At 58.5% G+C, this 57671-nt stretch carries 53 protein-coding genes (2 of these 53 cut by a window edge); 29 read left to right on the top strand and 24 right to left on the bottom strand.

From position 1 onward, the window contains the following. Nucleotides 1-1550: the 5' portion of an aspartate--tRNA ligase gene (gene aspS / locus VL130_RS00495; protein ID WP_325359953.1), read on the bottom strand. 232 nt of this gene lie to the left of the window's left edge; the window shows 1550 of its 1782 coding nt (coding positions 1-1550); it begins with the start codon at nucleotides 1548-1550; the stop codon falls past the left edge of the window. Between the two features lie 188 nt (nucleotides 1551-1738). Between aspS and VL130_RS00490 the strand changes: the two genes are divergently transcribed. The 3 genes from VL130_RS00490 (at nucleotide 1739) to VL130_RS00480 (ending at nucleotide 6339) form a co-directional block, all read left to right on the top strand. After that, nucleotides 1739-2410: a DnaA ATPase domain-containing protein gene (locus VL130_RS00490; RefSeq protein WP_325359951.1), complete on the top strand. Its 672-nt coding sequence runs from the start codon at nucleotides 1739-1741 to the stop codon at nucleotides 2408-2410. Nucleotides 2411-2554: 144 nt separating this feature from the next. Beyond that, nucleotides 2555-4747 (top strand): RNA degradosome polyphosphate kinase, encoded by a 2193-nt coding sequence (locus VL130_RS00485; RefSeq protein WP_414636184.1) that lies wholly within the window; start codon nucleotides 2555-2557, stop codon nucleotides 4745-4747. 89 nt (nucleotides 4748-4836) lie between these two features. Beyond that, the gene (locus tag VL130_RS00480) at nucleotides 4837-6339 is read left to right on the top strand and encodes a Ppx/GppA phosphatase family protein (protein WP_325359947.1); all 1503 of its coding nucleotides are present in this window, start codon (nucleotides 4837-4839) and stop codon (nucleotides 6337-6339) included. Between the two features lie 34 nt (nucleotides 6340-6373). On the opposite strand, the gene rnd is transcribed toward VL130_RS00480, so the two are convergent. Next, a complete protein-coding gene (gene rnd, locus VL130_RS00475) occupies nucleotides 6374-7522 on the bottom strand; it encodes a ribonuclease D (protein WP_325359945.1) in 1149 nt (382 codons plus the stop codon). 63 nt (nucleotides 7523-7585) lie between these two features. On the opposite strand from rnd, the gene purM reads away from it, so the two are divergent. From purM to VL130_RS00460, 3 genes are all read left to right on the top strand, one after another. Then, nucleotides 7586-8617, top strand: coding sequence for a phosphoribosylformylglycinamidine cyclo-ligase (gene purM / locus VL130_RS00470; RefSeq protein WP_325359943.1), 1032 nt, complete (start codon nucleotides 7586-7588; stop codon nucleotides 8615-8617). A gap of 156 nt (nucleotides 8618-8773) precedes the next feature. Further along, complete coding sequence (purN, locus tag VL130_RS00465; RefSeq protein ID WP_325359941.1) at nucleotides 8774-9352, top strand: phosphoribosylglycinamide formyltransferase; 579 nt, start codon at nucleotides 8774-8776, stop codon at nucleotides 9350-9352. 72 nt (nucleotides 9353-9424) lie between these two features. Next, complete coding sequence (locus tag VL130_RS00460) at nucleotides 9425-11494, top strand: S46 family peptidase (RefSeq protein WP_325359938.1); 2070 nt, start codon at nucleotides 9425-9427, stop codon at nucleotides 11492-11494. Between the two features lie 115 nt (nucleotides 11495-11609). Here VL130_RS00460 and ndk read toward each other — a convergent pair whose 3' ends face one another. Continuing rightward, nucleotides 11610-12026, bottom strand: a complete 417-nt coding sequence (gene ndk, locus VL130_RS00455; protein WP_325359936.1) for a nucleoside-diphosphate kinase — start codon at nucleotides 12024-12026, stop codon at nucleotides 11610-11612. Nucleotides 12027-12124: 98 nt separating this feature from the next. Between ndk and VL130_RS00450 the strand changes: the two genes are divergently transcribed. Further along, nucleotides 12125-14026, top strand: a complete 1902-nt coding sequence (locus VL130_RS00450) for an ABC-F family ATP-binding cassette domain-containing protein (protein ID WP_325359932.1) — start codon at nucleotides 12125-12127, stop codon at nucleotides 14024-14026. A 53-nt stretch (nucleotides 14027-14079) separates the two neighbouring features. On the opposite strand, the gene VL130_RS00445 is transcribed toward VL130_RS00450, so the two are convergent. The 5 genes from VL130_RS00445 to VL130_RS00425 form a co-directional block, all read right to left on the bottom strand. Beyond that, nucleotides 14080-14793 carry a sensor histidine kinase gene (locus VL130_RS00445; protein WP_325359930.1) on the bottom strand — a complete coding sequence of 238 codons (714 nt, stop codon included), beginning with the start codon at nucleotides 14791-14793 and terminating at the stop codon, nucleotides 14080-14082. Between the two features lie 12 nt (nucleotides 14794-14805). Further along, nucleotides 14806-15270, bottom strand: a complete 465-nt coding sequence (locus VL130_RS00440; protein ID WP_325359925.1) for a response regulator — start codon at nucleotides 15268-15270, stop codon at nucleotides 14806-14808. A 142-nt stretch (nucleotides 15271-15412) separates the two neighbouring features. Further along, nucleotides 15413-15613 carry a hypothetical protein gene (locus VL130_RS00435; protein WP_325359923.1) on the bottom strand — a complete coding sequence of 67 codons (201 nt, stop codon included), beginning with the start codon at nucleotides 15611-15613 and terminating at the stop codon, nucleotides 15413-15415. 173 nt (nucleotides 15614-15786) lie between these two features. After that, complete coding sequence (locus VL130_RS00430; RefSeq protein ID WP_325359921.1) at nucleotides 15787-16236, bottom strand: DNA polymerase III subunit chi; 450 nt, start codon at nucleotides 16234-16236, stop codon at nucleotides 15787-15789. Nucleotides 16237-16247: 11 nt separating this feature from the next. Continuing rightward, nucleotides 16248-17726, bottom strand: a complete 1479-nt coding sequence (locus tag VL130_RS00425; RefSeq protein WP_325359919.1) for a leucyl aminopeptidase — start codon at nucleotides 17724-17726, stop codon at nucleotides 16248-16250. A 259-nt stretch (nucleotides 17727-17985) separates the two neighbouring features. Here VL130_RS00425 and VL130_RS00420 point away from each other — a divergent pair, with 259 nt between their 5' ends. The 6 genes from VL130_RS00420 (at nucleotide 17986) to rsmA (ending at nucleotide 26267) form a co-directional block, all read left to right on the top strand. Continuing rightward, nucleotides 17986-19122 carry an LptF/LptG family permease gene (locus tag VL130_RS00420; protein WP_325359917.1) on the top strand — a complete coding sequence of 379 codons (1137 nt, stop codon included), beginning with the start codon at nucleotides 17986-17988 and terminating at the stop codon, nucleotides 19120-19122. Nucleotides 19123-19131: 9 nt separating this feature from the next. After that, nucleotides 19132-20289, top strand: coding sequence for an LPS export ABC transporter permease LptG (lptG, locus tag VL130_RS00415; RefSeq protein ID WP_325359915.1), 1158 nt, complete (start codon nucleotides 19132-19134; stop codon nucleotides 20287-20289). A gap of 154 nt (nucleotides 20290-20443) precedes the next feature. Further along, nucleotides 20444-23065, top strand: coding sequence for an LPS-assembly protein LptD (locus VL130_RS00410; protein WP_325359913.1), 2622 nt, complete (start codon nucleotides 20444-20446; stop codon nucleotides 23063-23065). A 58-nt stretch (nucleotides 23066-23123) separates the two neighbouring features. After that, nucleotides 23124-24461, top strand: a complete 1338-nt coding sequence (locus VL130_RS00405) for a peptidylprolyl isomerase (protein ID WP_325359911.1) — start codon at nucleotides 23124-23126, stop codon at nucleotides 24459-24461. Nucleotides 24462-24474: 13 nt separating this feature from the next. Further along, nucleotides 24475-25449, top strand: a complete 975-nt coding sequence (gene pdxA, locus VL130_RS00400) for a 4-hydroxythreonine-4-phosphate dehydrogenase PdxA (protein WP_325360080.1) — start codon at nucleotides 24475-24477, stop codon at nucleotides 25447-25449. Continuing rightward, entirely contained in the window at nucleotides 25446-26267 is an 822-nt protein-coding gene (gene rsmA, locus VL130_RS00395) for a 16S rRNA (adenine(1518)-N(6)/adenine(1519)-N(6))-dimethyltransferase RsmA (protein WP_325359909.1), read from the top strand. Before pdxA ends, rsmA begins: the two co-directional genes overlap by 4 nt. Before the next feature lie 110 nt (nucleotides 26268-26377). On the opposite strand, the gene gmk is transcribed toward rsmA, so the two are convergent. The 7 genes from gmk to fabD all read right to left on the bottom strand — a co-directional run bounded on the left by gmk (nucleotide 26378) and on the right by fabD (nucleotide 32757). Continuing rightward, nucleotides 26378-27034 carry a guanylate kinase gene (gmk, locus tag VL130_RS00390; protein ID WP_325359907.1) on the bottom strand — a complete coding sequence of 219 codons (657 nt, stop codon included), beginning with the start codon at nucleotides 27032-27034 and terminating at the stop codon, nucleotides 26378-26380. 3 nt (nucleotides 27035-27037) lie between these two features. Next, complete coding sequence (locus tag VL130_RS00385; RefSeq protein WP_325359905.1) at nucleotides 27038-27919, bottom strand: YicC/YloC family endoribonuclease; 882 nt, start codon at nucleotides 27917-27919, stop codon at nucleotides 27038-27040. Between the two features lie 24 nt (nucleotides 27920-27943). Beyond that, entirely contained in the window at nucleotides 27944-29005 is a 1062-nt protein-coding gene (gene mltG, locus VL130_RS00380) for an endolytic transglycosylase MltG (protein ID WP_325359903.1), read from the bottom strand. Between the two features lie 47 nt (nucleotides 29006-29052). Further along, entirely contained in the window at nucleotides 29053-30339 is a 1287-nt protein-coding gene (gene fabF / locus VL130_RS00375; protein ID WP_325359898.1) for a beta-ketoacyl-ACP synthase II, read from the bottom strand. Between the two features lie 113 nt (nucleotides 30340-30452). Next, on the bottom strand, nucleotides 30453-30692 hold the full coding sequence (locus tag VL130_RS00370) for an acyl carrier protein (protein WP_018080029.1): 240 nt from the start codon (nucleotides 30690-30692) through the stop codon (nucleotides 30453-30455). 178 nt (nucleotides 30693-30870) lie between these two features. Continuing rightward, entirely contained in the window at nucleotides 30871-31611 is a 741-nt protein-coding gene (fabG, locus tag VL130_RS00365) for a 3-oxoacyl-[acyl-carrier-protein] reductase (protein WP_325359893.1), read from the bottom strand. Between the two features lie 198 nt (nucleotides 31612-31809). Beyond that, on the bottom strand, nucleotides 31810-32757 hold the full coding sequence (fabD, locus tag VL130_RS00360) for an ACP S-malonyltransferase (protein WP_325359891.1): 948 nt from the start codon (nucleotides 32755-32757) through the stop codon (nucleotides 31810-31812). A 176-nt stretch (nucleotides 32758-32933) separates the two neighbouring features. On the opposite strand from fabD, the gene VL130_RS00355 reads away from it, so the two are divergent. The 12 genes from VL130_RS00355 (at nucleotide 32934) to VL130_RS00300 (ending at nucleotide 45860) form a co-directional block, all read left to right on the top strand. Beyond that, nucleotides 32934-33467, top strand: a complete 534-nt coding sequence (locus VL130_RS00355; protein WP_325359887.1) for a peroxiredoxin — start codon at nucleotides 32934-32936, stop codon at nucleotides 33465-33467. Between the two features lie 156 nt (nucleotides 33468-33623). Then, complete coding sequence (gene rpsF, locus VL130_RS00350) at nucleotides 33624-34016, top strand: 30S ribosomal protein S6 (RefSeq protein WP_325359884.1); 393 nt, start codon at nucleotides 33624-33626, stop codon at nucleotides 34014-34016. A gap of 11 nt (nucleotides 34017-34027) precedes the next feature. Continuing rightward, nucleotides 34028-34309 (top strand): 30S ribosomal protein S18, encoded by a 282-nt coding sequence (rpsR, locus tag VL130_RS00345; RefSeq protein WP_325359881.1) that lies wholly within the window; start codon nucleotides 34028-34030, stop codon nucleotides 34307-34309. A 12-nt stretch (nucleotides 34310-34321) separates the two neighbouring features. Next, complete coding sequence (rplI, locus tag VL130_RS00340) at nucleotides 34322-34909, top strand: 50S ribosomal protein L9 (RefSeq protein ID WP_325359877.1); 588 nt, start codon at nucleotides 34322-34324, stop codon at nucleotides 34907-34909. 362 nt (nucleotides 34910-35271) lie between these two features. After that, nucleotides 35272-35475 (top strand): cold-shock protein, encoded by a 204-nt coding sequence (locus tag VL130_RS00335; RefSeq protein ID WP_325359874.1) that lies wholly within the window; start codon nucleotides 35272-35274, stop codon nucleotides 35473-35475. A gap of 422 nt (nucleotides 35476-35897) precedes the next feature. Beyond that, the gene (locus VL130_RS00330; RefSeq protein ID WP_325359872.1) at nucleotides 35898-38330 is read left to right on the top strand and encodes a TonB-dependent receptor; all 2433 of its coding nucleotides are present in this window, start codon (nucleotides 35898-35900) and stop codon (nucleotides 38328-38330) included. Between the two features lie 239 nt (nucleotides 38331-38569). Next, a complete protein-coding gene (locus tag VL130_RS00325; protein WP_325359870.1) occupies nucleotides 38570-40042 on the top strand; it encodes a replicative DNA helicase in 1473 nt (490 codons plus the stop codon). A gap of 64 nt (nucleotides 40043-40106) precedes the next feature. Beyond that, entirely contained in the window at nucleotides 40107-41477 is a 1371-nt protein-coding gene (radA, locus tag VL130_RS00320; protein ID WP_325359868.1) for a DNA repair protein RadA, read from the top strand. Between the two features lie 140 nt (nucleotides 41478-41617). Next, nucleotides 41618-42118, top strand: a complete 501-nt coding sequence (locus VL130_RS00315) for a CvpA family protein (protein ID WP_325359867.1) — start codon at nucleotides 41618-41620, stop codon at nucleotides 42116-42118. Between the two features lie 55 nt (nucleotides 42119-42173). Further along, nucleotides 42174-43685 carry an amidophosphoribosyltransferase gene (purF, locus tag VL130_RS00310; protein WP_325359865.1) on the top strand — a complete coding sequence of 504 codons (1512 nt, stop codon included), beginning with the start codon at nucleotides 42174-42176 and terminating at the stop codon, nucleotides 43683-43685. A gap of 15 nt (nucleotides 43686-43700) precedes the next feature. After that, complete coding sequence (locus tag VL130_RS00305; RefSeq protein WP_325359863.1) at nucleotides 43701-44441, top strand: SDR family NAD(P)-dependent oxidoreductase; 741 nt, start codon at nucleotides 43701-43703, stop codon at nucleotides 44439-44441. Nucleotides 44442-44525: 84 nt separating this feature from the next. Beyond that, on the top strand, nucleotides 44526-45860 hold the full coding sequence (locus tag VL130_RS00300) for an aminotransferase class III-fold pyridoxal phosphate-dependent enzyme (RefSeq protein ID WP_325359861.1): 1335 nt from the start codon (nucleotides 44526-44528) through the stop codon (nucleotides 45858-45860). A gap of 37 nt (nucleotides 45861-45897) precedes the next feature. On the opposite strand, the gene der is transcribed toward VL130_RS00300, so the two are convergent. The 8 genes from der to VL130_RS00260 all read right to left on the bottom strand — a co-directional run bounded on the left by der (nucleotide 45898) and on the right by VL130_RS00260 (nucleotide 53602). After that, nucleotides 45898-47547, bottom strand: a complete 1650-nt coding sequence (der, locus tag VL130_RS00295; RefSeq protein ID WP_325359859.1) for a ribosome biogenesis GTPase Der — start codon at nucleotides 47545-47547, stop codon at nucleotides 45898-45900. 44 nt (nucleotides 47548-47591) lie between these two features. After that, entirely contained in the window at nucleotides 47592-48833 is a 1242-nt protein-coding gene (locus VL130_RS00290; protein WP_325359857.1) for an ABC transporter permease, read from the bottom strand. A gap of 9 nt (nucleotides 48834-48842) precedes the next feature. Continuing rightward, complete coding sequence (locus tag VL130_RS00285; RefSeq protein WP_325359855.1) at nucleotides 48843-50249, bottom strand: PQQ-binding-like beta-propeller repeat protein; 1407 nt, start codon at nucleotides 50247-50249, stop codon at nucleotides 48843-48845. Nucleotides 50250-50319: 70 nt separating this feature from the next. Then, on the bottom strand, nucleotides 50320-51051 hold the full coding sequence (locus VL130_RS00280; protein ID WP_325359853.1) for a tetratricopeptide repeat protein: 732 nt from the start codon (nucleotides 51049-51051) through the stop codon (nucleotides 50320-50322). 145 nt (nucleotides 51052-51196) lie between these two features. Continuing rightward, entirely contained in the window at nucleotides 51197-52021 is an 825-nt protein-coding gene (gene panB, locus VL130_RS00275) for a 3-methyl-2-oxobutanoate hydroxymethyltransferase (RefSeq protein WP_325359850.1), read from the bottom strand. Nucleotides 52022-52175: 154 nt separating this feature from the next. Further along, entirely contained in the window at nucleotides 52176-52613 is a 438-nt protein-coding gene (locus tag VL130_RS00270; protein ID WP_325359848.1) for a hypothetical protein, read from the bottom strand. Then, complete coding sequence (locus VL130_RS00265; RefSeq protein ID WP_325359846.1) at nucleotides 52610-53188, bottom strand: sigma-70 family RNA polymerase sigma factor; 579 nt, start codon at nucleotides 53186-53188, stop codon at nucleotides 52610-52612. The genes VL130_RS00270 and VL130_RS00265 overlap by 4 nt, the downstream gene beginning before the upstream one ends. Nucleotides 53189-53221: 33 nt before the next feature. Then, nucleotides 53222-53602 (bottom strand): DUF6249 domain-containing protein, encoded by a 381-nt coding sequence (locus VL130_RS00260; protein ID WP_325359844.1) that lies wholly within the window; start codon nucleotides 53600-53602, stop codon nucleotides 53222-53224. 248 nt (nucleotides 53603-53850) lie between these two features. Here VL130_RS00260 and VL130_RS00255 point away from each other — a divergent pair, with 248 nt between their 5' ends. The 3 genes from VL130_RS00255 (at nucleotide 53851) to VL130_RS00245 (ending at nucleotide 55695) form a co-directional block, all read left to right on the top strand. After that, nucleotides 53851-54462 (top strand): PadR family transcriptional regulator, encoded by a 612-nt coding sequence (locus tag VL130_RS00255; RefSeq protein WP_325359842.1) that lies wholly within the window; start codon nucleotides 53851-53853, stop codon nucleotides 54460-54462. Nucleotides 54463-54464: 2 nt separating this feature from the next. Further along, nucleotides 54465-55256, top strand: coding sequence for a siderophore-interacting protein (locus VL130_RS00250; protein ID WP_325359840.1), 792 nt, complete (start codon nucleotides 54465-54467; stop codon nucleotides 55254-55256). 64 nt (nucleotides 55257-55320) lie between these two features. Next, the gene (locus VL130_RS00245; RefSeq protein WP_325359838.1) at nucleotides 55321-55695 is read left to right on the top strand and encodes a DUF2147 domain-containing protein; all 375 of its coding nucleotides are present in this window, start codon (nucleotides 55321-55323) and stop codon (nucleotides 55693-55695) included. On the opposite strand, the gene VL130_RS00240 is transcribed toward VL130_RS00245, so the two are convergent. Then, nucleotides 55688-56041 carry an arsenate reductase gene (locus tag VL130_RS00240; RefSeq protein WP_325359836.1) on the bottom strand — a complete coding sequence of 118 codons (354 nt, stop codon included), beginning with the start codon at nucleotides 56039-56041 and terminating at the stop codon, nucleotides 55688-55690. The two genes, VL130_RS00245 and VL130_RS00240, sit on opposite strands and share 8 nt — an antisense overlap. A gap of 197 nt (nucleotides 56042-56238) precedes the next feature. Between VL130_RS00240 and VL130_RS00235 the strand changes: the two genes are divergently transcribed. After that, a protein-coding gene (locus tag VL130_RS00235) for an autotransporter outer membrane beta-barrel domain-containing protein (protein ID WP_325359834.1) crosses the window boundary here: on the top strand, nucleotides 56239-57671 show its 5' portion. Its footprint extends 1813 nt past the window's final position; only the first 1433 of its 3246 coding nucleotides appear in the window; the start codon lies at nucleotides 56239-56241; its stop codon lies off the right edge, out of view.

Here is a 57671-nt window from a genome sequence, read left to right as displayed (position 1 = left end):
AACTGCGACTCGACAAACGCCTCGTCATAACCGGCGATCTCGAAGGCCTTCAGCATGATGTCCTGCTTGTGGTTCCGGATGGCGCCGGAACACAGTTCATAACCGTTACAGACGATATCGTACTGATAGGCCAAAATATCGAGCGGGTCTTTCGTTTGTAAAGCTTCCATCTCGCCCTGCGGCATCGAGAACGGATTGTGCGAGAAATCGACCTTCTTTTCGTCCTCGTTATACTCGAACATCGGGAAATCGACGATCCAGCAGAACTTGAACTGATCTTCATCGACCAGATTGAGATCCGTGCCGACCTTGGTGCGCGCCGAACCGGCGAACTTGTAGAACACCTTGGGATCGCCGGCCACAAAGAAGGCGGCATCGCCCTGGCCGAGGCCGAGTTGCCCCATCAGCGCAGCGGTGCCGTCCTGGCCCAAATTCTTGGCGATCGGGCCGCCCCAGCCGCCCTGATCCTCCGACCAGAAGATATAGCCGAGGCCCGGCTGACCTTCGCCCTGCGCCCAGGAATTCATACGGTCGCAGAAGGCGCGCGAACCGCCTTTCGGTGCCGGAATGCCCCACACGGCATTGGCGGAATTTTCGAGGATGCGGGCAAACAGGCCGAAGCCGCCGCCACGGAATTGCTCGGAAACATCCTGCATTTCGATCGGGTTGCGCAGGTCCGGCTTGTCCGAGCCATACTTGGCGATCGATTCCCGATAGGGAATGCGCACGAACGGATAGGCCGAGACGCGCTTGCCATCGCCGAATTCGGTGAAGAGGCCATGCATCAGCGGTTCGATGGAAGCGAACACGTCTTCCTGCGTCACGAAGCTCATTTCGACGTCGAGCTGGTAAAATTCCAGCGAACGGTCGGCGCGCAGGTCTTCGTCACGGAAGCACGGCGCGATCTGGAAATAGCGATCGAAACCGGAAACCATCAGCAGTTGCTTGAACTGCTGCGGCGCCTGCGGCAGGGCGTAGAACTTGCCGGCATGGAGGCGCGACGGCACCAGGAAATCGCGCGCGCCTTCTGGCGATGAGGCCGTCAGGATCGGGGTTTGATACTCAAGAAAGCCCTGATCGACCATACGCTGGCGAATGGAATGGATAACGCGCGAACGCAGCACGATATTCTTGTGCAGAGTTTCGCGGCGCAGGTCGAGGAAGCGGTTCTTCAGGCGGATTTCTTCGGGATATTCCGGCTCGCCGAAGACCGGCAGCGGCAGTTCGGCGGCTTCCGACAGCACTTCAACGTCACCAACATAAACTTCGATCTCGCCAGTCGGCAGGTTCGGATTGATCGTTGCGCCGTCACGCGCCACCACCTTGCCATCGATACGGATCACGCTCTCGGCGCGCAGGCGTTCGACCTTGGCGAAACCGGGCGATGATGGATCGAAAACCAGTTGGGTCAGGCCGTAATGGTCACGCAGATCGATGAACAGCAGGCCGCCGTGGTCACGCTTGCGGTGAATCCAGCCGGACAGGCGGGTTTGCGAACCGGCGTCGGAAGCGCGCAGGGCGCCACAGGTATGAGAACGATAAATGTGCATGTGAAAGCCGATGGAGTAAGGAAATTTGTTGCGCCGTAGGGCACATGATGTGCCGGTAAAGTCAAGCTTTTTGCCACATTTTATGTGGCGCGCCTGACTGATTTTACTCACAATTCGTCTGTGGCCGTCCCCCGAATATCTCAGGTCCGGTCATTGTCATTAAGCGGTCGGGCTTCTACATTAAGGATATGTCACTGCAACTGCCCCTCGACCTGGAATCCGGCGATCGCTACAGCCGCGACCGCTTCATCGCCACCACGGAACTGGCGGCGATAGTCGGTGTGCTGCTGCATCCAGATCAATGGCTGAGTCCGCACCTGATCCTGCTCGGTCCACCTGGCAGCGGCAAAACGCATCTCGGCCATATCTTCGCCGCCCAAACGCACGGCCGTTTCCTCACCGCAGAAGAGACGCACAGCCTCGATTTCGCCGCCCTGGCGCCTGTCTCCTACGTGATTGATGACGCCGACAGGGCCTCTGAGGATGCCTTGTTTCACCTCTTCAATCACATTCAGAAAACCGGACAACAGCTTGTTCTTCTGACAGAAAACCAGCCCATCACCTGGAACGTCAAACTGCCCGATCTGGCGTCACGTCTGAACGCCATGCGGATCATCCCCCTGCCCGAACCGGACGAAGACCTGCTGATCGCCATCCTCAACAAGCTGTTCGCCCAGCGGGCGATTTCGCCGTCACCCGATTTTATCGACTATATTGTGCGCCGGATGGACCGCTCGGTCAGCGCCGCACAAAAAATTGTCACAGAACTGGAGCATTACGCCAATGGACGTGCGTTCAATCGCGCCCTGGCTAAATCCTGGTTCGATCATGAAACGGATTTATTCGAGGGGGCGCCGTAACGGAAATTCGAGAGTTTTTAAGGGTTTCGCGTTAGAATTTCCGCCAACAAACCGATTCTATTGAATGAAGCGACTGAAATGATTGATTCGAACATGGCCATCGAGACGACACCCAGCCCATCGGTGGCGGATACAGGCCATACGATGCCCGACACCGGCCCGGCGCCCTTTGATTTCAGCAATGACGAACCGCTTGATCCGTCGCTGTATATCAACCGCGAACTGAGCTGGCTGGCCTTTAATCAACGCGTGATCGAAGAAGCCAAGAACCCGCGTCATCCGCTGCTGGAACGCCTGCGCTTTTTGTCGATCTCGGCCAATAACCTCGATGAATTCTACATGGTGCGCGTTGCAGGCCTGCAAGGTCAGGTCCGCGAATCCGTGCGTGTGCTTTCGGTTGATGGTCATACGCCGCATGAACAGCTCGAAATGGTGAACAGCGCCGCCGGTGAGTTAATGAGCAAGCAGCAGGCGATCTGGTCGCAAATTCGCAATCAGTTGCATGAGAACGGCCTCAACCTGCTGTCGCCCAAGGATGTCAACAAGACCGACATGGCCTGGCTGGAGAAGGTTTACGAGAACCAGCTCTTCCCGGTCCTGACCCCGCTAGCCATCGATCCGGCCCATCCCTTCCCGTTCATTCCCAATCTTGGTTTCTCGATTGTTCTCAAGCTGTTGCGCCGTAAGGACAACAAGACCATGTATGCCCTCGTGCCGATCCCCACCGGCGTGAAGCGCTTCTGGGAAGTCGAATCCGCGGTGCGCAAGCCTGGTGACCGCGATGCCGGACCCGTCCGCCGCAAATTCATTTCGCTGGAAAACTTCGTTTCGTTGTTTTTGCACCAGCTTTTTCCCGGCTTCGATATTGTTTCGCGCGGTCTGTTCCGCATCCTGCGTGACTCCGATATCGAAATGGAGGAAGAAGCCGAAGACCTGGTGCGTGAGTTCGAGGCGCTCCTCAAGCAGCGCCGCCTGGGGTCTGTCGTCCGTGTCGAAATCGATTCGACCATGCCGGATGACCTGCGCAGCTTTATCGTCGGCCATCTCCATGCCGCACCGGAAGATGTCGTCAATATCACCGGCATACTCGGCATGGCCGAGGTATCGCAACTGATCCCGCGTGACCGTAACGACCTGAAATTCAAGCCGTTCGAGCCGCGTTTCCCAGAGCGTATCCGTGACAATGGCGGCGATGTTTTTGGCGCCATCCGCGAAAAAGATATCCTTGTTCACCATCCGTTTGAAAGCTTTGACGCCGTGGTGCAGTTCTTGCGGCAGTCGGCGCGTGATCCCAATGTCATCGCCATCAAGCAGACGCTTTATCGCACCTCGAAGGACAGCCCCATCGTCGCCGCGCTGATCGAGGCCGCCGAACAGGGCAAGAACGTCACGGCCCTGGTGGAAATCAAAGCGCGCTTTGACGAAGAAGCCAATCTGCGCTGGGCGCGCGCCATGGAACGCGCCGGCGTCCATGTCGTTTACGGCTTCGTGGAGTACAAGACCCACGCCAAGCTTTCGGTGGTGGTCCGGCGCGAAGGCGAAGCCCTGCGCACCTACTGCCATTTCGGCACCGGCAATTATCATCCGATCACAGCCAAGATATACACCGATCTCAGCCTGTTCACCGCCAATCCGGAACTGTGCCGCGACGCCATGCGCGTCTTCAATTTCATCACCGGCTATGCCCGGCCTGAGATGATGGAGAAGCTGTATTTCTCGCCCGTCACCTTAAAACCTGGCCTTATCCATCTGATCGATCAGGAAATTCTGAATGCCAAGGCAGGTAAACCGGCGCAGATATGGGCGAAGCTCAACGCCCTGGTCGACGCGACGGTGATCAAGAAGCTTTATCAGGCCAGCCAGGCTGGTGTGCAGATTGATCTGGTTATTCGCGGCATCTGCTGCCTGCGGCCGGGTGTGGCCGGCGTTTCGGAAAATATCCGTGTCAAATCGATTGTCGGGCGCTTCCTCGAACACTCGCGCATTGTCTGCTTCGCCAATGGCCACGCCCTGCCCTCCGACCAGGCACGCGTCTTCATGTCGTCCGCCGACTGGATGAGCCGCAATCTCGACCGCCGTGTCGAAACCCTGATCCCGATTGAAAACCCGACGGTCCATCGTCAGGTGCTCGACCAGATCATGGTCGCCAACCTGAATGATGAGGCCCAGACCTGGTATCTGAAATCGGACGGCGCCTATAATCGCCTCGATGTCAGTCATCTCGACAGACCTTTCTCGGCCCATGATTATTTCATGACCAACCCGTCCCTTTCCGGCCGTGGACGTGGCGTGAAAGACCTGCCGCAAGCCTTTGATCACGTCGGTGCGCGCAAATAATCGCTCACGATGAAGTCAACCGCTAACCCGTTTAAGGGGCTGTTCAAAGTTCCTCAAACGGGTTAGCGAAGTTTTGTATCGGGCGCGCAATGCGGGAAACCAATACCTTGAATTACAATACCGCTGTCATCGATATCGGCTCGAATTCCGTTCGTCTGGTTATATACCGCATTGAAGGCCGTTCAATCTGGCCGGTTTTCAATGAAAAGGTGCTGGCGGGGCTTGGGCGCGAACTCAAAACCACGGGCAGCCTGCACAAGGGCGGGATGCGCGAAAGCCTGATCGCCCTGCGCCGGTTCAAGGCCATCCTCGAATCCTACGATCTGAAGGACATCCATGCCGTCGCCACGGCCGCTATCCGCGACGCCGTTGACGGCCCGGATTTTGTCGCCACTATTCTCGATACCACCGGTTTCCGTGTCCGGGTGCTCAGCGGCGCCGAAGAGGCCCATTATTCCGCCCTGGGCGTCAAATGCGGCCATCTGGAAGCCGAAGGCGTGGTCGGCGATCTCGGCGGCTCCAGCCTGGAACTGGTCAATCTCAATGGCAGCAATGAACAAGCTCTGCGCGGCATCACCCTGCCGCTCGGTCCGTTCGCTCTCGGCGCGCCAAAACCGTTCGATCTGCAAGCCACCTACAGGGTCATCTGTGATCGCCTGGAGCCGTTGCAGGGCCGCTTTTCCAACACGCAGTTCCATGCGGTCGGCGGCGCCTGGCGCAATCTGGCGCTGATCTGGATGCAAAAACAGAACTACCCCCTGCAAGTCATCCAGCAATTCGAACTGCCGGCGCGCGAAGCCCTGACGATCGCCCGGCTGATCGCCAGCCAATCGCCTTCCTCACTGGAAAAACTGCCGGGTGTCTCGAAGCGCCGGCTGGAAAATATCGGTTACGCCGCCCTCGTTATGCAGGGGCTGATCGAGGTTCTGCACTTTGAGACCCTGTGCTTCTCCGCCTTCGGCCTGCGTGAAGGCCTGCTGTTTGAAGCGCTCGACGCCCCGCTGAAGACCGATGATCCCCTGATCGCCGGCTGCGCCTCCCTGGGCCATCGCCTCGGCATCAATGATGATCTTGGTCCGGCGCTGGCGCAATGGGCGCGAACGTTTTACGAAAGCGTCGATGAAGCGCTGTTAGATCGCCCCGCCTTGCGGCTGATCCGCGCCGCCGCCAAACTGTCCGATATCGGCGCCCGGCTTCATCCCGATCACCGCGCGGACCTGGCCTGTGATCAGGTGCTGCGCGCCCCTATTCCCGGCCAGAACCACCAGGAACGCGTCTTCCTCGCCTGCGCGATCTATACGCGGTACAGCGGCGACGCCTATGCCAAGGAACCGGTGCTGATCAGCCGCATTTTGGGGGAAGACCTGTTGCGGCAAGCGACGCAACTGGGGCTTCTGCTACGTCTCGGTTGCGACCTGTCCGCCAAATCGGCCAAGCTTCTGAGCCATGCCCATATTCGCCAGCAAGACCTGCATCTGATCCTGAGCGCCAAATCCGGCTGGGAAGACCTGCTGCTCGGCGAACAAACCCGCCGCCGCGCCCGCGCCCTGGCTCAGGCGCTGAAGCTCAACCTGAATATCATTACCTTTTAGCGACCCGCCAGTAACGGCGACGGCCCGACAGCGGCTAATCGAGTTCGACTACCTCAACCTTGGCACCATTAAGCACCAGCGCCAGTTCGCCACGCTTGAGACGCAGGGCGTCATCACCGAAAACCTTCTTGCGCCAACCTTCCAGCGCCGGCACCTTGGCGTTGTCATCGAGCGCGATCTTTTCCAGATCGGCCACGGTGGCAATCAGCTTGGGCGCCACGCCTTCTTCTTCACAACGGATGCGCAGCAATACTTTCAGTAGTTCGACCACAGATGCCGGCACCTGGACCGGCGGCGCTGATTTTTCCATCTTTGGCGCGAAGGCGTCCGGGTTCTTGACGACATTGCGAATGACCTCCGCAAGGTCGAGGCCGAATTTCGATGCGCCGAACCCCTTGGAAGTCGAACGCAGGTGATCGAACATCGCCGGATCGGTTGGCATTTGCGTGGCGATCTCGTCGATACCCTCATCCTTGAGGATGCGACCACGCGGCATGTCGCGCTCCTGCGCCATGCGTTCCCGCCAGGCGGCGACCTGCGCGAAAATCGCCATATATTTCACTGAATGCTTGCGCGGCTTGAGCCGGCGCCAGGCCTCATCCGGTTGCGTCGAATAGAGCGCCGGCGAAGTCAGCGCCTTCATCTCTTCCGAAACCCAGTCGAGACGCCCCTGCTTGTCCAGGCGATCGCGCAGCTTGGGGAACAGCTTGGCCAGGTGGGTGACATCGCCCAGCGCATAATGCAGTTGCTGCTCACTCAGAGGCCGGCGCGCCCAGTCGGTGAAGCGCGATCCCTTGTCGATATCGATCTTCAGCTTCTGGCGGACCAGCGAATCATAAGCCACCTGATCGCCGTAACCGGCAGCCATCGCGGCGACCTGGGTATCGAAGACCGGCTTCGGCATACAACCGAGATTGACGAAGATTTCCATATCCTGACGGCAGGCGTGAAAGACCTTCAGCACCTTTTCATCAGCCAGAACATCAAGAAAAGGCTTTAAATCCAGATCCTTGGCTAGCGGGTCGATAATCGCCGCGTGCTCTTCGCTGGCCGCTTGGATCAGGCACAGCTTCGGCCAGTAGGTCGTCTCACGCATGAATTCGGTATCGACCGTGATGAACGGGGCGGATTTTATCGCTTCGCAGAACGCGATCAGGTCATTGGTATTTGTAATTGGTGTCATTTTGTAGTTATAGCAAACCCGAATGGCCCCGATACAGGGCAAAGTGATCACAGGAATTTATTTATGTCCGAACCCGGCTCAAAATCTGGCTTAACCTATGCGGCGTCCGGAGTCGATATCGACGCAGGCGAAGCTTTGGTGGACGCCATCAAGCCGCTTGCCAAGTCCACCCGCCGTCCCGGTGCGGAAGCCTCGCTTGGCGGTTTCGGCGCACTGTTTGACTTGCGCGCCGCCGGTTACGACGATCCGTTGATCGTCACCACGACCGATGGCGTCGGCACCAAGCTCAAGATCGCCATCGAGACCCACCGCCACGATACGGTCGGTATCGATCTCGTCGCCATGTGCGTCAACGATCTGCTGGCCCAGGGCGCCGAGCCGCTGATGTTCCTTGATTATTACGCCACGTCCAAACTCGATGTTGATACGGCGAAGCGCGTCGTCGCCGGCATCGCCGAAGGCTGCAAGCGCGCCGGCTGTGCGCTGGTCGGTGGCGAAACCGCCGAAATGCCCGGCATGTACGGCAATGACGACTACGACCTGGCCGGGTTCTCGGTCGGCGCCGTCGACCGCAACAAGGTCCTGCCGCGCATGGACGACATGCGTGAAGGCGACGTCATCATCGGCCTCGCCTCCTCAGGTCCGCACTCCAACGGCTATTCGCTGATCCGCAAGGTAATTGAGGTCTCCGGCCTGTCATGGGCGTCGGATGCGCCGTTCGCCAAGGGTATGTCGCTGGCCCAGGCCCTGCTGGAGCCGACCCGCATCTATATCAAGACGGTCCTGCCGCTGATGAAATCCGGCCTGATCAAGGGCGGCGCTCACATCACCGGCGGCGGCCTGATCGAGAACCCCGACCGCGCCGTGCCCGCTCACCTGACCGCTACTTTCGATTTTGATGGCTGGGAATTCCCGCCGGTCTTCAAATGGCTGATGGAAACCGGCAATATCGACAAGCATGAAATGCTGCGCACCTTCAACTGTGGCGTCGGCTTTGTGCTCTATGTCGCGCCGAAGGATGCCGATGCGGTCCTGGCCGCCCTGCTTAATGCCGGCGAAGATGCCTTTATCTGCGGTCAGTTGGCAGTAAAATAACTTTGAACTCCCCCTGATAACAGGGGGAGGTGGCGCTTCAGCGCCGGAGGGGGTTATGAACCGCGGTACTGTTCGGCATTTAACCCCACCCGCCCTTCGGGCACCCTCCCCTGAAATCAGGGGAGGTTCTGAAACTGGAAGACAGAGTTCAGAACCATGAAGAAAACAAAAGCGGCCATTTTCATTTCCGGTCGCGGCTCCAATATGATGGCGCTGGTCGAGGCGTCGAAAGCGCCGGATTTTCCGGCGGAATTTGTGCTGGTCGTCGCTAATGATCCGAATGCCAGCGGACTGGAATGGGCCGCGGCGCATGGTCTGAAAACCTTCGCGCTCGATCACAAACCGTTTGGCAAGGATCGTGAGGCCCATGAGCGTCTGATCGATGCCGAACTGCGTGGCAACGGCGTAGAGTTTATCTGCCTCGCCGGCTATTTGCGCGTGCTGACGCCCTGGCTGGTCCAGCAATGGGAGGGCAAGATGATCAATATCCATCCCGCCCTCCTCCCTGACTTCAAGGGACTACATACCCACGAGCGCGCCATCGAAGCCGGTGTGCTTGAACACGGCGCGACCGTGCACTGGGTATCGAGCGGGGTCGATGAAGGCGAGATTATCGCTCAGGCGCGTGTACCTGTGCTGGAAGGCGACACGGCCGATATGCTGGCCACGCGCGTCCTGGCTGAGGAACACCGGCTCTATGCTCAGGCTGTCAGGAAAATTCTTACAAAAATGTAATCCAGGCGGTTACACGGTTACGGCCGCAACCATGCTATAGCCATATCCGGTTTTTGCATCCCTGGGTTTTTGATGATCCGCACCGCCACCTTTGCTTTTCTTGCTGCGTTCGCCCTGATATTTGGCGCCATGACCTCTGGTCGCGCCACCGCTGAAGAAGGCCTGTGGACGTTCGATAACTTCCCTCTGGCCAGGGTCAATACCGCCTATGGCACCAAGCTCGATGCAAAATGGCTTGACCACCTTCAGGGCGCAAGCATCAGGCTAAGCTCCGGCTGTTCGGGTTCCCTTGTCTCCGGCGAAGGCCTTATCTTCACCAATCACCATTGCGTCATGGATTGCGCCCAGGATCTTTCCAACCCCGGACAGGATTACGTTGCTGACGGCTATATGGAAGCGCGCGAAGACGAGCGCACCTGTCCCGGCCTGATAGCGGAAACCCTGATATCAACGCAGGACTACACAGGGCAGGTCAATACCGCCACCGCCGGTCTGAACGGGGACGCCTTCGTGCGCGCTCAGAATGCCGTCTTCACCGAAATTGAAAAAGCAGCCTGCGGTGATGATCAGAAGCGGCACTGCGAAATGGTTTCGCTGTATCAGGGGGGGCAATACAGGCTCTACACGTATCATAAGTATTCCGATGTACGCCTTGTTTTCGCGCCGGAATTTCAGGCGGCCTTCTTCGGCGGCGATCCGGATAATTTCAACTTTCCGCGCTATGCGCTCGATATCGGCTTCCTGCGTATCTATGAAAATGACGCGCCGGTTAAAACACCCGACCATCTGATCTGGAATACCGAAACGCCGCGCGAAGGCGATCCGGTCTTCGTCGCGGGCAATCCCGGTACGACCAAACGCCTCATGACGGCATCGCAGTTGGAAACCCTGCGCGACGTGGTTTATCCACCTGTGCAGATGATGAAATCTGAATTGCGCGGCCGCCTGATCACCTTTTCAGAACAGGACGAAGAAAACCATCGCATCAGTCAGGATGCGATCTTCGGTGTCGAAAATGGCTTCAAGGCCATGAGTGGCGAATGGCTGACGCTGCAAAATCCGGCGATGATCGCCGCCAAACGTCGGGAAGAAGCCTATCTACAATCAACCCTGACCGGACCATTCGCTTTGGAAATCGGCGATCCCTGGACCGCTATCGCTGAGGCGCAAAAGGCCTATGCCGCGCTCTTCCTGCCCTATAACTTTCTGGAAAACACCCCCTATAGCTCGACCCTGCTCACCTATGCCCGCGAACTGGTGCGCGGCGCGGCAGAACGGCAAAAGCCCTCCGCCGAACGCCTGCCTGAATATGCCGACTCCCGCCTGCCGGCGATCGAACGCGGCCTGTTCGCCAACGCGCAGATTCAGAAACCGCTTGAACAACTCTATCTCGAATTTCGTCTGTCGAAAGCGCGGGAATATCTCGGCACGGACGCGCCACAGACCCAACTCCTGCTTGGCAAATCCTCGCCCGAAGAACTGGCGTCATTCCTGGTTGAAAATACCGGACTGGACGATGTCGATACCCGCAAAACGTTATGGGCGGGTGGTATGGCGGCCATCAAGGCGTCGACCGATCCAATGATCCAGTATGCCCTGCGCATCGATCCGGCTTCACGTGATATTCGCCAACAGTATGAGAACCGCGTCACCGGCCCGACACGCATCGCCGCCGAGAAGATCGCCCGCGTGCGTTTCAAAGCCTACGGTACGGATACCTATCCCGACGCCACCTTCTCACCCCGCCTGTCCTATGGCCGTATTCAGGGCTGGACCTGGCGCGGCACGACAGTTGCACCTTTCACCCATATGAAGGGCATCTATGATCGCGCCACCGGTAAAACGCCTTATCAACTGCCGCAGTCCTTTGTCGATGCGCGCGGCAAATTCGACGGTGATACGGTGTTCGATTTCGTCACCACCAACGATATCGTCGGCGGCAATTCCGGCTCACCGGCGGTCAACGCCAGGGGCGAAATCATCGGCGCGGTGTTCGACGGCAATATTCACAGCCTCGGCGGCACGTATTTTTATGATGGCGCGCTCAATCGTGCGGTCGTGGTTTCTACAGAAGCTGTCAGCATGGCGCTGGAGAAGATTTACGATAATCAGGCGCTGTTGACGGAATTGCGGCAAAACTAATAGGGTTTAGGGTCCGTGACCCCAAGTCTTTATCTATTAAAAAAGCCCCGCCTTAGAGGCAGGGCTTTTTTAATAGAACAAGGTTTGTGGGGGCTCAGCCCCACGCCCCACAAGTTTAACCGACGATCTGGTCATCCGAGAAGAACTGGGCGATTTCAATCGCGGCATTCTCGTCCGAGTCCGAACCGTGGACGGAGTTTTCACCGATCGACAGGGCAAACAGCTTGCGCAGGGTGCCTTCAGCGGCCTGTTCCGGGTTGGTGGCGCCCATGACTTCGCGGTATTTCGGCACGGCGTTGTCGGCTTCCAGAACCTGGACAACGACCGGTTCGGCGGTCATCTGGCCAACCAGTTCACCAAAGAAAGGACGTTCCTTGTGGACGCCGTAGAACTGCTCGGCTTGCGCCTGGGTCAGCTTCACGCGACGCTGGGCGACGATGCGCAGACCGGCGGCTTCGATGACGGCGTTGATCGCGCCGGTCAGGTTGCGGCGGGTGGCGTCGGGCTTGATGATCGAGAAAGTACGGGACATGAAGGAAGTTCCAATTTTGTTTGGCTTTAAGGTTGGGCTGGCTTATAGCGACACGCGAAGCATTCGCCAACCCGTAAATTCTAAAGTTTTTAAGTCACATGTTGCAGATTACCAACCTGGTGTACGACGCCTATGGCCGCCGCTTTTTTGACGGCGCCACCCTAAGCCTGACGCCGGGCACCAAGGCCGGTCTTGTCGGGCTGAATGGCGTCGGCAAATCGACCCTGTTCAAGTTGATCCTGGGGCACGCCCAACCGGGCGGCGGTGAAATCACCACGCCGAAAGCCTGGCGCATCGCCTCGGTCGATCAGGAAATCGCCGCCTCGCCCAAACATCTGATAGATGAAGTGCTCGATCTCGACGTCCGCCGCCGCGACCTGCTGCGCGCGCTGGAAACCGCCGACCCCATGCACCAGGCAGAAATCCACCACGACCTTTACGCCATCGGCGCCGATCGCGCCCCGGCCAAGGCGGCCGAAATCCTCAGCGGCCTCGGTTTTTCCAATGCCGACCTGACGCGCCCGATCTCGGATTTTTCCGGCGGCTGGCGGATGCGCGCGGCGCTGGCCGGCGCCTTGCTCGCCGAACCCGATCTGCTACTGCTCGATGAACCGACCAACTATCTCGATCTTGAAGGCGCCTTGTGGCTGGAAGCGCGCCTGAAGCGTTACCCCAACGCCGCCCTGATGATCTCACACGACCGCGACCTGCTCAATGAATCGGTTGACGCCATTATCCATGTGGCCGGGCAAAAGCTTGACTACTACACTGGTGGCTACGACAATTTTGAACGGATGCGCGCCGAAAAAGCCCGCCTGAACGCCGCCAACGCCAACAAACAGGAAGCCGAACGCGCGCACCTGCAAGCCTTCGTCGACCGTTTCCGCGCTAAGGCTTCCAAGGCGGCGCAGGCGCAATCACGTATGAAGAAGCTGGAAAAGCTGCCGCCGATCTCCGCCACGATTGAAGACCGGGTGGCGCCTTTCGTACTGCCGTCGCCGGATAAACAACTGGCGCCGCCGATCGTCCGCCTCGATGATGCCAGTGTCGGTTATGGCGATACGGTCATCCTGCGTCACATGAACATTCGCCTCGATCCCGATGATCGGATTGGGGTTTTGGGCGTTAACGGCGCCGGTAAATCGACCTTCGCAAAAATGCTGGCCGGCGCGCTGACCGAGAGCCACGGCACACAATGGCGCGACCGCCGCATGACGGTCGGCTGGTTCCACCAGCACCAGATCGAGGCGATGGACCCGGAAGATACGCCGCTGGAAATGATCCGCCGCGCCCGCCCGGATGAAACCGAGGCCAAGCGTCGCTCGCGCCTGGGGTCTTTCGGCATGGGTGCGCAAAAGGTCGAAACCAAGGTCAAGGATCTCTCCGGCGGCGAACGCGCCCGTCTGCTGCTCAACATGGTGGCTATGGAGAAGCCGCACCTGCTGATCCTCGACGAACCGACCAACCACCTGGATATCGACAGCCGCCGCGCCCTGCTCGACGCGCTGAATGATTATGAAGGCGCTGTGTTGATGATCACCCACGATCGTTCGCTGATCGAACTGGTGGCCGACAAGCTGTGGCTGGTCAATGACGGCACGGTGAAGACCTATACCGGCAGCATGGACGATTATGCCAAACTAGTGATCGAGCGCTCCAAGACGGCGACGCGCGAGGAAGCCGCCGCCGAGGCCAAGGATAAAGGGCCTAACGTCAATACCAAGGAGGCGCGCAAAGCCGCCGCCGCCGCGCGCAACGCCATCGCGCCGTTGAAGAAAAAGGCTGACGACCTGGAGCGTCAGATCGAGTCGACCAGCAATCAGATCAAGCTTCTGGACCTCAAGCTGGGCGATCCGGATATTTACGCAAAGGATCAGGCGCAGGCAATAAGTCTCGGCAAGGACAAAGCAAAGCTGGAAGAGAAGGTCGTCGCTTTGGAAGCCGAATGGATGACGGCGGCGGAGGTTTATGAAACCGCCAAGGCTCAGGCCGGCGTTTAATACTATCGAGTTTGGGGTTTGGGGTCTGCGCCCCTACGTCTTGCCTATCGCTGTTACCGCGGTATCGTAAAACTCACCTTCAAACCGCTCATGTCAGACGGTTCGAGCCAGATTTCACCGCCGTGCGCCAGAATGATCTTGCGCGCCAGGGTCAGCCCCATGCCGACACCAGGATAGACTTCATCCGTATGCAGCTTGCGTAATGGCCGGAAAACATCGTCGTAAAACAGCGGATCGATGCCGATGCCATTATCCGAAATACTGAACTCCCAGAAATCGGCGGTTTTGTCGCAACGGATGCGAATATCCGGCGCCACGTCAGGCTTGCGGAACTTGATCGCATTATCCAGCAGGGCGAAGAACACCGTGTGCATCTGCTGGGCATCCGCCATCACCTCCGGCATCCGCGGGTAGTTGAAGTGCCCCTTGGTCGCATCCAGTTGCGCCTGCAACTGCATGTAGCAACGCGCCACGACGATTTCGAGTTCGACCAGGGCGCGGCTGCGCGGCACCGTATTCAGGCGTGAAAACGCCAGCAATCCCTGAATCATTTCGCCCAGCTTCTGGCCGCTTTCGATGATCAGGTCGAGGTGTAGCTGATCCTCGGCCTTCTCGACAACGGGCAGGCTTTCTTTCAGGAGTTGGGAAAACGCCACCATCGACCGGACCGGGCCGGCGAGATCGTGCGAGACGATATAGGCGAAATCCTTGAATTCTTCGGCGGGATCGGCTGGGGCAGTCATGATGATGTGTCGGGGTTCCTGCATGGCACGTCCTCCTTATGCGTCTATGTTCTGGGAAGGCACGCAGGCCAGAAGGAAAAAAAACTGTTCGATCAATGCAATTGCTTCACGGAATTTAGCCAGATCGACGGGCTTGATGACATAGGCATTGGCGTGAAGCTGATAACTTTTCAGGATATTACTGCCAGCGCCGGAATTTGACATCACAATCACGGGAATGTGCCTGGAACGCAAATCGCTTTTGATGCGGCTCAAGACCTCCACGCCGCTCATCTTGGGCAGACCCAGGTCCAGCATGATCAGGTCGGGCAACCGCTTGCCACGATAATCCCCTTCCTGCGCCAGCATGGCCAGCGCCATCTCACCTGTGGAGGCGACCGTCAGATTGGCTTCGACATGCGCTTCTTTAAAAGCATGGGCGGCGAGCAGGGCGTCACCGCGATTATCGTCCACCAGCAGAATTTCCGCCGGCCTTCCGTCGCCTATGAGCTTTTTATCCATGCGTTCAAGACCCGATCGTTTGGGTGGGTATGGGCGATGGGCCGCCCCGGAATACCGTCGATTCGTCTCTTCACTTAACTCAAGGTAGCATCAAGACTGGCCGCTGACCAACTGAAATAGCATATAAAACAGCAAATCAGCGTTACCCGCATTTAACCGATTCAATAATGCCGGTCTCGCTGTTGAAGACAATCGTCTGGCGATCGGAACGGTATTCCTGCGTCACGATGCAGCTCGAACACACCACGCGGCGCTTGCCCGGATCGAGCGGAACGGGAATTTCGGTACGGGGCTTGCCAACAAGCCCCTGCAAGGCGCTGGCGCCGCATTGATCGTCGGCCATGGGCCGGTAAGCGGCCGGCGGTGGCGGCGCGGGCCGGCTGACAGGCGGATGATATACGGGTGCCTGTGGTGCCGGGCGCGGCGCGGGCGCCACAGGCGCTTCCGGTGCCGATGTGCAGGAAGCCAAAGTCAAGAAAAATAAGGCAAAAAGAGCACCACGTTCATGTAATTTCTTCATTGCATCTTCTCCCAACGGCCTTGTGTATTCTGTTTCCAGTAGGCGAGATCGGCGCCCTCGCCTTTTAATCGTTTCCATTGCTGGCGCGCCCAGCCGAGATGTTCATCATCCGCGCCCTCGAAAACAACGAGGCCCCTCTGTAAACCAGAGATATCCGGAAAATCCACCGGTGCGACCGAAACGTAAACCTCCGGACTGTTGACCATATCACCCGACGTGCCGAGCAGGACCGGCTGGCGTGACGCCAGTTCATCCCCTTCGCGGTCATGTGCCAGAAAAGACGCTGAATTATAGCTCCATAACTGGCTATTCAGAACGTCAATCTTGTCATCGTCATGGCCGTGAACATAGGCGCGCCAGCCTTTTTGCACGACCTTTTCCAGCAGATCGGGCAGGACCTGCGGCAAGGGCGTCTTTTCAAGGTGATAAAACCAGATATCCGGCATATGGAACGGGCCTATTGTTCGTAGAAACGCTCGACCAGTTGCGTCAGCGTGCGTACCCCAAAACCGGTGGCGCCTTCGGGCACGGTCGGGATACGTTGCTCATTGGTCCAGGCGACCGGCGCGATATCCATATGCGCCCACGGCACATTATTGACGAAGCGTTGCAGGAACAGCGCCGCAGTGATCGACCCCGCCGGACGGCCACCGATATTGCGGATGTCGGCGATTTTCGAATCGATCTGTTTTTCATATTGCGGCGGCAGTGGCATCCGCCAGGTGTTTTCGCCGGCGGCTTTCGACGCCTCACCTATTCTCTCAGCCAGTTCGTCGTTGTTACTGAAAACACCGGCATAATCCATGCCGAGCGCGATGATCATGGCGCCGGTAAGCGTCGCCAAATCGATCATGAACTGCGGTTTGAAGCGATCCTGACAATACCACAGGGCGTCGGCCAGAACGAGCCGGCCTTCGGCGTCAGTGTTGATCACCTCGATCGTGGTGCCGGACATCGCTTTCACCACATCTCCGGGGCGTTGCGCGTTGCCGTCCGGCATATTTTCGACCAGGCCGATGATGCCGACCGCATTGACCTTTGCCTGACGGCTGGCCAGGGCGATCATGGCGCCGACCACGGCGGCCGAACCGCCCATGTCCCATTTCATGTCTTCCATGCCCTCGGCCGGCTTGATCGAAATGCCGCCGGTATCGAAGGTTACGCCCTTGCCGACAAAAGCGACGGGCTGCGCTTTCCCCGCCCCCTGCCATTGCATGATCACCAGCTTCGGTTCCTTGCGGCTGCCGAGGCCCACGCCAAGCAGGGAGTGCATGCCGAGCTTTTCCATTTCCGCCACGCCGAGCACCTCGACCTTCAGCCCTGTCGATTCGAGCGCCTTGACGCGATCGGCATAGGACTGCGGATAGAGGACATTGGCCGGTTCCGACACCAGGTCGCGAGCGAACAGGATGCCGTCACGCAAAGCCGCCAACGGTGCGAATGCCGCTTCCGCTGCCTTGATATCGTCACAGACAATGGTGATGCTTTTCAGTGTCGGCGCTTTGTCCAGCTTGGCCTGGCCGAAATATTTATCGAAGCGGTAGGCGGCCAGATGAAAAGCGAGCAGCGCCCGCGCCACAAGGTCCGGCGTAAAGCCTGTCAGGTCGAAGCTAAGGCCTTCAAAGCCGGCGGCTTTCACCGCATGATAGAGGCTGGCGGCGATTGTTTCCATGCCGGCATTGTCGAGCTTGGCGAGATCGCCGCCGCCGGTCACCGCCAGCGCCACGGCGTCAGCACCGTTGGGGCGGCTGAGCAGTTGTGCCTTGCCACGCGCGCCCTTGAATCCTAAGGCCGAAAGCGTGGCCTTTACCTCTTCGATGGCCGCCGGCGCCAGTTTGGCGAAACCGGCGCTGACGCCCTCACCTTCGCCCAGTATGAGCGCCAGGCAGGTCTTGGCGGCAGGTGTGGTGGCGAGCGTAATGGCAGGTTGCGGCATGAAGTCCTCCGAAGCAGTGGCCGTCCTGAGACGGCGGCAGACTAAGCCCTATGCCCCTTTTTACCGGCCGACAGAAGTGTTTTTTGCAACTTTTTTGTTACCGTATTTACGGGTTACCCAAGGCTTGTTCGAGGTTTCTTTGCCGAACTGTACATAAGTGTTCAATTTTTTTGCATGGCACCATGCAACAGCTTGTAATTAACGCCGGAAGCGGTCAAAAGAGGACGCAAACACGGCATTTGACGAGTTAACCTGAAATATGCGCACACTTGACCGTTACATATTCCGCCAACTGATCTTGCCGGTTGGCGGCGCCGTGGCGGCATTGACGGCCATTGCCCTCCTCAGCCAATCACTGACTCAATTCGACCTGGTGGTTGAGCGCGGTCAGAACGCCTGGACCTTTATCAAGATCACCCTGCTGTCCCTGCCGCAACTGGCCGGTCTGATTTTCCCTATCGCCCTGTTCGTCGGCACGCTTGTGGCCTTGACCCGGATGCAGGGCGAACATGAATTCACCGCGGCCTACGCCAGCGGCATGTCACTGATGCGCGTCGCCTACCCGATCCTGCGCATCGCTATCTATTTCACCCTGATCAGTCTGATGGTGAACCTGTTCATCCAGCCCCTGACCAACCGCGCCATGCGGCAGGAGCTTTTCAACGTCAAGAACGACCTGATCTCCAGCCTGGTCAAGGAAGGCGACTTCTCGACCTCCGAATCAGGGCTGACCATCTATGTTCAGAAAATCGACCAGAACGGCCTGCTGCGGCAGATATTCATCCGCACAGACGAGCCGGACGGCAAGGACCAGACCTACGCCGCCCGTGAGGGGCGAATCAAGAAAATAGACGGCAGTTCCGTGCTGATCATGCGCAACGGTTCGAACCAGCAACTGTCCGGCAAGGGCGTGCTCGACCACCTGACCTGGGATGAATACAGCTTCGACATCACCTCGTACTTCACCAGCGACGACTACCTGCAATACAAGGAAGGCGACCGCTATATGCGCGAACTCATCTTCCCGGTTCGCTATGATTATGAAAAGTCCGTCTGGCAGAAATATTACGCCGAGGCCAATGCCCGCGTAGCCAATCCGCTCTACAACCTGGCCTTTGTCATGCTGGCCATCGTCAGTGTGCTCGGTGGCCGTTTCAGCCGCAATGGCTACGCCAAACGAATCGCCATCGCCGCCGCGGCCGCCGGCGCCACGCGCATATTCGGCGTGGTGGTTGAAACCGCCAGCGCCTCGGCCTGGATACTCAATATCCTGCAATATGTCGTGCCTATGATCCCGGTCATCATCAGCCTGCGCCTGATCCGCAAACATGACGGTCGGACCATAAGCCTGCGCCCCCAAGCGATGCAGGCCAAAACCGCCCTTCGGCCATTGTAGGAGGACGCCATGAACCTGAGCAGACCACAGTTCCTCGACAATCTCGTTTATCTCAACCCCTGGCGCAAAAGCCGGCTGGAAACCTATATTCTCCAGACCTGCATTTCCGCCTTCGTGTCGGCGCTGATGATCGTCGCTGCATTGATCTTCCTGATCGAATATGTCGGCATTTCCAAAACCCTTGGCGCCAAGGCCGACGTATCCGGCCTGTCCGTCATCGGGCTGATGCTGGAAAAATCGCCAGGTTCCATCCTGGTCCTGCTCCCCTTCGCCTTCCTGTTCGGCGCCCTGTTCGCCTTCGTGAACCTCAATCGCCGCAGTGAACTGATCGCCATGCGCGCCGCCGGTGTTTCGGCCTGGCGCTTTGTTATGCCCGCCGCCATCATGGCCTTCGCCTTCGGTCTGCTGACCATCGGCCTGCTCAATCCGATCGCCTCCCTTCTCAACGACCATTACGAACGCGTGACGGCCAGGCTTGATCAGGCGGATGCGCCGCCTCAAGGGCCGGCAAACGGCGCCATCTATCTGCGCCAGGGCGACGGCAAGCAGCAGATCGTTATTCGCGCCGCCAGCCAGGATAATATCATCGGCCACCTGAAAGGCGTCACCTTCTGGATTTACGATATCGACGCCAAGGAAACGCCCGTATTTCGCAAGCGGATCGACGCGCAGGAAGCCACCTTGCGACCGGGTTACTGGCAACTGCGCAACGCTCAGGAAGCAACTGTAACTGGTCCGCCGACTGCGCCCTATGATGTGTTGACCATGCCATCCAATCTCGACCCGCAGAAGGCTTTCAAGAAATATGCCTCGACTCAGAGCGTCCCCTTTTGGCGCCTCCCTGGTCTGATTCACCAGAACCGCATATCCGGTTTCTCAACCGCCCTTTATGAGTTGAAACTGCACCAGCTTCTGTCAACGCCCCTGATGTTCGCCGCCATGACCGCGCTGGGCGCCGTTTTCAGCCTGCGCCTGATGCGCCTCGGTGGCGTAACCGGCCTGGTTATTTCCGGCATCAGCCTTGGTTTCGTCATTTTCTTCGTCAACCAGTTGTTTTCCAGCATGGGCAAGGCCGGCGTCATCCCGATCTTTATGGCGGGCTGGTCACCGGCGATCCTCGCCATGCTGGTTGCCACAACCCTGATCGTTTACACAGAAGACGGTTAAACGGGTTAAGCTTGCATGACGTGATTCGATTTGGCTCGATAAGGCATGTCTTTTTGGTCGGTTTCTGCACCGGCTATGTTATATGAACGAGCACGGCAGATCTTGCCTGCGTTCGGCAATTTTGATTTTGGCTACAGGACTGATACGGCAGGCGATGATTAAGCGCTATTCTTACAAGCTGGAAGCGGGCAGGCTCGGTGTGGGGCTGATCACCCTGATCGCCATGAGCGCCGGGTGCAACCACGCTATGGCGCAAAATGAGGCGGACCAGCCCCCCCCCGTGCCGGCAGCGCCTACCGCCGCCGAAACCCGACCGCCCTACGCCGACGCCAAGCCCATGCCAAAAATCGTGCGCACGGAAACCACACCGGGCACCGACGGCCTGACAAAGGGCACATCCTATCTCGAAGCCGATAAGGTCACCAACAGTGAGGATGATGTCATCACCGCCACCGGCAGCGTCGAATTGCGCCAGAATGGCCGGACCATTCGCGCCGACAAGGTGACTTCTAATTCCGCCACCGGCGTCACCACGGCCGAAGGCCATACCCAGACGCTAAACGAAGACGGCAGCGTGCAGTTTTCCGACCGGATTACCTATGACGACAATATGCAGTCGGGCTACAGCGAGAATTTCGCCTCGATCGGCCGGGACAACAGCAAGGTGTTCGCCCGCCGCCTGGAGCAGGTAAGCCCGGATATCAACCGCCTCACCAATGTCATCTACACCCCTTGCGCGCTCTGCGTGAAAAACGGCGAAACGCAAAATCCCACCTGGTCGATCGAGGCCAGCAAGATCACTCAGCGTAAAGACAAGAAGATGGTCTTTTACAATAACGCTGTGGTGAAAATCAAAGGCGTGCCGGTTCTTTATACACCCTATCTCTGGACGCCAGATCCGGAGCTTGACCGGGCTTCGGGCTTCCTGCCGCCAAAGATTTCGGCTGACGAAAAGCGCGGTTTTTCGTATGAACAACCCTATCTGTGGTCGATCTCACCTTACCAGTATCTGATTATCAGCCCGCAGTTGAACGCCAGCGTCAACCCGCTGCTTAACCTCGATTATCAGCGCCGGTTCTACTCAGGCACGCTGCATCTGCGCGGCGGCTTCACCAACGAAGCTTTTTTCGACAATGACGGCGACCGCCACGGCGCTTCCGCCACCCGCGAATATCTGCTGGCCGACGGCGCTTTCAAGATCAACGATAACTGGCGCTGGAACTTCACCGCCCAGCATGTGAAGGATGAAAGCGGAAGCACCAAAGGCGACTACGCCAATTTCTTCGAACGCTACAATATTGACGGCGCCTTCGATCAGGTCGGCGACCTGTCCGTCGATTCCCGCCAACTGATCAATCAGTTCAATATGACGCGGCAAGCCTCGAACGCCTATTTCGCCGTGACCATGGCGAATTTCCAAAGCCTGCAAGTCGGCGGCTATCTCGATAACGGCACAAACTTACAGCCTTATGCCACAAGTTCCGATTTCTTTCCGGTCATCGCCCCTCAGATCGAGGCTTACTGGTCACCGAAATCCCGCATTCTGGGTGGTCAATTAACCTTATCCGCCAACGCTATCGGTATCTATCACAAGCGCCTTGGCAATGTTGCGGGCCTGAGGGCCATTGATATAGGTGCGCCGGAAGCGTCCGACGAGATGACAGGCTATGACACCAATCGCGTGAGCGCCGGCCTGAACTGGACCGGCGACATGACGAGCCGGAACGGGATCAAATGGGGACCTTTCGTGGACATGCGCCACGATTATTACAAGGTCAGCGATCTCGACACGACGGGCACTTCCTACGAAGTGTCGCGCGATCTGGCGACGGCCGGTTTGAACATCAGCTATCCCATGTACCGCAAGTTCAAAAGCTTTACCGCGATCATTGAACCGGTCGCTCAGCTTGCGGTGTCACCCGATGCACAGGTCAGCCCCTATCTGCCCACAGAGGACAGCCAGTCCTTTGAGTTTGACGAAACGACCCTGTTCAGTTTCAACAAATCTCCGGGCTTCGATATATATGAAGCCGGCGCACGTATGAGCCTGGGCCTGCGCGGCGAATTGCGCTTCAATTCCGGCCTGAAGGTCGACGGCCTTATCGGCCGCGTCCTGCGCGATGAGGTTGAAAGCCAATTCCTCAAGACAGTAAAGGTCACCGGACAAACCTATACCTACGATCCGTCGGGTTTGGGCAGCCAGAATTCCGATTGGATTGCGACCGGCGGATTTAGAATACCAAAAGGTTTCAACGGTTATACGCGCCTGCGTTTTGACGGCGAAACCGGCAAAATGAGCCAGGGCGAATATGGCTTGACGGCGATCCGCAAAAACACCACGGCCACCTTGCGTTACATCGTCAATAACCGCCTGACCCAAACACAAATACGGTCCAACTACGGTGTCAACGCGCTCGGAGACCCGCTGACCAGCAGCACCGCTGACCAGATAGCACTGCGCACAGCACTCGCCTCTACCGGCAAACTGAAAACATTCGGCGACAACTATCGCAATATCCAGCTTTACGGCCGCCACTTCTTCACCAGCCACTGGGGCGTCTCGGCGCGCCTCGACCGTGACATGGTGCTGGATACCTGGCGTAAATCGACGGTCAGCCTGATCTATCGTGACGATTGCAGTTGGTTCGAGCTGGTTTATCAGCAGAATAACTCAGCCCTGACGACGCGTAACAATAAACCTTCGTCCTCGATATTCTTCCGCCTTAACTTAACCACATTGGGAACATCACCTTCCAACTTTAATGATGTTCGCTAATTTCAGGTCAAACCTTCATACGATGCACATGTCCAATCCTCTGTCCTCCGGCTCCCTCATGTCCAAGGTTTCACCCGTCCTGACTCTCGTGCTGGCGCTCGGCGCGCCCGCCGCTTTCGCGCAAAGCTTCCCGCAAACGCCGGATACCGGCGACGCCGCGCTCGCCTCGCAACCGGCCCTGACGCCCGATACCCAGGCGCCGCAATTGCCACCACTGGGCGAAGGCATCCTGACGTCTGTCAATAACGACATGATCACCTCCTACGACCTGAAACAGCGCATGTTGCTGTTGATCGTCACCTCCGGCGTGCAGGTAACGCAGGAAAATTATGCGTCCTTCCAGCAGCAGGCGCTGAACAGCCTGATTGACGAGCGCCTGCAACAACAGGAAATGGATCACTGGAAGGTCAAGGTGACCGATGCCGATATCGATGAAGAAATCGGCCGCATGGCCGCCCAAAGCAACCTGAAACCCGACCAGCTTCTAAGCGAATTGAAGCGAGTCGGTGTCGAGCCCGCTACTTTGCGCGCGCAGATTGCCGCCGAATCGGGCTGGAACCAGCTCGTCGGCGGGCGTTATCACTCCAACGCCAATGTCGGCACGGCCCAGGTCGATTCCCTGATGGATAAGGTCATCGCCGATGGCCAGAAGCCGCAATATCTCGTGGCGGAAATCTTTATCGACAACACCACGGCCGGCTCCCCAGCCAACGCCTTGCAGGGCGCCAAGCAATTGCGCGAGCAGATTGCCAATAAGGTAGCGCCCTTCCAGGCCGTTGCCCGCCAGTTCTCCAACGCCCCTTCGGCGGCCAATGGCGGTGATGCTGGCTGGCTGGTGTCCGGCAATATCGATCCGGCGGTTGAAAGCGTGCTGACATCGCTCAAACCGGGTGAAATGAGCGAGCCTATTCCCACCAAGGATGGCGTTTACGTCTATCTGTTGCGCCAGAAGACCGATGGCAATGCCGATATGGTCTTCCGCATCAAACAGGCCGCCGTCCCCCTGCCCGCCAATGCCAGCCCGGCCGATGTCGCCGCTGCGAACGCCGCCCTGGCCAGTTTCCGTTCACGCGTCGATAGCTGCGAGGCTTTCGACGAACTGAACGGCAAGGGACCGGCCGGCGTCCAGGTCACTGATCTGGGCGACGCCCAACTCTCAACTCTTTTGACCAACTATGCCGATGCGTTGCGCCCGCTGAAAAACAATCAGGTCACCGAACCCTTGCGCAATGCGCAGAACATGGACGTGCTCTATGTCTGCGACCGCCAACTGGCCGGTGACAACGCCTTGAGCCGCGATCAGGTCGAGAATAATCTGGTCAATCAGCGCCTGTCCATGCTGGGCCGCCGTTACCTGCGCGAACTGAGAAGTACGGCGACGATTGAAAACCACTAACGCCCCTTTGGTTATGAGCCTGGGTGATCCTTGCGGGATCGGCCCGGAGCTTGCGGCGAAAGCCTGGACCAGTCTGAGAGATCAGACTGGTCTTGCCTTTTGCGTGCTTGGCGACGCTGCTTTGCTGGCCACGCAAGGGGTTCCGGTCGTGCGTGTGGCCGATATTTCAGAGACTGCCGCGCATTTCGCCAAAGCCTTGCCGGTGCTTGATATGCCGCTCAGTGCGCCTGTCATCGCCGGCAAGCCCGACAGTCTACATGCGCCGCATATCATTGACTGGATCAAGGCGGGCGTCGATCTGTGCCTCAATGGCCGGGCGCGGGCGCTGGTCACCTGCCCCATCGCCAAGTCGGTGCTTTACGCCACGGGATTCAAATTTCCCGGCCATACCGAATATCTCGCTGAGCTATGCCGCGATGGCGATATCGTGCCGACGCCAGTGATGATGCTGACGGCAAAGGATCTGCGCGTGGTGCTGGCAACCATCCATACGCCGTTGAGCGCTGTGCCCGCCGCCTTGTCGATTGAGGGGCTGGTTGAACTGGCCCGCATCACACATGCCGCGCTGATACATGACTTCGCTATCCCGCAGCCGCGCCTGGTCATGGCCGGGCTGAATCCGCACGCCGGCGAAGATGGCGCCATCGGCCGCGAGGAGATCGACATTTTGAAGCCCGCGGTTAATCAGTTGCAAAACGAAAGCATTGATATTCACGGGCCATTTCCGGCGGATACGCTGTTTCATGACGAGGCCCGCACCGGTTATGACGCGGCGCTTTGCCTGTATCACGATCAGGGCCTGATTCCCTTGAAGACGCTCGATTTCTGGGGCGGTGTCAATATCACGCTCGGCCTGCCGATTGTCCGCACCTCGCCGGACCACGGCACCGGCTTCAATATCGCCGGCAAGCGGATTGCGCGGGTTGATAGCCTGCTGGCAGCCATTCGTGCCGCCAACGACATCAGTCGTAATCGAGCCTTCTTATGACCCTCCCCAGCCTGCGCGAAAGCCTTGAAGCCCACGGACTGCTGGCCAAGAAGTCTTTCGGCCAGCACTTCCTGCTTGATCTCAACATTACCCGCAAGATCGTCCGCCTGGGCGGTCCGTTCGATGGCGACGCGGTCATCGAGGTCGGCCCCGGCCCCGGCGGCCTGACGCGCGCCCTGTTGGAAACTGAAGCGAGCAAGATCATTGCCGTCGAGATGGACAGCCGCTTTATTGATCTGCTCGGTGAGTTGAATGTGGTTTATGGTAACCGTTTCGAGGTCATCGAAGGCGATGCCATGAAGGTGAATGAGCTAGCGGCTCTGACGGATCGCGGCCTGCCGCCGCTTGCCCACATCGTCTCCAACCTGCCCTATAATGTAGGCACCCCTCTGCTGATCAAATGGCTGACCGGCCCCTGGCAGCCGCTATCAATGACTCTGATGTTCCAGCTTGAAGTCGCGCTGCGTGTCGTGGCGCCAGTCGGGGATGACGATTACGGCCGCCTGTCGGTCATCGCGCAGGTGCTATGTGATTGTGAGAAGTTGATGGACCTGCCGGCGCGTGCCTTTACGCCGCCGCCAAAGGTCGACAGTGCTGTGGTTCATTTGAAGCCTAAGGCTGATCGCCCAGACAAGGCGATTATCAAGAACCTGGAAAAGGTTACGGCTGCCGCTTTTGGCCAGCGCCGAAAGATGCTGCGTGCATCTTTGAAACCACTGGGCGGCGAAGCTCTGCTGGAAAAAGCCGGAATCACGCCAACCGAACGCGCGGAACAGATTTCACCGCAGGATTTTCTAAGGATGGCATATCTTCTATAATGGGCGCGGGGTCTGCGCCCCCGCATCTTCAATTCAAAAAAAGCCCTGCCAAATTGGCAAGGCTTTTTCTTTGATCGGGAAAGACTTGGGGCCACAGGCCCCAAACTCCATTAGATAGGCTCAGACATCAGTTCATCGACGAACGGCGCAATCCACAAGCCACGCGAACGGCGAGCGACCTCGGCGTGATAGATGTGGATCAGTTCGGCATAGGAACGGTCGAAATCGTCATTGAGGATGACATAATCGTACTCCGCCCAATGCGAAATCTCGCCCTTGGCGCGGGCCAGACGGCGCTCGATGACCGTCATATCGTCCTGCGCGCGGGCGATCAGCCGGCGCTTCAGTTCTTCCATCGATGGCGGCAGAATAAAGATGCGCACCACGTCCGACGGGGCCTTGGCGGAGATTCTTTGCGCTCCCTGCCAATCAATATCGAACAGCACATTCTGGCCCTGTGACAGCGCGCGTTCGACCGGTTCCCGCAACGAACCATAGCGATGATCATGCACCGAGGCGTGTTCGAGGAAAGCGTCCTCGGCCACAAGTTCATCCATGTGCGTATCGTCGATAAAATGGTATTCGCGTCCCTCCACCTCGCCGGGGCGCGGCTTGCGGGTGGTGACGGAGGTAGACAGGTCGAGATCGGCATGATCAGCCATCAGCCGGCGGCAAAGCGAGGTCTTGCCGGCGCCGGAAGGCGACGAGACGATAAGCATAAGACCGCGTTTTATACGCTGCGTGCCGGGGTTTTGGGTATTCGGCATCGCCTACTCCACATTTTGCGTTTGTTCACGGAACTGATCGATCACGGCTTTAAGCTCCAGCCCCGTTTGGGTCAATTCGATAAAGGCCGATTTCGAGCATAAGGTATTGGCTTCACGCATGAATTCCTGCGCCAGGAAGTCGAGTTTGCGGCCGGGCGCGGTCTCACTGTCAATCAGTTGGTGCGCCTGATCGAGATGCGAGGTCAGGCGGTCCAGTTCTTCGCGGACATCGGCCTTGGTGGCTAATAACGCCGCCTCTTGCAGTACGCGCTCCTCGAAGTCCTGCGCCTCCGGCAACAATTCATTCAGGCGGCGGGTGAAGCGCTCGCGGATCGCCTCGACCTGCTGATCGGCCAGGGCTTTGGCGCGTTCGACGCAGGCCGCCATGCTGATCAGATGGCCTTTCAATATCCCTTCGAGCGCCCGGCCTTCGCTTTCACGCGCCTCTTTCAAACAATCGAACAACGCCGCCAGATCGGCCGCCAGTGCGGCTTCGGCATCTCCGCCCAGGTCAGCCCGTTCATCACCGGCGGCCTCGATCACGCCACGCAGGCCCAGCAGGCCGTCCACCGAAGGCATCACCGCTTCGCCGGCGTCGATCAGGGCACGACTGGCTTCAAGATAGAACTCCAGCACATCCTTGTTAAGCGTCACGCCGGTTTTCGCCGCAGCGCTGCCAACCGAGACGGTCAGGTTCATTTGCCCACGCTGAAAGCGGCTTTTCGCCAGATCCCTGCCAGCCTTTTCCACGGCTTCAAAACCGGCCGGGAAACGGTATTTGATATCCAGGCCGCGGCCATTGACGCTGCGCATTTCCAGCGTCCACGTCAGGCTATCGTAACTGCCTTCGATACGGGCAAAACCGGTCATGCTAGCCAGGCTCATCAGAGTCTCCAGAAGACGGGGAAATTAGCGTTTGGCGTTCAGACGAACAAGTTTGGCCGTCGCATCAGGCGCCTTGGCGACGGAGGGGGCAACCATTGCATCCGGGGCCGTGGCTGAAGACGTGTAAACATTCACCTGCGCCTCCATCGCGCGCCATTTGGCGACATTGGTCAGGTGCTCTTCATAGCTGGCGGCGAACACATGTCCGCCGGTGCCATTGGCGACGAAATACAGGTCCTTCGTCTTGGCCGGATTGAGCACAGCAGCGATCGACGCCTTGCCAGGATTGGCGATCGGCGTCACCGGCAGCTTGTCGATCAGATAGGTATTCCACGGTGTCAGCGTATCCAGTTCCTCGCGCGTCAGGCCCCGGCCAAGCGGTTCACCATGCGAAATACCGTAGATGACCGTCGGATCAGACCCCAGGCGGATACCGCTGCGCAGGCGATTAATGAAGACCGCAGCGACACGCGGCCGTTCGTCAGCCAGTTTGGTTTCACGCTCGACGATCGACGCCATGATCAGGGCGTCTTCCTTGGTGGCAAAAGGCAGGTCCGGCGCACGCTTCGCCCACAGGGCATCCAGCGTATCACGACCGGCATCGAGCATACGCTCAAGCACTGCCTGGCGCGTTTCGCCGGGCTGGTACAGATAGGTTTCCGGCAGAACAGCCCCTTCCGGCGGCACCTCGACATCGCCGGTCAGGTCCTTGGTCGCCATCAGGATGCGAACGGCCTGGGCCGAAGTCTTGCCCTCGGGAATGGTGATATAGGTCTGGACGACCCGGCCGGCTTCGATCTGCTTCAGCGCGTTGACAAGTGAAATACCGGCCGGAAATTCATAGGTGCCCGCCTTCATCGCATTCTGCTGGCCGCTGAATTTTGCTGCCATCCGGAACAGCGAAGCCGAATGAATAACGTGTTGTTTTTCCAGTTCACGGCCCATAGCGGTCACGCTCATGCCGTGGGCGAACGTAATGCGTGTTACGGTCTTCGGACCCGGCCCATATAGCTGGGCATAGAAAAACATTCCGCAGGACATCAGCAAAAGCATCAGACCAGCCGCAAGCCCCGCCAGAGGGGCCATAAGTGACGTGCCCCCTTTTTCTGACGATGCTTTGCCGGTGATACGGATCATTCGTCGACAGCACCGAGGATCAGCGCGGCATTGGTGCCGCCGAAGCCGAAGCTGTTGGAAAGCACCCTTTTGATCTTCATCGGCTTGGCCTTGTGCGGCACAAGATCAACGACCGTATCGACATCGGGATTGTCGAGATTGATGGTCGGCGGCGCGATCTGGTCACGGATGGCCAGGGCGCAGAAGATGGCTTCTACCGCACCGGCACCGCCGAGCAAGTGCCCGATAGCGGATTTGGTGGAAGACACCGTGCCGGTGGCGGCGCGGGCGCCAAGGAACTTTTCAATGGCCTTCAGTTCGATGCCGTCGGCCATGGTCGAGGTGCCGTGCGAATTGACATAATCGATCGTCGTCGGATCGATGTTGCCATTTTTCGCGGCCGCCACCATGGCGCGGTAGCCGCCGTCACCGGTCTCGGAAGGGGCGGTGATATGATAGGCGTCGCCAGTCAGGCCATAGCCCAGGACTTCGGCGTAGATTTTCGCGCCGCGCGCCTTGGCGTGTTCATATTCTTCAAGAACGACGATGCCCGCGCCCTCGCCCATGACGAAGCCATCGCGGTCCTTGTCATAGGGGCGCGAGGCCTTTTCAGGCGCATCGTTAAAGGCGGTACACAAGGCGCGGCAAGCGATAAAGCCAGCGATGCCAACCGGCACGATGGCTGATTCCGCGCCACCGGCCACCATGACATCAGCGTCACCGAACATGATCAAACGCGCCGCGTCACCGATGGCATGGGCGCCGGTAGCGCAGGCCGTGACGACGGAATGGTTCGGCCCCTTGAGCTTATGGCGAATCGATACCTGCCCCGAAGCCAGGTTGATCAGGGATGATGGGATAAAGAAGGGCGAAATCCGCTTCGGCCCCTTGTCACGCAGTTCCAGCGCGGTTTCAGCAATGATGCCGAGACCGCCGATTCCGGAACCGATCATGGTGCCGGTGCGCTCCTGGTCTTCTTCGCTTTCGGGATGCCAGTTGGCGTCTTTCAGGGCTTCATCAGCCGCTGCAATGGCGTACAGAATAAAGTCGTCGACCTTGCGGCGCTCCTTGTTGGAAAGCACCAGCGAGGGATCGAACGAGCCTTCGATGTCGGGGCCGCCGCCGCCGCGTCCATCGACGCTGGGCACTTCACAAGCCACCGTACAGGCATAGTCGGTTGTATCGAAAGCCGTGATGGGACCGGCGCCGGACTTGCCTTCAAGCAGGCGTTTCCAGGATATCTCGACCCCGTTACCCAGGGGTGAAACCAGACCGAGACCGGTAATTACAACGCGACGAACCATAGGCAATCAACCTTCAATTTGGCCTTTCAACTTCCGGCCAGACCTGGATACAACTAAGCGCGGCCAAACCCCTTAACAGGAGTCTGAAACCGCGCTCAAGCAAGTCTTTAGACTTAGGACTTCAGCTTACCATCGATGTAGGAAACAGCGTCGCCCACGGTCAAGATGTGCTCAGCCGAGTCATCAGGGATTTCGATATCGAATTCTTCTTCGAAAGCCATGACCAGCTCAACGATGTCGAGGCTGTCGGCTTCCAGATCGTCGATAAAGCTCGCCTTTTCCGTGACCTTATCCGGATCTGCATCCAGATGGTCGATCACGATCTTACGAACACGTTCAAGAACTTCAGACATTTATTGTCCCTTCAGAAAGTATAAACTCAGGACCCGAGACCGCAGGGTCCCAAGGGGAGGATAGAATCCAGTTTTGTCTTGTAGGCATATAAAACCGGCGTTTCAAGACATTTAAAGCACCGGCCGAAGCAAGAGTGGGAAAACGCTCACCAAATACGCGCTTTCCCGACTGTTATATTCAGATCATCGCCATGCCGCCGTTGACGTGCAGGGTTTGTCCCGTGACGTAACCGGCTTCCGCGCTGGCCAGATAAACGGCCGCCGCGGCGATGTCGCTGCCTTCACCCAAAGCGCCCGCCGGAATTTTGGTCAGGATGGCGGCCCTTTGCGCCTCATTGAGTTCGTCCGTCATGGGCGAGGCAATGAAACCCGGAGCGATGCAGTTGACGGTTATATTGCGGCTGCCAACCTCTTGTGCAAGGGCCTTGGAGAAACCAATCATCCCCGCCTTCGAGGCCGCATAGTTGGTCTGCCCCGCATTGCCGGTGACGCCGACCACCGAGGTGATACCGATGATACGACCGTAACGGCGCTTCATCATGCCTTTGGTGGCAGCGCGCGCCAGGCGGAAATAGGCTTCCAGATTGACCTTGATGACCGTTTCCCAGTCTTCATCCTTCATGCGCAGGAGCAGGCCGTCGCGGGTAATGCCGGCATTGGCGATCAGGATATCGAGGCCGGAACCGGCGGCTTCTTCCGCCTTGGCGACCAGACCGTCTACTTGCGCGGAATCGGAGAGATTGGCGGCGGCGATAAACGCCCCCTCCCCAAGCTCTGCGGCCAGTTCGGCCAGAACACTTTCCCGCGTGCCGGAAAGCACCACCTTGGCGCCCTGGGCGTGCAGCGAACGGGCGATAGCGGCGCCAAGCCCCCCGGTCGCGCCGGTGACAAGGGCGGTTTTTCCGGTCAGTTCGAACATAAGCGTTTCCTTAAAAAGGGTGTTTGCTGGCGGCGCGTTTAAGCGAAACCGCATACGGGATCAAGCAGATTTGAAATTGAACCACGAATGGACACGAATAAACACGAATGAAAATGGCCAGGTTAAGCGCCACTATCCGCTCAAATTTAAATGAGCGAAGCTCACAAATCTATTCGTGTTTATTCGTGGTTCCAACAACTACAATTTAAGCGAGGCCGCAAAAGCCTCGAAATCGGCAGCACTATTAAGCGCCACGGAATTGGCTTCCGGCGCGATACGCTTTGACATGCCGGTCAATACCTTGCCGGCGCCCAGCTCAACGAAAGTGGTAACGCCACCCTCGGTCGCCAGCCACTGCACCGATTCGCGCCAGCGCACACGGCCCGTGACCTGACGCACCAGCAGATCGGCGATTTCCTCCTTGCCGCCAATCGGACGGGCCGTGACATTGGCCACGAGGATTGAAACAGGCTCATTGATGGTCACTTTGGATAAGGCTTCGCGCATTTCTGCGGCGGCAGGCTCCATCAATGGCGAATGGAAAGGTGCGGAAACGTTCAACAACATCCCCTTGGCGCCGAGTTCCTTGGCCTTTTCAACGGCCAGTTCAACCGCTGCCTTGACACCGGAGATAACGATCTGTCCGGCATTGTTGTCGTTGGCGATGACCACCACGCCCGCCGCCGAACCGGCTTCGCAGGCGGCTTCGGCCAGAGCCAGATCCGCCTTGCCGATCAGGGCCGCCATGGCACCGACGCCGAGCGGCGTGGCGCGCTGCATGGCCTGGCCGCGCAGTTTCAGCAAACGCGCCGTATCGGCCAGCGAGAATGTCCCCGCCGCCGCATGGGCCGAATATTCGCCAAGACTGTGACCGGCAATATATTTGGCCTGAGCCGTGGTGATGCCGAATTCCTTTTCGAGGGTGCGCGACACGGCGACCGACACCGCCATAATCGCCGGCTGGGCGTTTTCGGTCAGGGTCAGTTGATCTTCAGGCCCGTCGCGCATGATGGCGAACAGCTTTTGTCCGAGCGCCTCATCGACCTCATCGAACACCTCCCGCGCGGCCGCGAAAGTTCCATATAACTCCGCGCCCATGCCGACGCTTTGCGATCCCTGTCCCGGAAAAACAAACGCTAATGTCATGATGATCTGGCCTCGTATCGTTGAAATGGCCAATTGCGTTAGGACAAACCGCGGCCAAGGGCAAGCCGGACAGCGCAATTTTGCATTATTGCCAGCCAGGCGTAACCGATCTTGCCGATCGGGCGTATAAGGCATAGCATCCGCTCAACAGGAGATACGCCCCAATGAAAACATCCATGAAAAAAACAGCTCTCGCCCTCACCGCCGCGCTCGTCGCCACCCTTGGCCTCACAGCCCCTGCCTTAGCCGCCCTGAAGGTCGGTGACGCGGCACCCGCCTTCAGCATTCCTGTCGCCAAGGATGGCGTGGTTAGCACGTTTTCCCTTAAGGATGCGCTGAAATCCGGTCCGGTCGTGGTCTATTTCTACCCGAAAGCCTTTACCGGTGGCTGCTCGCTTGAAGCGCACCAGTTTTCCGAGGCCATTCCCGAATTTCAGGCGAAGCATGTCTCCGTCGTCGGCGTATCAACCGACGATATCGATACATTGAAAAGATTCTCCAAGGAATCCTGCCAGGGCAAGTTCCCGGTCGGCGCCGATACCAAGGCGGTCGTCACAAAGGCTTATGACGCGCAAATGGGCACGATGAACATGTCCAACCGCATTTCCTATGTGGTCGGTACAGATGGAAAGATCAGCTTCGTGCATGACAGCGGCGATGCCTCAACCCACGTCAGCACGCTGTTGAAAGCGGTAAACGCCGGAAAGTAAGACTTCCACCTTACTACTTGCCTTTTGAGCGTTCCTCATCTATGAGGGCGCTCCTTTCCGGGTGGTCGGCTGACATCGTGTCACGTCCGATCCATCGTCTTGACCCGAACTTCCGTAGGTCTAAGACGCCACCCGGAGCAACGGAAGAGGATACACATGCCCTTTTACGAACACACCGTGCTTGCACGGCAAGATATTTCGCCTCAACAAGCGGAAGCTCTTAACGACATCATCAAAAACCTGATCGAAGAAGGCGGCGGTCACATCGCCAAGATCGAATATTGGGGTTTGCGCAACCTGACCTATCGCGTCAAGAAGAACCGCAAGGCTCACTATTCCTTGCTGGCCATCGACGCCCCGGCCCCGGCCGTCAAGGAAATGGAACGCCAGCTTTCGATCAACGAAGATGTCATCCGCTTCCTGACCGTCCGCGTCGAGGAACTCGACCTCGAACTGTCGCCCGTCCTGTCGCGCCGTGACCGTCCGGAACGCTCGGATCGCCCCGACCGTCCCGAACGTGCCGAACGCACACCTGACTTCGCAGAATAAGGGAGCACCAGATGTCTGAAGACGCAATCGCCTCCACCGCCCCCGGCGCACCCGTCGGTTCCGGTCCCGCCCGCCGTCCTTTCTTCCGCCGCCGCAAGGTGTGCCCGTTCTCCGGCGCTGGTTCGCCGAAGATCGACTATAAGGACGTCAAGCTCCTGCAACGTTACATCTCGGAACGCGGCAAGATCGTCCCCTCGCGCATCACGGCCGTCAGCCAGAAGAAGCAACGCGAACTGGCCAAGGCCATCAAGCGCGCCCGTTTCCTGGCCCTGTTGCCCTACGTTGTGAAGTAAGGAACAGAGATCATGAAAGTTGTTTTGCTTGAACGTGTCGAAAATCTCGGCACCATCGGCGATGTGGTTGGCGTTAAGGACGGCTTTGCCCGTAATTACCTCCTGCCCCGCCACAAGGCCCTGCGCGCCACCTCTGCTAACCTGAAGGTCTTCGAGGCCCAGAAGGAACAGATCGTCGCCCGTAACAATGCCACCAAGGAAGCTGCCGAAAAATCGGCTTCGGAACTGGACGGCACGACCTATGTCATCATCCGCCAGGCGGGTGATAGCGGTCAGCTCTACGGTTCGGTCAACGCCCGCGACATCGCGGACGCGGTTGCTGAAGCCGGCGGCAAGGTTGAGCGTAATCAGATCGTTCTGAATACGCCGATTAAGACGCTCGGCCTGCACGTCATCACCGTGCGCCTGCACGCGGAAGTCTCGCTGACCCTCACGGCCAACGTGGCCCGCTCGGCTGATGAAGCCGAACGTCAGGCCTCCGGCGAAAACGTCATCGCCGCGCAATTCGAAGAAGATCGCGTCGCTGCTGAAGAAGCCGCGGCCGATATGCTCGAAGGCGGCGCCGGCGAAGCCATGCAGAACGCGCCTTACGAAGCTTGATGCTTCGATAAGGGCCTCGCCCATGTTGCGAAGCCCTGCCGCTATGCTGCTTGAGGGTCTGCCTCGGGCGCGCTTTGCGCCCGCCAAAACCTCAATAGGTTTTGGCGCTGAAATGCTTAAGTTACCCCCGGAAGCTTGCTTTCGGGGGTTTTCTTATGGCGATCACAGCGTGTTTATTGCAACGGACTGATCCGTCTTGCTTTTACCGGAAAAACAGGTATGGTCAGCACATTCGAGATTCAGGTTTGACTTGCACGACCGCCCTACAAGGCTTCCAAGACGCACTTTTTTCGGATTTTAAAGTTCGCGTAATTCCATGCGTTCTTCATGCACGAAGGTGCGATACATCAACGGAGGCCATCATGGCTACTGGTACGGTTAAGTGGTTCAACCCCACAAAAGGTTTTGGTTTCATTCAGCCCGATACGGGCGGTGCGGACGTGTTCGTTCACATCTCGGCCGTTGAGCGCGCCGGTCTGCGTACCCTGAACGAAAATCAGAAGATCACTTACGAGCTGGTCACTGAAAAGGGCAAGACTTCGGCTGCCAACCTGCAAACCGCGTAATTTATCGGCTGCGGCCTGTAAATTTCAAAGTTTAAAACCCCTGAAAGCGTCTGCTTTCGGGGGTTTTTTCATTTCCACTCGCGTGAGGACGATGGCCGGCCTATTTGTTTGCCAAATATGGCGTAGATTTTGAGTCACGAATGGTTACAACACAAAGCGTTTATTCACGAATATTGCGTAAGCGTTGCGTACTCGCCAAACAAAAGAATTGTACATATCCATTTGAATTATAAATATTTTTATTGAATTTTTATAAGTCAGCAAACCAAGCTGAATAATTTTCCTAATGTCAGATTGCAAGATTTATTGCGCCGCACCCTCTTTAAATATGACGTGAATGCGACCAATTGTGGCTCAGCACAACCGCACGAGTCGGAAAATCGCCTTAAAGTCGAACCCGAACCGAATAATGGAGCCTACGCATGTCCAATCCTCGTCTTTACCTGACAACCGCCCTTGTCCTCAGCCTGGCGGCGGGCTTCGCGCCCGCCGCCTTCGCCCAGGACGCCAATCAGGCCGCTCCGGCGGCAGATGAGCAACCCACCGAAATCGTCGTCACCGGCCAGCGCGCCAGTCGCCGTTCGCGTCTCGACACCCTGGCGCCGGTCGATGTCGTCACCGCCCAAAGCCTGCAAGCCCAGGGCTCGACCGAATTGGCCCAAGCCCTGTCGCGCGTCGCCCCCAGCCTGAACTTCCCGCGCCCCGCCGGCGTTGACGGCACCGACAATGTCCGTCCGGCCTCCCTGCGCGGTCTGTCACCTGATCAGACCCTCGTGCTCGTCGATGGCAAACGCCGCCACGCCTCAGCCTTGGTCAATGTCAACGGTTCGACCGGCCGCGGCTCCTCGGCCGTCGATCTCAACGCCATCCCCGAAGTCGCCCTTGACCGCCTCGAAGTCCTGCGTGACGGCGCATCGGCGCAATATGGTTCCGACGCCATCGCCGGCGTCATCAACCTGCATCTGCGCGAAGCCGATCATGGCGCCGGCGTCAGCGTTTCCTACGGTGAATACGATACCGACGTCAGCCCGGCCAATTCTTCGCGTCACGCCTCGGATGGCGGCACAACCAATGCCTCCGGCTGGATCGGTCTGCCACTTGGTTCCGACGGTTTCCTGACCATTTCGGCTGAAACCCGCCACCGTGCTCCGACCTCGCGCGGCGATATCGATGGTCTCGTCTCACCGGCCGTTGTCACCAGTCGTTACGGTGATCCGGCTCAACTCAGCGCCAGTGTTTTCGTCAATGCCGGCAAGCCGCTGAACGACAACTGGACGCTCTACGGCAATGCCAGTGTCTCCAATCTTGATTCTAAGAGCGCGGCCTTCTTCCGTCACGCCAATTCCAGCGGCAACATCGCCGCCATCTATCCGTTTGGCTTCCTGCCGATCATCAACGCCCAGTCCAAAGACTATTCGGCTACCGTCGGTGCGCGCGGCAATATCGGCGAATGGACCAGCGATTTCTCTTTAAGCGCCGGCGGCAACAAGCTCGACTACTACACGCTCAACAGCGTCAACCCTTCCTACGGCACGGCGTCGCAACGCGATTTCTATGACGGTCAACTGAAATACGACCAGACCGTCTTCAACGCCGACATCAGCCGTCCGTTCGCCGTCTCCGGCTGGGCCAGCCCCCTGACCCTGGCGCTCGGCCTCGAAGCCCGCCAGGAAAAATATGCCATCAAGGCCGGTGAAGTCGCCTCTTACGCGCTCGGTTCCGACACAACCAAGTCGGCCGGCGCCCAGGGCTTCAGCGGCTTCCAGCCAAGCAACGTTGTCGATGTTGACCGCAATAATGTCGGTATCTATGCCGATGTCGCCGCCGATATCACCGATCGCTTCAGCTTCGACGCCGCCATTCGCGCTGAAAACTACTCCGATTTCGGCGATAATGTTTCCGGCAAGCTGGCCGCGCGCTACAAGCTGACAGACAGCTTCGCCCTGCGCGGCTCGGTCTCGACCGGCTTCCGCGCGCCTTCGCTGGCCCAGCAATACTTTACGTCAACGGCAAGCGTCCTCGATACCAGCGGCAGCGTCGGTAAGATCGTCGAAACCGGTACTTTCCCGGCCACCAGCGCGGTCGCCACAGCCCTCGGCGCCGAACCCCTGAACCCGGAAAAGTCGACCAACTATACGCTGGGCGGCGTCTGGCACAGCGGACCGTTTGAAGTGACACTCGATGCCTACAGCATCAAGATCGAGGACCGCATCCTGCTATCGGAAAATATCTCCAGCAGCTTCTCGCCCCAGGTGGCCACTTTGCTTGCGCCCTATGGCGTGTCTGCCGCCCGCTTCTTCATCAATGGCGCCGACACCACCACCAATGGCGTCGATCTGGTCGCCAATTATCGCCTCCCGACCGACCGCCTGGGCCGTTTCAACTTCTCGCTGGCCTATAACCACAACGAGACCGAGATCGATAGCCTGAACGCCCTGAACAACTCGCCGCTCTCTCCCCAGCCGGTTCTTTTCGCTCGCGTTCGTCAGGTCATCCTGACCAATTCGTCGCCGGAAGATAAGGCCACCTTCGGGGTCGATTGGAACGCTGGTCACTGGGTCGTCAACGGTCGCGCCACCTATTATGGCGATGTTATCGATCCCAACGCTGTTCAGGCAAAGGACATCCACTCCGGCGATCACACGCTCGTCGACCTGTCAGCCAGCTATCGCTTTGGCACCGGCACCACGATCAGCCTCGGCGCGGACAATCTGTTCGACGAATATCCGAACGCCACCCGCGCCGATCTGAACGTCACCAGCGGAAACGGCGTCGGCGCCCTCGCCTTCACCCGCTTCTCGCCGTTCGGCTTCAACGGACGTTACCTCTACGCCAAGCTCAGCCAAACCTGGTAGAAGGGCCACAGGCCCTTCACCCGGAATTGTAACAGTGTTTGTTGTGATTTCTGCGGTTTAGCACGACCATCTTGCCCCTCGCCGGTTCGCCTGCGAGGGGTTTTTCATGCTATGATCAGGCGAATCTATCCCCACAGTTCACAGGCTGTGAATTGGCCTTAAGTGGACAGCTGTGAGCCGTCGAAAAATCTGCCGGGACAGCCCTTGCCTTTCCTGTCTTAACTCTGCTTATGACCGCCATGCCCGATACCCTCTCCCCACCCCACCCCGCTTCCGAAACGCCAGCCACCATTCCGCACAATCTCGAAGCGGAACAGGCCCTCCTGGGCTGCCTGCTGTTCGATAACGGCGCCTACGAACGCCTGTATGACGGTCTGCAACCGCGTCATTTCTACGAACCGTTCCATCAGCGCCTGTTTGCCATGATCGAGGAGCAGATCCGCATCGGCCACCTGGCGGAACCTATTGTCCTGCTGGATAAGTTCAAGGCGGATCAGGCGTTTCAGGATCTCGGCGGTATCCGCTATTTCGCCGATCTCGTCGATCGCGCCCCGCCGGCCGCCAATGCCTCCGACTATGCCCGCGTCATCTATGACCTCGCCCTGCGCCGCGACCTCATCCGCCTCGGCGGCGAAATTGCTAAATCCGCCGTCGGGGAAAAGGATGCCCGTGAACAGATCGAAGCCGCGGAATCCCAGCTCTTTGCCATGGCCGAAACCGGCGGCTCCTCCTCCGGCTTCGTCTCCTTCTCCGATGCCGTCAGCGGCGCCTTGCAACATGCCGAGGAAGCTTTCCACCGTGACGGCGGTCTGGCCGGTGTATCCACAGGCCTGGTCGATCTCGACAAGCAGATCGGCGGGCTGCACAAGTCCGACCTGATCATCCTGGCCGGACGCCCCTCGATGGGGAAAACCGCCCTGGCGACCAATATCGCCATGAATATCGCCAAGAATTTCGCTTACGAACCCCAGCCAGACGGTACGCGCAAGACGGTGCGCGGCGGCATAGTCGCCTTCTATTCGCTGGAAATGTCCGCCGACCAGTTGGCCGGCCGTCTGCTGTCCGATGCGTCGGGCGTTCCCTCCGACAAGATCCGCAAGGGCGAAATCAATCCGGGCGAGTTCATGCAGATCAAGGAGGCGGCCATGGAGATCAGTGCCTGCCCGCTGTATATCGATGATACCGGCGGCATCACCCTGGCCAAGCTGACCGCCCGCGCCCGCCGCCTCAAACGCACCGCCGGCCTTGATTGCCTGATCGTCGACTACCTCCAGCTCGTCACCATCGGCGATTCCACCATGAACCGTGTGCAGGAAGTTTCGACCATCACAATGGGCCTGAAAACCCTGGCGAAGGAACTGGCTATCCCGGTCATCGCCCTCTCGCAGTTGTCGCGTCAGGTTGAAAGCCGCGACGACAAGCGTCCGCAACTGTCCGACCTGCGTGAATCCGGCTCGATCGAACAGGACGCCGATATCGTCATGTTCGTCTACCGCGAAAGCTACTATCTCGGCCGCGCCGAGCCGCGCGAAGGCTCGCCGGAGCACCTGACATGGCAGGAAGAGATGGATCGCACCCGTGGCATGGCCGAAGTTATTATCGGCAAACAGCGGCACGGTCCGATCGGCACCGTCCGGCTCTCGTTTGACGCCAACACAGTGCGCTTCGGCAATCTGGCCAACAGCCATCTATATGAGAGCAGCTACGAATAGTCTTTATTGACATCGCTAAAAAATCAGAACATATGAAGAACAAATAACTTCATATGAGTGTGTCATGGCCCGCGATTCCGCCATCTATGTCTGTCAGTCCTGTGGCAATGTCCATAATAAATGGGCGGGGCAGTGCGGCGGCTGCGGCCAGTGGAACACCCTGGTGCAGGAGGCGTATAGTGCTCCGCCCGGTGGGCTAAAGCCGGAAACGGCCGGGAAAATATCCCGGTTGAACAAGATGCAGTTTGAAACCCTGGAGAGCGAGGATGCGATCCCCGTTCGGATGGTGACGGGCATAGATGAGTTCGATCGCGTTTGCGGCGGCGGTGTGGTGCCTGGTTCGGCTATCCTGATCGCCGGCGACCCCGGCGTCGGCAAATCGACCCTGCTGTTGCAGGTCGCCGCCAGCGCCGCATTGAAAAACCTGAAAGTCGCCTATATCTCCGGTGAAGAAGCCGTAGAGCAAATCCGTGGTCGGGCCGGGCGTATGGGGCTGTCCAAGGCGCCGGTAGATCTTGCCGCCGAAACCGCGCTGCGCACGATTCTGGAAGCCTTGAAGCGTGAGAAGTTCGATCTCGTTATTGTCGACTCCATTCAAACCCTGTGGTCGGATGCGGTCGAAGCCGCCCAAGGCTCAGTCTCTCAGGTCCGCGCCTGCGCCGGCGAACTGGTAAGGCTGGCCAAGAAGCAATCGACCTCCATTATCATGGTCGGTCACGTCACCAAGGAAGGACAGATCGCCGGTCCACGCGTCGTCGAGCATATGGTCGATGCCGTCCTGTCATTTGAAGGTGAGCGCGGCTATCCGTTCCGTATCCTGCGCGGCACCAAGAACCGCTTCGGCGCCACGGACGAGATCGGCGTCTTCGAGATGGGCGATTCCGGCCTGCGCGAAGTGCCCAATCCGTCCGCGCTGTTCCTGGGTGATGGCCACGAGCGCGCCTCCGGTTCGGCAGTCTTCGCCGGTATCGAAGGCTCCCGTCCAGTGCTCGTTGAGGTTCAGGCCCTGGTTGCGCCCTCGGCCTATGGCACCCCGCGCCGCGCCGTGGTCGGCTGGGATTCCGGTCGCCTGGCCATGATCCTCGCCGTACTGGAATCGCGCTGCGGCGTCGGCTTTGGCCAAAAGGACGTCTACCTCAATGTCGCCGGCGGCCTGCGCATATCCGAACCGGCGGGCGATCTCTGCGCGGCGCTTGCTCTGGTTTCCGCCCTGACCGATGTGCCCCTGCCACGTGATTGCGTGGTCTTTGGCGAGATCAGCCTGTCCGGTGATATCCGCTCGGTTTCCCGCGCCGAAGGCCGCCTGAAAGAAGCCCTGAAGCTGGGCTTTTCAAGCGCTGTAACCGCGCAATCAGTCGCCGAAAATGCGCCCCTCCAGGTGCGCGGCTTTACGACTCTTGTTGACGCTGTGACGGGCCTTTTTCCGCAAGGCTAATCGCCCGGCGGGTTAACCCATGTTGTTAAGTCTAAGCGCGAATGGTATGAGTGGACACAGACGCTATTGCGCACTCAGTCCTCAATAAAAACGCGGACAGGACTGGAAAACGGCCGGCGCCATCACATATGGGGGATAACATGCAAGCCTACGACCTCATCTTTCTGGCCATCTTGGCCATATCGTGTTTCGCAGGCTTTGTGCGTGGCGGCACCAAGGAACTGGTCAATCTCATCTCCTTTTTCCTGGCGCTGTTCGTTTCCGTTGTCACCAAACCCTTCATCACCAACAGTTTCCACCTCGATACCGTAACCGGCTATATCGCCGCTTTTGTTATCTTCCTTTTGATCTATTTCGGCATTCGTTTTCTCGGTCATGCCCTTTCGGAGAGGATTCAGAAACAGCAGGCCTTGAATACCTTCGATCGCGTTCTGGGCATCGGCATCGGAATCTTCCGTACACTGGTGGTTTTGGGCGTATTCCATTTGATTTTTTCCGCGGTGACGCCTATTGACCGGCAACCTCACTGGTTTCGCGCCGCCAAGGTTTATCCGCTCAGCGTCAAATGCGCCAAGATCATCCAGGCCTTCATTCCGGCAAGTACGGGTGTCGCCAACAAGGTGGTTGAGGACAATCAGTAATCTGACCCTCCGGTCTCCCCAGCGGTCGGTCATTGCGTTTTAGAAAAGAGATTCCATGCTGTTGTCTCAGCCTGAACTGTCTGCTCTCACCGATCCCGCCCAAACAAGCCGCGACTCTGACGACGACCGCCCCCGCCTCGAATGCGGCGTGTTCGGCGTCTATGGCATAGATGACGCCAGCGCCATCACCGTCCTTGGTATGCACGCTCTGCAACATCGCGGCGAAGAGGCTTGCGGCATCGCCACCTGTGACGGCAAGCGTTTCTATACCGAACGCGAACATGGCCTGGTCGGCGATGTCTTCACCCAGCCCGAAGTGGTCGCCCGCCTGAAAGGCCGCGCCGCCATTGGCCACACACGCTATTCCACGGCTGGCGGCGCCTTCATCCGCAATGTCCAGCCGATGTTCGCCGACCTGGATGACGGTGGCATCGCCATCGCCCACAACGGCAACCTCACCAACTTCATGCACCTGCGCACCAAACTGGTCAGCGAAGGGTCCATCTTCCAGTCGACCTCCGATTCGGAGGTCATTTTGCATCTGGTCGCCCGTTCGCGCTCGCTAAAGATCATTGATCGCTTCATGGACGCCCTGCGCCATATCGAAGGCGGCTTCGCCCTGGTGGCCCTGACGCGCTCCATGCTCATCGGTGCGCGCGATCCGCTCGGTATCCGCCCGCTGGTTATCGGCAAACTGGGTGACTCCTATGTCTTCGCTTCGGAAACCTGCGCGCTCGATATGATCGGCGCCACCTTCGTGCGCGACGTTGAGCATGGCGAAGTCGTGCAGATCGACGACAGCGGCCTGACCTCTTACAAGCCCTTCGGCGTTAAATCGGCCCGCCCCTGCCTGTTCGAATATATCTACTTCGCCCGCCCCGACAGCGTTGTGAACGGCAAGTCGATCTACGACGTTCGCAAGCGCATGGGCCGCCAACTGGCCATCGAGCATCCCGCCGACGCCGATCTCGTTGTGCCCGTGCCCGATTCCGGCGTACCGGCGGCACTCGGCTTTGCCGAACAATCCGGCCTGCCGTTCGAACTGGGCATCATCCGCAACCACTATGTCGGCCGGACCTTCATTCAGCCAACCCAGGGCATCCGCGATCTCGGCGTCCGTAAGAAGCACGCCCCCAACCGTATCGTGCTCGAAGGCAAGAAGGTTATCCTGATCGATGACTCGATCGTGCGCGGCACCACTTCGGTGAAGATCGTCCGCATGGTCCGCGCCGCCGGCGCCAAGGAAGTCCACCTGCGCTCGGCCTCACCGCCGATCATGTGGCCGGATTTTTACGGCATCGACATGCCGGATCGTGAAAAACTGCTGGCCGCCAATCACACCCTGGAAGAAATGCGCCAGAAGCTGGAATGTGACTCACTCGGCTTCCTCTCTGTCGATGGTCTCTACAAGGCGATGGGACATTCGGGCCGCGACAACGAAAACCCGCAATTCACCGATCACTATTTCACCGGCGAATATCCGACCCGCCTGACCGACCGCGAAGGCGCGGAAGCCGAAGGCGAAAATGCCGGCGCCCAGCTCTCCCTGCTCGCCAACAGCTACTAAAATACAGGACTACAGATGACCGCACAGACCGGCCGTATCGCCCTTGTCACCGGCGCTTCAAGGGGCATCGGCCGCGCTTGTGCGCTGGCTTTGGCCAAGGCCGGCGCACAAGTCATCGCCTGCGGTCGCGCCAAGGCGGCTCTGGAAGAACTGGATGATGAAGTCTTCGCGGCCACTGGCCAGCACGCCACGCTCATTCCGTTCGACATCACCGATAATGATGCGTTTGACCGCCTCAGTTCCGTGCTTTTCGAGCGTTTCGGACGTATCGATGTGGTGGTCCATGCCGCCGCCATTTCCGGTACGCTCAGCCCGGTAACCCATCATGAACCGAAGGACTTCGACAAGATTGTCGCGGTCAACCTCGGCGCCACCTACCGGCTGTTGCGCGCCTTGGAACCCCTTCTGCGCCAATCAACCGCCGGACGCGCCATCTTCCTGACCACAGGCAGCAGTGTCATTGAAGGCCGCGCTTTCTGGGGGCCTTACGGCGCCACCAAAGCAGCCATGGAAACATTGGTCCGCGCCTGGGCCGACGAAATCGAGATTACCCCGATCCGTGCCGCTATTGTGTCTCCGGGCGCCATGCGAACCCGTATGCGTGCCGCCGCCTATCCGGGCGAAGAGCCTGAGAGCGTGCCTTTGCCCGATGAAATCGCGCCGCTGATCCTCGAACTGGCCGATCCCGGCAAAGCGCCGCCTCTGGAAACGGTTCATTTCCCTGACTGGAAGCTTAAAAGCGCCCAATTTGCCTGAACGCCCCCATCAAATTGATCAGAATAACGATCATTTTGAGTAAATTCGCTTTCGTTTTGTAACAAATCGGTTCAAAATGGCTGAATGAACAGCCATACGCCCCCCGCCTATCCCAAAGCGCAAAGCGCCTCGATGCTTGAAGAACTCGGCAAATACGTCATTGCCGAGCCATATCCCTTCGTTGTTGATCTGGCCAACAGCCTGGGTATAACCCTGGCAACCGTTGACGGCGACCGCATCACCGACTGGTGCGGCCTCTACGGTTCCAAACTCCTCGGTTACAACCATCCGCGCCTGTTTGAGCCTGAATATGCCCGCGAACTGGTGCTGGCCGCCAATAACAAGATGGCCAATCCGGATTTCCTGACACCGCAATGCCTGGCCTATTATCGCCTGCTGCACCGGCTGGCGCCCATCTGTATGCGTGATCAGCATGTCGAGGTTTACGCCGTCAATTCCGGCGCCGAAGCCGTCGAAAATATGATGAAGTACCTGATAAACCTGCATAATCACAAGCAGCAGGCCAAAGGCAAGACGGCCCTCAATCACCGCTTCATCTATTTTGAACAGGCCTTTCACGGCCGTACCGTCTTTGCGCTTAATATCACCAACCTGTCGCACGATCCGGTAGCGACGAAGGATTTCCGCGGCATTATCCACGGCAATCTTCAGGTGCCTTTTCCGGAATACGATGCGCGCCGTTCCAATGCTGAAAACGAACTTGAGGTCGATCGCTGCCTGACCCTGATCGAGGCCTTCATGCGCGAGCATCCGGATGAGATCGCCGGCGTCATTCTTGAACCGCTACAAGGCGCCGGCGGCCATCGCCTCGCCCTGCCGCGCTTCTATCAAGGCCTGTCGCGGTTGTGTCATCAATATGATGTCGGCTGGGGTCTCGACGAGGTGCAAACCTCCGGTGGCCAGACCGGCGCCGTCTTCTCCATCGACCTGTTCGATGTGCCCTACCCGCCGCAAGCCATCGCCGTCGCCAAGAAATTTGGCAATGGCGCGGTCTATATGCTGAACCCGATGGAAGACATCGGTGTGCTCGATTCGACCTGGGGCGGCACCCTTGCCGATATGGTTCGTTTCGTTCAGGAATGGCGAATCGTCGAGGATGAAGGCTTGCTGGAACAGGTCGCCCCCAAGGGCAAACACCTCTTCGATGGACTTAATATACTGGTTGAGCGCTTCCCTGATTTGATCAGTAATGTCCGTGGCCTGGGTCTTTATCAGGGGTTCACGGTCAATGACCGCCGCAACAAGGGCCGTCTGGTCGATCTGGCACTAGAAAGTGAAAACCTGCTGATCCTGGGCGCCGGCACCGACAGCATCCGCTTCCGGCCACCGCTCGATGTCACTCTGGATGATATCGACGCCATGCTGGTCAAGCTGGCACGTGTTCTGGAAAAGCTTTGAAGTGAAAAAAACCTCCCAGTCACCTGGGAGGTTTTTTTTAACGCTTACCGCGATTGCTGGTCGATCTCGTCGGCTTGGCCTTAGCGCGACCGCCTGGCCCTGCGGCGCCCGGCTTGGTGCTAGGCCCCATCGCTCTCGCCTTCACCGCCTTCGCCTTGCTGACTTCCGCCCGGTCCTTCACCTTGACTTTTGGCGCGGCCGCTACCGTACCCTTGGCCTTCTGACGGACACGGTTCGGGTGCGCCGGCTTTTCACCAGGCTTGAACTTCGGCTGGGCGCGGACGTGCTTGAAACCGGCCGGCTTACCGCCATCCGAGGTATCACCATCGACAAACGGATTATTAGTCGAATTGGCCTTCACCGTCAGACGGATCGGCACACCCGGCATGTCAAAAGATTCACGCAAGCTATTGATAAGATATCGTGTATAATGCTCAGGCATGGCGTATGACCGTGCGGCGAACAGCACAAACGTCGGCGGACGCCCCTTGGTCTGGGCCATGTATTTCGGCTTGATGCGCTTGCCGCTGACGGCGGGAGGCGGATGCCTCTGGATCGCCAGGGCCAGCCAGTCGTTGAGGTCGCGCGTCTTGATTTTGGCCGACCAGTTGCGATAGGTCTTGAGCACCGCCGGCATCAGGCGTTCCAGCCCCTTACCCGTCGCGCCGGAGAGCGTTACCAGCGGCGTGCCGCGCAACTGCGGCAACATACGCTCGGACACCTCAAGGATTTCGGTCAGGCGCGATTGCGGATTTTCGACCAGATCCCACTTGGAGACGGCATAGACCAGTGCGCGGCCTTCGCGTTCGACCAGATCGGCGATTTGCAGATCCTGCACTTCAAAGGCATTGGCCTCGTCCATCACCAGAACCACAACCTCGGCAAAAGTAATGGCGCGGATCGTATCGCTGGTGGACAGCTTTTCCAGCTTTTCCTGCACGCGTGCCTTGCGGCGCAGTCCGGCGGTATCGACCAGACGTATGGTGCGGCCTTCATATTCCCATTCGACCGAGATCGAATCGCGGGTGATGCCAGCTTCGGGGCCGACGAGAAGACGATCCTCGCCGAGCAGCTTGTTGATCAGGGTCGATTTACCGGCATTGGGCCGGCCAATGATAGCAATGCGGATCGGCTTGGTGTCGTCGTCCTCGTCTTCGGTTTCTTCCTCATCGACAATCCAGTCGCCTTCAAACTGCTGGCGGTACTTTTCGACCTCATCGTAAAGTTCACCGATGCCTTCGCCATGTTCGGCCGAGAGATGCAAGGGTTCGCCGAAGCCCAGTTGATAGGCCTCCGCCGCGCCGGACATGCCGGCCTTGCCCTCGGCCTTGTTGGCAATCAGCAGAACAGGCTTGTCCTTCATGCGCAGGATCTGCGCGAAGATACGATCAAGCGGCGTCACGCCTTCGCGGGCATCGACGACGAAGAAGGCGACATCGGCTTCATCGATGGCCTTTTCGGTCTGCATCCGCATCCGGGCTTCCAGGCTGAGATCGGCCAGGTCTTCAAAACCGGCGGTGTCGATCAGTTCCAGGTCGATGTCACCGATGCGGCCGGTGGCGTAGCGACGGTCGCGCGTCACGCCGGGCTGGTCATCGACGATGGCCAGCTTCTTGCCCGCGAGGCGGTTAAACAGGGTCGATTTGCCGACATTAGGGCGGCCGACAATAGCAATTTTTAAAGGCATGGCCGCCTTATAGCGAAAAACGCCTAAATAGCCACTTAAAACCGTTATTCGTATCGCAGGGCGTCAACCGGCTCCAGCCGCGCCGCCGACAGCGCCGGAATCAGGGTGCACAGGCTGGTGGCGATGAAAGCGCCAAAGACCACGAACAGGGTTTCCCCGACATGCAGACTGGCCGGCAGATAGGCCATATCGCCCATAGCGAAGCTAAAATGGAAAAGCCACTCCAGGCCTCTTTGGAGCGGGTAAATAAAGGTGACGATCGCTACACCGACAACTAGGCCGGTAAAGGTGCCGGCCGCACCAACCAAGGCGCCCGCCAGGAAGAATATCCGCGTAATCGAGGCCTTACCAGCGCCTATGGTGCGCAGGATGGCGATGTCGCGTGTCTTGTTCTTCACCAGCATGACGATGCCGGAAACGATATTCATGGCGGCGATGATAGTCACGAAAAACAGGATCGCCCGCATGGCGGCCGCTTCAAATTTCAGGGCGCCCCAGATCACGCTGTCGCGGTGTTTCCAATTCTCGATTTTGGCGTTCTCCCCGGCCACCGCTTGCAGGCGCGGCATGACGGACTCGATACGATAGGGCTTGCGTACCCGGATCTCGATCATATCCCATTTGCTGTCACGCCCCAGAAAGGCCTGGGCTTCCGCCAGTGGCATATAGATATAGGTTTGATCGATCTTGGCAACTTTGGAACTGAATATCCCCGCCACCGTGTAGGCCCGGCGCTCCGCCGCCAGATTATCCGCGGATCGACCGCCAGGCACGGTCAGCACGATCTGGTCACCCACCCTGAGCCCCAGATTGCCGGCTACGCCTTCGCCGATCAGCACCGCGTCATCGGCATAAGCATCAAACGAACCGGCGATCAGGTCCCGGCCTATCCCTGCCCGTCGCAGACTTTCCCCACTACCGCCGCGTACAAAAGCCGGGGCGCTGGTCAGCCGGCTCTCGGCCAGGGCCGATGATTCGACATAGGGCGCAGCATCCACAACACCCGGCACCGCCCTGAGACGCGAAAGCATGGCCTCGCGGTTCAAACTATCGTTGATCACCGGACCTGAGATATCGGCATGGCTGTTGAAGGTCAGGAAGCGGCCCATGATCTCGCCCTGAAAGCCATTCATCACCGACATGACCGCAATCAGCGCCGTGACCGCAAGGGCGACGCCGACATAGGACAGGATAGCGATAACCGCTATGCCGCCATTCTTCCGTTTGGTCCGCAGATATCTGACCGCCAGATCAAATTCCCAGCCTTTGAAAAGAAAGCCGGGCATCAGGCGCAATTACTGGATGGCGACGAGCTTGGCGTCATCGGTCACGACGAACAGCTTGTCGCCGACCGCGATCGGCGCAATGAAGGCCGCACCGCCGAGCTTGAGTGTTTCCTGGCGATCACCGGTCTTGGGATCGAAAGCCACGGCTTCCCCAAGCGAATTGACCATCACAAGTCTGTCAGAGGCCAGAATCGGGCCAGCCCACAAGGGGATTTTACCGACCTTCTTCTCACGCCCCAGACCGAAGAAACCTTTCTTGGTCTTCTGGAAGCCCTCGTTGAGGTCCTTGATCCAGTAGACCTGACCGCTTTCACGACTGACGCAGATCAGCTCGCCTTGCAGGCTGACCAGGAAAACGACGTCCCCGGCCACCCACGGCGTATTGATGCTGTCGGTATCAACCTTCCACGCCGGATTACCGGTCTTGGCGTCCATCGCCTGGAAGACACCCGAATGGCTGGCGGCGAAGATAGTGCCGTTATAAAGCACGGGGCGGCCCGAAATGTCGCGGATTTCCGACAGGGCGTTGGTGCGGTTCGACTGCGCCAGGACCTGCTGCCAGATCGGGTCGCCTGTGGCGGTATTCAATGCCACCAGTTCGCCGGAAGAGAATGGCGCATAGACGACGTCGCCGGAAACGACGGGGGCCGACGATTTCAACAAACGCGCCGGTTCGGCGATGGCCTGATAGGTCCAGACCATTTCACCCGTCGTGCGATCGAAGGCGAAAATCTGGTTGTCGACGTCAGTGGCGAAAACATAGGCGGCATTGACGGTCGGGGCGGCGTGAAGCTGGGTATCGACCGCCTTTTTCCACACTTCGGCGCCGGTGGCGGCATCGAGCGCCTCAACGAAGCGGAAACCGGATGTGACGTACAGCTTGCCGTCAGCCAGCGCCAGACCGCCGCCAAAGGCTGTCTTATCCCGTTTGTTTTTCGGATTGAGGTCAACACTCCAGACCTGATTTCCGGTGGTGACCTCATGCGCCGAAACGCGCGCTTCGCCATCCATAGTATAGATCAACTGCCCGTCCGAAACCGGCTGGGCCAGCACTTCGGTCGGCCCCTTGCTGGCGGCGCCGATGGACTTGCTCCAGGCAACCTTGAACTGCTTGGCGGAAGCGGCGTTTTGCACCAGTGTCGCCGGACCGCTGGCCAGTGGCCAGTTCGGGACCACAGCGGCCGGCGGCAGATAATAGCCGAGGCCTTTCAGGCTCTTGGAGGGTTGCAGCTTCTGATCGAAAGCCACGATGGAAATGCGCTTACCTTGCGAAGCAATTGCGCCCTGATTGCTGTTGCGATCCTTGAACGGGTTCAGCTTGCTCGCCGTCGCGCACCCGCTCAAACCTATGGCAGCCACCGCCGCCAGGACTAGCAGGCTGGCGGCCTTACGTTTGGCGCCTTTGAAATCAACCATCGACAAGCTCATATGCGGGTTTTCCATAACAAGAATTCTGAATGTGACCGGCGGACGCCCGGCCAAAAGGTTATTGAGCCTGCGCGCCTTGCGGCATTTGCGGCATCACCGGCATGGGCGCTTCCGGCAGTTTGATCATGGCCTGAGCCGTGCCGATGGCGCCGGAATCGATAGCGGCGACAAAGGCGCTGGCGCGCTGCTTGACGCCATCAGGCGTGCCGAGCGTCACCGAAAGCACCTGCAAATCCGTGCGGGCGCCTTTGATATCACCGGCTTGCAGCTTGGCCATAGCCAGCGCTTCCTTGGCCATCGCCACGAAAGGCCGGCCTTCCTTCATCAAGGGGGTCAGGCGCTTTTGCGTATCGGCAAGGCTGCTGGTATCCATCGCCAAAAGGGCCGCTTTCAGTGCCGCACCATCACTGATCAGCGGGCTGTTCGACGCCTTGGCGGCCTGATCGAGATTGGCCAGCGCTTCCGCGGTTTTATTCTCTTCCAGAGCCAGACCGGCCAGTTGTTGCAATGCCAGGGCCTTGTAAGTCGCATTGCCAGCCTTCACGGTCGTTTCAAGCTGTGTTTTTGCCACGGCCTTGTCGCCCTTGCCGAGCGACTCGACGGCTTGTCCGTAAGATTCTGACGCCTTGGCGGCAATATTGGCCTGCCAGCTTTCATAGCCCCAGAAACCAAGCGCGATCACCAGGGCCAAAGTCAGAACACCAGCCACCCACGGCCAGGTTTTCTTGACGATGCCGACCCATTTATCGGCGCGCAGGTTCTCTTCGGTTTCGTCAAAAATGTCGCTCACGGCGAATCCTTTATCCATTATTATCGTCGGGGGAATGCCTGTCAGACGCTCCAATTCGGCGCGAACCTAACCCTTGGCACGGGTTAACGCAACCGGATACAGCGCGCGGCCATGACGCCCTCCCCCAAAAATCTCTTAACTCTACTTATTTAGCAAAATATGTCTCTTCTGGGGCGGGAAAGCTACGCGCCCTGACATCTTTCGCATAGGATTCCACCGCCGTGCCGATTTCTGTACGCAGATCGGCATAGTGGCGGACGAATTTCGGCGTCCAGTCGAACAGGCCCAGCATATCGTCGGTCACCAGAACCTGGCCGTCGCAATCGGCCGAAGCGCCGATCCCGATGGTCGGGATACGGACCAGCCGGGTGATCTCACCGGCCAGATCCGCCGCCACGCCTTCAACCACGATGGAGAACGCGCCGGCAGCTTCGCTGTCCTGCGCTTCCTTGATAACCTTCTGGCGTTCGGCCTCAGTGCGGCCCTTGGCCTTGAACCCGCCGTCAACATTGACCGCCTGCGGCCGCAGCCCGACATGGCCCATCACGGCGATGCCGCGCGCCGTCAGGTAACGGATAGTGTCGGCGACCGTCGGGCCGCTCTCCAGCTTCACCGCCTGGGCGCCGGTTTCTTTCAGCAGGCGCACGGCATTAGCGAAGGCCTGCTCGACGCCGGCTTCATAAGAGCCGAACGGCATATCGATCACGACGAATGCTTTTTCAGCCCCGCGCATAACGGCCTGACCGTGCAGAATCATCATTTCCATGGTGACCCCGATGGTGTTGGGCAGGCCGTGAATCACCATACCGAGACTGTCACCGACCAGCAGGATATCGCAGTGCGGGTCCATGATCCGCGCCATTGGCGTGGTATAGGCGGTCAGCACGACCAGCGGGGTCTGGCCCTTACGGGCCTGGATTTCTGGGGCGGTCACGCGCTTGGTGCGGCTGGGGGCGGTTTGGCTGCTCAAGGTTCACTCTCACGTTTAGCGTGCAAAACACACTGGCAGCTAGCGCGTTATGGTGAGTCGAAAATCATTGGCTATTGAGAACCGGAGCGGAGCGTATTTCTATACGTGAGCACCGGATCGCAGATAGACGGCGATTTACAGACCACCAGAACCGCTAGATGGTTTCTTCTTGTGAATAGGCGTAATACAGTGCCAGACAGGCTAAACATAGGGAAAAAGTGACCCAAAAGAAGACCGGGGTCTGCATAATGCCGAGATAGTGCATCGATGAATAGAACAGGTTGACGGCATTCTTGCCGATGACATCAAAAAACTCTACGCCTGCACGGAAGGTCTGGTCGGTTTCAACGCGCGCCATCTTGCTGCCGCTCAGCACTTTTTCACCAATGGTCCAGTTGGGGACGCGCACAAACTGCGCCAGCGCATAAAGCCCGCCGACCAGACCTGCCAGCGCAATGACTCCCTGGCGCAGCCATAGTTTCAGCCGCAGGCCGCGCATCACGCGCGCCTCGAAGGCCGGTGCGTCTGTATAAACAGGCGTTGCCGCGAACAGATCGCGGATATCGCCGTCATCTAACTTCATATCGCTCATGTTCCGGTTTCCAGTGCTGGAGTCGGTGTGGGATTCAGAATCGTCTTCAACTGATCCATCGCCCGCTTGATATGGCTTTTGACTGTACCGAGCGGCAGCTTGAGTTCGTCGGCGATTTCCTGATGGGACAAGTCACCGCTGAAATTCAACGTCACGCACAGACGTTCCACAGGTTTGAGGCGATTTAAGGCCGCATCGAGATTATGAGCACGAAATTCATCTTCATTGGCCCCCGGCTCAGGCTCAAAAAGACTCATATTGTCGGTCAGCAGGTATTTGTGGTTCGCCCGCACCTTTTTCAGATAGCGGCGGGAGGCGATTCGCTTCAGCCAGCCGATGAAGGGACCGTCGAAACGGAATTCGGCCAGATGTTCATAGGCGCTCATGAAGGCCTCCTGCGCCATATCGTCAGCGTCAGCCCCCTGTGCACCCATCCGCCGGATATGGGTCCGTAACAGGCTGCCGTGCCGGCGCACCAGTTCAGCGAAAGCCGATTTGTCGCCCCCCGCGCACAGGCGTACGAGATCGACATCGGACTGCCGCGTCAGATCAAGCTTGTCGCTTGTCAGGCCCATATGCAGAGTCTCTCCGGGTTGCCGCTGTTGGCTTCAGGCTTTACGGCTGCCGATGATGCCGAGAATCAGCAGGGCGACACCGATGAAACCCGGAATGGCAGCTACACCCGACAGATTACCCAGCACATATCCGCCTTTGATGAAATCGAGTGCGACAAGTCCCAGAGCAATGGCTATCAGGATGAGTCCCGCACGAATATCGGTGGCCGGGGTCTTGGGCTTTTTTTGCAGGCTTTTCAGTGTGTCGAGAAATTCGGGCGGCAGACTGTCGCTTTTCTCGATGGCCATGCGCAGGGTCTTCTGCGTTTCCTGGCGACTGCGGTAGATAAAGAAAAAAATGATTCCGACGACAAAGACCGGCATGCCAAAAATCATAATGACGGCGATGAGGCCTGTAGCGCTATCCCAATCCATAATGCACTCCTGTGTAAGGTTGCGGCCCAGTCTGAACTGGCCCTTTGTTTATAAGAGGCGCGAGACCTGCCTTTCGGATGCACGGATTCGCATTAAGTTTCCGTAATCAAATTATTTTGCGGTGCCTCTTGTAAAAGATATCGCTCAGATATATCTAATTCATATCGAAATGACAAATCTTGCGATAGGGCGTGTTTAATATTTCGATATATCTAGCTACGAACTATATATAACAAAGGAGACCTCAAATGCGAGGCATGTTTTTTCATCGTCGCGGACATGGCGCTGGCACTGACCGTACTCATAGCCATCGGGACGGCTTTGGCGGCCCCGGTCGTGGCGGTTTCTTTGGCGGCCGCGGCCGCGAAGGTTTTGACCGCGATTTCGATCGGATGCGCGGTGGCCGCGATGGGCGTGGCTTTGGTCATGGCGGTTTGCGGCTGGTACTGCTCAAACTCATCAGCGAAAAGCCCAGCCACGGCTACGAACTGATCAAGGCCGTCGAAGAACGCTTTAATGGCGCCTACAGCCCCTCCCCCGGCGTCATCTACCCAACCCTGAGTTGGCTGGAAGATGGAGGCTTTATCACCATCGCCACTGGCGAAGACGGCCGCAAGTCCGCTACCATCACCGAAGCCGGCATCGCTCATCTGGCGGAAAAGGCCGAGCAGGTCGATCAGCTATTCTCAATGATGGACGGTCAGCGCACCGAGCACGACGATTACGCCCCTGTCTTCCGCGCCATGTCTAATCTCAAGGCCGCCCTGCGGACCCGCGGACTGCGCCCAATGAACAAGATCGAAATCGAGGCCGTTGTCGACCTGATCGATGAAACCGCCAAAAAGATCGAAAGACTGTAACCATGGACACACTGACCGATGGGCGTTCGGTTACCCGCGTCCGCTACGAGACCCGGCGCCGCGAACTGACCGTGACCCAGGTGAAGGCGATCAGGCCCCGCCTGCGGCGCGTCAGTCTTGCCGGAGACTTTGACGGCTTTCAGAGCCTGGGTTTTGATGACCATATCAAGCTATTCTTCCCCGATCCGGAAACCGGCATCCTGACCCTGCCGGAACCGGGAATACCACCGGGTGACGGGCCTAAGCCAATCATGCGCGATTACACGCCCCGGCGTTTCGATGGCCAGACCCTGGATATCGAATTCGCCCTGCATGACGCCGACCCCGCGACGTCATGGGCGCTCAACGCCAAGGTTGGTGATATCCTGAATATTGGCGGCCCGCGTGGATCAATGTTGATTCCGCTTGCCTATGACAGCTATGTGCTGATTAGCGACGATACCGCTCTGCCCGCCATCGCGCGGCGGCTTGAGGAGTTACCAGTCGGCACCAAGGTCTGCGTGGTGGCCGAAGTCGATGGGCTGGAAGATCGCCTGCATTTTGAGACAAAAGCCGACGTTTCCGTCCATTGGGTCTACCGTCAAGCCGGTCACGCCAACTGCCTCAATGAGGCGCTCAAGGGGATGCACATGCCGCAAGGTGATGTCCACGTCTGGGTGGCGTGCGAAAGCGCTCAGGCCAAGCTGATCCGTCAACAGCTGATCGATGATCATGGCGTTAATCCGCAATGGATCAAGGCGTCCGGTTACTGGCGAAAAGGCGACGCTGGCGCGCATGATACAATCGGCGACTGACTTTTTTTAACCAAAGCGAAGGCAAGAGCGCGTATAATACAGCCAAATACCTGGGGCCTCGGTCATGCGTTTTTTGACGTTATTTATTCTTGTTTTCGCGCTCGTTATGCCGGCGACGGTTCAGGCGGCTGACCTGCCGGGCATATGGCAGCGCAGCAACGGGCATGTGCGCATCGCTTTCGCGCCCTGCCCCGGCGGCGTCTGCGGCAAGATCGCCTGGCTCAATCCGGGCATGAAAAGTAAAGCGCGGGTCGGTGACAGGATTTTCTATGATCTGGTCCGCGATGGCGCCAAGGGCTGGAAGGGCAAGGCGTACAGCCCCAAGGAAGGCAAGACCTATTCCGCCACCCTGACGCTGGAAGGCGCAATGCTATACAGTAAGGAATGTCTGTTCGGCGACCGCATCTGCCGGTCCGAAACCTGGACACGCGTCAACTAATCAGCGCCTTCAATTCGGCGCTGTCTGGCTTGAATCCGGCGATAACCTGACCATCTGTCTCGAAAATCGGGCGCTTGATCATCGACGGCTGCGCGATCATCAGGGCAATGGCCTTTGTCTCGTCCAGGTCTTGCTTCGCCTCATCCGGCAGAGCCTTGAAGGTGCTGCTGGCGCGGTTGAGCACCTTTTCCCAGCCCATCTTTTCAGACCACGTTTTCAAATGAGCGGCATCGATGCCGGCCTTCTTGTAATCATGAAAATCGTAGACGACGCCCTTGGCTGTCAGCCAGTCGCGCGCCTTTTTCACCGTATCGCAGTTCGGTATGCCGTAAAGAATCAAAGTCATACCCAGTAATTGCCCGCTTTTTTGCCTGCCGTCCAATGACGATTTCACACACCCAACCTCCCCCTGAACCGGCCATTCATTTCAACCTTGTCGTGGAATGTCAGGCCTGCATCAAAGCAGACTTAATAGAGCCGTTCTGATTTTTCATTTTCGCGCCGGGTGCACGGCCCGTAAACGAAAATTGGAATCCCGACATCATGCGCAAACATACCCTCCTGACCGCCACAGCCCTCGGACTGGTCCTCGGTGGCGGAGGCCTGATCTCACAGGCGTTTGCCGAAACGTCGGTCTCGACCGCGACGACCACGCCCCTGCTCACCAGCACATCCGGCGATCTGACCGTGACGTCCGATGGCTCGATCACCCTGACCAGCGGTACGGCGATCACCGTAGATAGCAATAATATGCTCGATTTTGAAGGCAGTATCGCCATGTCCGGTTCCGATTCGGGGTCAACCGGTATTCTGATCACTGATTTCCCCGACCGCACAAAAGGCCTGACCCTGACCGGCGATATCACCGTCACCGACGATTACACAGCCACGGATACCACCAGCCTTGACGGCAGCGAAGACGGCTATACCGATTCGCCCTGGGCCGAAGGCACCGGCCGCTATGGCATCCGCTCCACCGGCGCGTCGCCTTTTGTCGGTGATGTATACATTTCCAGCGATTCCGCCATCGATGTGGAGGGCAACCAGTCTTACGGCATCCGCTTTGAGAACCAGGTCAAGGGCGCCTTCACCTATGACGGCGCCATGACCCTGATCGGCGATAATTCAATCGGAATCTCTCTCGAAAAAGGCGTCACCGGTAATGTCTACCTGTCCGGTTCGGTCAGTACGCTTGGCGCAAACGCCTCAGCCATCAAACTGACCGGCGATCTTGGTGGTAATCTGATCATCGATGGCAGCTACAGCGGCACAGCCTATAGCTCGACCTCGGCGCTTACCCAGGCTATTTACGAAAACCTGATCCCGGCCAATAATCTATTGCAAGATGGCCCGCTGGTGACCATCGCCGGCAATGTCGCTAATGGCGTCCTCCTCGGTTCGTCAGTCACCAGCACGGATGACGACAATGCTGACGAGGATGGGGACGGCCTTGTTGACACCTCGCAATCCACGGCCAGCCTGACGCAATATGGCTCCGCTCCCGCCCTGGCCATCGGTTCGACTACCGGCAATATCACATTGGGCGGCCTGACCTACGCCTCGACCTCCATTGATCCGCCATCCGTCAATTACGGCCTGCTCAATCGCGGTTCTATCGGGGCCTATGGCGTGCATCCCGGCGTCGATGCAACCGCGCTGCAAATCGGCGGCACGGGCTACACCACCACGATCGACAACGGCATCGGCGTAACAGGCTCGGTCACGTCCAGTGCCTATGGGGGGGACGCCACTTCCATTTCCCTGCTCAGCGGCGCCACCACGCCCCGGCTCGATATCAATGGCACCGTTACCGCCACGACAACGCGATACCTGACCTCGGCTGAGGACACCGACGGCAACACAGTTTATACCGTCTCCAATGTCGGCAAGGCGACTGCCGTCAGTATCGCCGCGGGCGCCAGCCTGCCGGCTGTCAAAGTCGCCGCCAGTTCCGGCATCTATGCCTCATCTTCCGG

The sequence above is a fragment of the Asticcacaulis sp. genome, from assembly GCF_035497195.1.
In the GTDB taxonomy this organism is placed as follows: Bacteria; Pseudomonadota; Alphaproteobacteria; order Caulobacterales; family Caulobacteraceae; genus Asticcacaulis.
The sequence above is the reverse complement of the archived record's forward strand: the minus strand, read 5'-3'. Positions and strand labels throughout refer to the sequence as shown.

Excerpts from the sequence above, each read along its gene's own strand:
- VL130_RS00490 (WP_325359951.1), top strand. The coding sequence starts at position 1,739 with ATGTCACTGCAACTGCCCCTCGACCTGGAATCCGGCGATCGCTACAGC.
- VL130_RS00485 (WP_414636184.1), top strand. The coding sequence starts at position 2,555 with ATGCCCGACACCGGCCCGGCGCCCTTTGATTTCAGCAATGACGAACCG.
- VL130_RS00480 (WP_325359947.1), top strand. The coding sequence starts at position 4,837 with ATGCGGGAAACCAATACCTTGAATTACAATACCGCTGTCATCGATATC.
- rnd (WP_325359945.1), bottom strand. The coding sequence starts at position 7,522 with ATGACACCAATTACAAATACCAATGACCTGATCGCGTTCTGCGAAGCG.
- purM (WP_325359943.1), top strand. The coding sequence starts at position 7,586 with ATGTCCGAACCCGGCTCAAAATCTGGCTTAACCTATGCGGCGTCCGGA.
- purN (WP_325359941.1), top strand. The coding sequence starts at position 8,774 with ATGAAGAAAACAAAAGCGGCCATTTTCATTTCCGGTCGCGGCTCCAAT.
- VL130_RS00460 (WP_325359938.1), top strand. The coding sequence starts at position 9,425 with ATGATCCGCACCGCCACCTTTGCTTTTCTTGCTGCGTTCGCCCTGATA.
- ndk (WP_325359936.1), bottom strand. The coding sequence starts at position 12,026 with ATGTCCCGTACTTTCTCGATCATCAAGCCCGACGCCACCCGCCGCAAC.
- VL130_RS00450 (WP_325359932.1), top strand. The coding sequence starts at position 12,125 with ATGTTGCAGATTACCAACCTGGTGTACGACGCCTATGGCCGCCGCTTT.
- VL130_RS00445 (WP_325359930.1), bottom strand. The coding sequence starts at position 14,793 with ATGCAGGAACCCCGACACATCATCATGACTGCCCCAGCCGATCCCGCC.
- VL130_RS00440 (WP_325359925.1), bottom strand. The coding sequence starts at position 15,270 with ATGGATAAAAAGCTCATAGGCGACGGAAGGCCGGCGGAAATTCTGCTG.
- VL130_RS00435 (WP_325359923.1), bottom strand. The coding sequence starts at position 15,613 with ATGGCCGACGATCAATGCGGCGCCAGCGCCTTGCAGGGGCTTGTTGGC.
- VL130_RS00430 (WP_325359921.1), bottom strand. The coding sequence starts at position 16,236 with ATGCCGGATATCTGGTTTTATCACCTTGAAAAGACGCCCTTGCCGCAG.
- VL130_RS00425 (WP_325359919.1), bottom strand. The coding sequence starts at position 17,726 with ATGCCGCAACCTGCCATTACGCTCGCCACCACACCTGCCGCCAAGACC.
- VL130_RS00420 (WP_325359917.1), top strand. The coding sequence starts at position 17,986 with ATGCGCACACTTGACCGTTACATATTCCGCCAACTGATCTTGCCGGTT.
- lptG (WP_325359915.1), top strand. The coding sequence starts at position 19,132 with ATGAACCTGAGCAGACCACAGTTCCTCGACAATCTCGTTTATCTCAAC.
- VL130_RS00410 (WP_325359913.1), top strand. The coding sequence starts at position 20,444 with ATGATTAAGCGCTATTCTTACAAGCTGGAAGCGGGCAGGCTCGGTGTG.
- VL130_RS00405 (WP_325359911.1), top strand. The coding sequence starts at position 23,124 with ATGTCCAAGGTTTCACCCGTCCTGACTCTCGTGCTGGCGCTCGGCGCG.
- pdxA (WP_325360080.1), top strand. The coding sequence starts at position 24,475 with ATGAGCCTGGGTGATCCTTGCGGGATCGGCCCGGAGCTTGCGGCGAAA.
- rsmA (WP_325359909.1), top strand. The coding sequence starts at position 25,446 with ATGACCCTCCCCAGCCTGCGCGAAAGCCTTGAAGCCCACGGACTGCTG.
- gmk (WP_325359907.1), bottom strand. The coding sequence starts at position 27,034 with ATGCCGAATACCCAAAACCCCGGCACGCAGCGTATAAAACGCGGTCTT.
- VL130_RS00385 (WP_325359905.1), bottom strand. The coding sequence starts at position 27,919 with ATGAGCCTGGCTAGCATGACCGGTTTTGCCCGTATCGAAGGCAGTTAC.
- mltG (WP_325359903.1), bottom strand. The coding sequence starts at position 29,005 with ATGGCCCCTCTGGCGGGGCTTGCGGCTGGTCTGATGCTTTTGCTGATG.
- fabF (WP_325359898.1), bottom strand. The coding sequence starts at position 30,339 with ATGGTTCGTCGCGTTGTAATTACCGGTCTCGGTCTGGTTTCACCCCTG.
- VL130_RS00370 (WP_018080029.1), bottom strand. The coding sequence starts at position 30,692 with ATGTCTGAAGTTCTTGAACGTGTTCGTAAGATCGTGATCGACCATCTG.
- fabG (WP_325359893.1), bottom strand. The coding sequence starts at position 31,611 with ATGTTCGAACTGACCGGAAAAACCGCCCTTGTCACCGGCGCGACCGGG.
- fabD (WP_325359891.1), bottom strand. The coding sequence starts at position 32,757 with ATGACATTAGCGTTTGTTTTTCCGGGACAGGGATCGCAAAGCGTCGGC.
- VL130_RS00355 (WP_325359887.1), top strand. The coding sequence starts at position 32,934 with ATGAAAAAAACAGCTCTCGCCCTCACCGCCGCGCTCGTCGCCACCCTT.
- rpsF (WP_325359884.1), top strand. The coding sequence starts at position 33,624 with ATGCCCTTTTACGAACACACCGTGCTTGCACGGCAAGATATTTCGCCT.
- rpsR (WP_325359881.1), top strand. The coding sequence starts at position 34,028 with ATGTCTGAAGACGCAATCGCCTCCACCGCCCCCGGCGCACCCGTCGGT.
- rplI (WP_325359877.1), top strand. The coding sequence starts at position 34,322 with ATGAAAGTTGTTTTGCTTGAACGTGTCGAAAATCTCGGCACCATCGGC.
- VL130_RS00335 (WP_325359874.1), top strand. The coding sequence starts at position 35,272 with ATGGCTACTGGTACGGTTAAGTGGTTCAACCCCACAAAAGGTTTTGGT.
- VL130_RS00330 (WP_325359872.1), top strand. The coding sequence starts at position 35,898 with ATGTCCAATCCTCGTCTTTACCTGACAACCGCCCTTGTCCTCAGCCTG.
- VL130_RS00325 (WP_325359870.1), top strand. The coding sequence starts at position 38,570 with ATGCCCGATACCCTCTCCCCACCCCACCCCGCTTCCGAAACGCCAGCC.
- radA (WP_325359868.1), top strand. The coding sequence starts at position 40,107 with ATGGCCCGCGATTCCGCCATCTATGTCTGTCAGTCCTGTGGCAATGTC.
- VL130_RS00315 (WP_325359867.1), top strand. The coding sequence starts at position 41,618 with ATGCAAGCCTACGACCTCATCTTTCTGGCCATCTTGGCCATATCGTGT.
- purF (WP_325359865.1), top strand. The coding sequence starts at position 42,174 with ATGCTGTTGTCTCAGCCTGAACTGTCTGCTCTCACCGATCCCGCCCAA.
- VL130_RS00305 (WP_325359863.1), top strand. The coding sequence starts at position 43,701 with ATGACCGCACAGACCGGCCGTATCGCCCTTGTCACCGGCGCTTCAAGG.
- VL130_RS00300 (WP_325359861.1), top strand. The coding sequence starts at position 44,526 with ATGAACAGCCATACGCCCCCCGCCTATCCCAAAGCGCAAAGCGCCTCG.
- der (WP_325359859.1), bottom strand. The coding sequence starts at position 47,547 with ATGCCTTTAAAAATTGCTATTGTCGGCCGCCCTAATGTCGGCAAATCG.
- VL130_RS00290 (WP_325359857.1), bottom strand. The coding sequence starts at position 48,833 with ATGCCCGGCTTTCTTTTCAAAGGCTGGGAATTTGATCTGGCGGTCAGA.
- VL130_RS00285 (WP_325359855.1), bottom strand. The coding sequence starts at position 50,249 with ATGGTTGATTTCAAAGGCGCCAAACGTAAGGCCGCCAGCCTGCTAGTC.
- VL130_RS00270 (WP_325359848.1), bottom strand. The coding sequence starts at position 52,613 with ATGAGCGATATGAAGTTAGATGACGGCGATATCCGCGATCTGTTCGCG.
- VL130_RS00265 (WP_325359846.1), bottom strand. The coding sequence starts at position 53,188 with ATGGGCCTGACAAGCGACAAGCTTGATCTGACGCGGCAGTCCGATGTC.
- VL130_RS00260 (WP_325359844.1), bottom strand. The coding sequence starts at position 53,602 with ATGGATTGGGATAGCGCTACAGGCCTCATCGCCGTCATTATGATTTTT.
- VL130_RS00255 (WP_325359842.1), top strand. The coding sequence starts at position 53,851 with ATGCGAGGCATGTTTTTTCATCGTCGCGGACATGGCGCTGGCACTGAC.
- VL130_RS00250 (WP_325359840.1), top strand. The coding sequence starts at position 54,465 with ATGGACACACTGACCGATGGGCGTTCGGTTACCCGCGTCCGCTACGAG.
- VL130_RS00245 (WP_325359838.1), top strand. The coding sequence starts at position 55,321 with ATGCGTTTTTTGACGTTATTTATTCTTGTTTTCGCGCTCGTTATGCCG.
- VL130_RS00240 (WP_325359836.1), bottom strand. The coding sequence starts at position 56,041 with ATGACTTTGATTCTTTACGGCATACCGAACTGCGATACGGTGAAAAAG.